General features: G+C 62.2%; 55 protein-coding genes (2 of these 55 only partly in view). 38 read left to right on the top strand and 17 right to left on the bottom strand.

Features of this window, described 5'->3' with window-relative positions; genetic code table 11:
- Both NO932_RS11145 and NO932_RS11140 read left to right on the top strand, forming a co-directional pair.
- On the top strand, positions 1-156 hold the 3' end of the coding sequence (locus tag NO932_RS11145; protein WP_309207433.1) for a cytochrome c. Its footprint begins 267 nt before the window's first position; only the last 156 of its 423 coding nucleotides appear in the window; the start codon falls outside the window, past its left edge; its stop codon occupies positions 154-156.
- Between the two features lie 64 nt (positions 157-220).
- Positions 221-2,554: a hypothetical protein gene (locus tag NO932_RS11140; RefSeq protein WP_309207432.1), complete on the top strand. Its 2,334-nt coding sequence runs from the start codon at positions 221-223 to the stop codon at positions 2,552-2,554.
- Between the two features lie 57 nt (positions 2,555-2,611).
- On the opposite strand, the gene uxaC is transcribed toward NO932_RS11140, so the two are convergent.
- The 3 genes from uxaC to uxuA are packed head-to-tail and all read right to left on the bottom strand — an operon-like array spanning position 2,612 to position 6,757.
- Entirely contained in the window at positions 2,612-4,018 is a 1,407-nt protein-coding gene (gene uxaC / locus NO932_RS11135) for a glucuronate isomerase (protein WP_309207431.1), read from the bottom strand.
- 26 nt (positions 4,019-4,044) lie between these two features.
- Positions 4,045-5,520 (bottom strand): mannitol dehydrogenase family protein, encoded by a 1,476-nt coding sequence (locus NO932_RS11130; RefSeq protein ID WP_309207430.1) that lies wholly within the window; start codon positions 5,518-5,520, stop codon positions 4,045-4,047.
- A gap of 34 nt (positions 5,521-5,554) precedes the next feature.
- Complete coding sequence (gene uxuA, locus NO932_RS11125; protein WP_309207429.1) at positions 5,555-6,757, bottom strand: mannonate dehydratase; 1,203 nt, start codon at positions 6,755-6,757, stop codon at positions 5,555-5,557.
- Positions 6,758-6,913: 156 nt separating this feature from the next.
- On the opposite strand from uxuA, the gene NO932_RS11120 reads away from it, so the two are divergent.
- Complete coding sequence (locus NO932_RS11120; protein ID WP_309207428.1) at positions 6,914-7,948, top strand: Gfo/Idh/MocA family oxidoreductase; 1,035 nt, start codon at positions 6,914-6,916, stop codon at positions 7,946-7,948.
- Positions 7,941-8,966, top strand: coding sequence for a Gfo/Idh/MocA family oxidoreductase (locus NO932_RS11115; RefSeq protein WP_309207427.1), 1,026 nt, complete (start codon positions 7,941-7,943; stop codon positions 8,964-8,966). Before NO932_RS11120 ends, NO932_RS11115 begins: the two co-directional genes overlap by 8 nt.
- Positions 8,967-9,002: 36 nt before the next feature.
- Here NO932_RS11115 and NO932_RS11110 read toward each other — a convergent pair whose 3' ends face one another.
- Positions 9,003-9,770 (bottom strand): DUF1080 domain-containing protein, encoded by a 768-nt coding sequence (locus NO932_RS11110; RefSeq protein ID WP_309207426.1) that lies wholly within the window; start codon positions 9,768-9,770, stop codon positions 9,003-9,005.
- Positions 9,771-9,992: 222 nt separating this feature from the next.
- Between NO932_RS11110 and NO932_RS11105 the strand changes: the two genes are divergently transcribed.
- From NO932_RS11105 to xth, 17 genes are all read left to right on the top strand, one after another.
- Positions 9,993-11,651: an MFS transporter gene (locus tag NO932_RS11105; RefSeq protein ID WP_309207425.1), complete on the top strand. Its 1,659-nt coding sequence runs from the start codon at positions 9,993-9,995 to the stop codon at positions 11,649-11,651.
- Positions 11,652-11,762: 111 nt separating this feature from the next.
- Complete coding sequence (locus tag NO932_RS11100) at positions 11,763-12,848, top strand: Ldh family oxidoreductase (RefSeq protein WP_309207424.1); 1,086 nt, start codon at positions 11,763-11,765, stop codon at positions 12,846-12,848.
- Between the two features lie 26 nt (positions 12,849-12,874).
- Complete coding sequence (locus NO932_RS11095) at positions 12,875-13,600, top strand: GntR family transcriptional regulator (RefSeq protein ID WP_309207422.1); 726 nt, start codon at positions 12,875-12,877, stop codon at positions 13,598-13,600.
- 17 nt (positions 13,601-13,617) lie between these two features.
- Positions 13,618-14,793, top strand: a complete 1,176-nt coding sequence (locus NO932_RS11090) for a mandelate racemase/muconate lactonizing enzyme family protein (RefSeq protein ID WP_309207420.1) — start codon at positions 13,618-13,620, stop codon at positions 14,791-14,793.
- Positions 14,794-14,924: 131 nt separating this feature from the next.
- Positions 14,925-15,884: a tripartite tricarboxylate transporter substrate binding protein gene (locus NO932_RS11085; RefSeq protein ID WP_309160904.1), complete on the top strand. Its 960-nt coding sequence runs from the start codon at positions 14,925-14,927 to the stop codon at positions 15,882-15,884.
- 66 nt (positions 15,885-15,950) lie between these two features.
- Positions 15,951-16,418 (top strand): tripartite tricarboxylate transporter TctB family protein, encoded by a 468-nt coding sequence (locus NO932_RS11080; protein ID WP_309207418.1) that lies wholly within the window; start codon positions 15,951-15,953, stop codon positions 16,416-16,418.
- Between the two features lie 15 nt (positions 16,419-16,433).
- Positions 16,434-17,948 carry a tripartite tricarboxylate transporter permease gene (locus NO932_RS11075; protein WP_309207416.1) on the top strand — a complete coding sequence of 505 codons (1,515 nt, stop codon included), beginning with the start codon at positions 16,434-16,436 and terminating at the stop codon, positions 17,946-17,948.
- 27 nt (positions 17,949-17,975) lie between these two features.
- A complete protein-coding gene (gene lhgO, locus NO932_RS11070) occupies positions 17,976-19,202 on the top strand; it encodes an L-2-hydroxyglutarate oxidase (protein ID WP_309207414.1) in 1,227 nt (408 codons plus the stop codon).
- Positions 19,183-20,067 carry a LysR family transcriptional regulator gene (locus NO932_RS11065; protein WP_309207412.1) on the top strand — a complete coding sequence of 295 codons (885 nt, stop codon included), beginning with the start codon at positions 19,183-19,185 and terminating at the stop codon, positions 20,065-20,067. Before lhgO ends, NO932_RS11065 begins: the two co-directional genes overlap by 20 nt.
- Positions 20,068-20,147: 80 nt before the next feature.
- The gene (locus NO932_RS11060) at positions 20,148-20,933 is read left to right on the top strand and encodes an SDR family oxidoreductase (protein WP_309207411.1); all 786 of its coding nucleotides are present in this window, start codon (positions 20,148-20,150) and stop codon (positions 20,931-20,933) included.
- A gap of 11 nt (positions 20,934-20,944) precedes the next feature.
- Entirely contained in the window at positions 20,945-21,649 is a 705-nt protein-coding gene (locus tag NO932_RS11055; protein WP_309207410.1) for a ribonuclease activity regulator RraA, read from the top strand.
- Positions 21,650-21,651: 2 nt separating this feature from the next.
- The gene (locus tag NO932_RS11050) at positions 21,652-22,578 is read left to right on the top strand and encodes a dihydrodipicolinate synthase family protein (RefSeq protein ID WP_309207409.1); all 927 of its coding nucleotides are present in this window, start codon (positions 21,652-21,654) and stop codon (positions 22,576-22,578) included.
- A 41-nt stretch (positions 22,579-22,619) separates the two neighbouring features.
- Entirely contained in the window at positions 22,620-25,025 is a 2,406-nt protein-coding gene (gene ligD, locus NO932_RS11045; RefSeq protein WP_309207408.1) for a DNA ligase D, read from the top strand.
- Between the two features lie 30 nt (positions 25,026-25,055).
- On the top strand, positions 25,056-25,949 hold the full coding sequence (locus tag NO932_RS11040; protein ID WP_309207407.1) for a Ku protein: 894 nt from the start codon (positions 25,056-25,058) through the stop codon (positions 25,947-25,949).
- Between the two features lie 6 nt (positions 25,950-25,955).
- Positions 25,956-27,035: a tetratricopeptide repeat protein gene (locus NO932_RS11035; protein WP_309207406.1), complete on the top strand. Its 1,080-nt coding sequence runs from the start codon at positions 25,956-25,958 to the stop codon at positions 27,033-27,035.
- On the top strand, positions 27,032-27,676 hold the full coding sequence (locus tag NO932_RS11030; protein ID WP_309207405.1) for an alpha/beta family hydrolase: 645 nt from the start codon (positions 27,032-27,034) through the stop codon (positions 27,674-27,676). The genes NO932_RS11035 and NO932_RS11030 overlap by 4 nt, the downstream gene beginning before the upstream one ends.
- Positions 27,673-28,446 (top strand): exodeoxyribonuclease III, encoded by a 774-nt coding sequence (gene xth / locus NO932_RS11025; RefSeq protein ID WP_309211031.1) that lies wholly within the window; start codon positions 27,673-27,675, stop codon positions 28,444-28,446. The genes NO932_RS11030 and xth overlap by 4 nt, the downstream gene beginning before the upstream one ends.
- A 136-nt stretch (positions 28,447-28,582) precedes the next feature.
- Here xth and NO932_RS11020 read toward each other — a convergent pair whose 3' ends face one another.
- Together NO932_RS11020 and NO932_RS11015 are read right to left on the bottom strand one after the other, a co-directional pair.
- Positions 28,583-28,864: a hypothetical protein gene (locus NO932_RS11020; protein ID WP_309160916.1), complete on the bottom strand. Its 282-nt coding sequence runs from the start codon at positions 28,862-28,864 to the stop codon at positions 28,583-28,585.
- A gap of 59 nt (positions 28,865-28,923) precedes the next feature.
- Positions 28,924-30,444, bottom strand: a complete 1,521-nt coding sequence (locus tag NO932_RS11015; RefSeq protein ID WP_309207404.1) for a histidine kinase dimerization/phosphoacceptor domain -containing protein — start codon at positions 30,442-30,444, stop codon at positions 28,924-28,926.
- Between the two features lie 220 nt (positions 30,445-30,664).
- Between NO932_RS11015 and NO932_RS11010 the strand changes: the two genes are divergently transcribed.
- Together NO932_RS11010 and NO932_RS11005 are read left to right on the top strand one after the other, a co-directional pair.
- Positions 30,665-31,510 carry a glucose 1-dehydrogenase gene (locus NO932_RS11010; RefSeq protein WP_309207403.1) on the top strand — a complete coding sequence of 282 codons (846 nt, stop codon included), beginning with the start codon at positions 30,665-30,667 and terminating at the stop codon, positions 31,508-31,510.
- A 6-nt stretch (positions 31,511-31,516) separates the two neighbouring features.
- Entirely contained in the window at positions 31,517-32,557 is a 1,041-nt protein-coding gene (locus tag NO932_RS11005) for a DNA topoisomerase IB (RefSeq protein WP_309207402.1), read from the top strand.
- Positions 32,558-32,559: 2 nt separating this feature from the next.
- Here NO932_RS11005 and NO932_RS11000 read toward each other — a convergent pair whose 3' ends face one another.
- Both NO932_RS11000 and NO932_RS19370 read right to left on the bottom strand, forming a co-directional pair.
- Positions 32,560-32,745 (bottom strand): hypothetical protein, encoded by a 186-nt coding sequence (locus tag NO932_RS11000; RefSeq protein ID WP_309160923.1) that lies wholly within the window; start codon positions 32,743-32,745, stop codon positions 32,560-32,562.
- An 87-nt stretch (positions 32,746-32,832) separates the two neighbouring features.
- On the bottom strand, positions 32,833-33,144 hold the full coding sequence (locus NO932_RS19370; RefSeq protein WP_375142736.1) for a DUF2934 domain-containing protein: 312 nt from the start codon (positions 33,142-33,144) through the stop codon (positions 32,833-32,835).
- Positions 33,145-33,310: 166 nt separating this feature from the next.
- Here NO932_RS19370 and NO932_RS10985 point away from each other — a divergent pair, with 166 nt between their 5' ends.
- Both NO932_RS10985 and ligD (NO932_RS10980) read left to right on the top strand, forming a co-directional pair.
- Positions 33,311-34,213 (top strand): Ku protein, encoded by a 903-nt coding sequence (locus tag NO932_RS10985; RefSeq protein WP_309207401.1) that lies wholly within the window; start codon positions 33,311-33,313, stop codon positions 34,211-34,213.
- A gap of 2 nt (positions 34,214-34,215) precedes the next feature.
- Entirely contained in the window at positions 34,216-36,693 is a 2,478-nt protein-coding gene (gene ligD, locus NO932_RS10980) for a DNA ligase D (RefSeq protein ID WP_309207399.1), read from the top strand.
- A gap of 37 nt (positions 36,694-36,730) precedes the next feature.
- Here ligD (NO932_RS10980) and NO932_RS10975 read toward each other — a convergent pair whose 3' ends face one another.
- Both NO932_RS10975 and NO932_RS10970 read right to left on the bottom strand, forming a co-directional pair.
- Positions 36,731-37,468: a Crp/Fnr family transcriptional regulator gene (locus tag NO932_RS10975; RefSeq protein WP_309207398.1), complete on the bottom strand. Its 738-nt coding sequence runs from the start codon at positions 37,466-37,468 to the stop codon at positions 36,731-36,733.
- An 18-nt stretch (positions 37,469-37,486) separates the two neighbouring features.
- A complete protein-coding gene (locus NO932_RS10970) occupies positions 37,487-38,107 on the bottom strand; it encodes an NAD(P)H-dependent oxidoreductase (RefSeq protein WP_309207397.1) in 621 nt (206 codons plus the stop codon).
- A 241-nt stretch (positions 38,108-38,348) separates the two neighbouring features.
- Here NO932_RS10970 and NO932_RS10965 point away from each other — a divergent pair, with 241 nt between their 5' ends.
- The 4 genes from NO932_RS10965 to NO932_RS10950 all read left to right on the top strand — a co-directional run bounded on the left by NO932_RS10965 (position 38,349) and on the right by NO932_RS10950 (position 41,238).
- A complete protein-coding gene (locus NO932_RS10965; RefSeq protein WP_309207396.1) occupies positions 38,349-38,750 on the top strand; it encodes a response regulator in 402 nt (133 codons plus the stop codon).
- Positions 38,747-39,250, top strand: coding sequence for a response regulator (locus tag NO932_RS10960; RefSeq protein ID WP_309207395.1), 504 nt, complete (start codon positions 38,747-38,749; stop codon positions 39,248-39,250). The genes NO932_RS10965 and NO932_RS10960 overlap by 4 nt, the downstream gene beginning before the upstream one ends.
- Positions 39,251-39,263: 13 nt before the next feature.
- Positions 39,264-40,676 (top strand): PAS domain S-box protein, encoded by a 1,413-nt coding sequence (locus NO932_RS10955; protein ID WP_309207393.1) that lies wholly within the window; start codon positions 39,264-39,266, stop codon positions 40,674-40,676.
- A gap of 106 nt (positions 40,677-40,782) precedes the next feature.
- Entirely contained in the window at positions 40,783-41,238 is a 456-nt protein-coding gene (locus tag NO932_RS10950; RefSeq protein WP_309211029.1) for a DUF2231 domain-containing protein, read from the top strand.
- Between the two features lie 353 nt (positions 41,239-41,591).
- Here NO932_RS10950 and ctaD read toward each other — a convergent pair whose 3' ends face one another.
- The 5 genes from ctaD to pobA form a co-directional block, all read right to left on the bottom strand.
- Positions 41,592-44,120 (bottom strand): cytochrome c oxidase subunit I, encoded by a 2,529-nt coding sequence (gene ctaD, locus NO932_RS10945; RefSeq protein ID WP_309207392.1) that lies wholly within the window; start codon positions 44,118-44,120, stop codon positions 41,592-41,594.
- Positions 44,117-44,794: a cytochrome c oxidase subunit II gene (gene coxB, locus NO932_RS10940; protein WP_309207391.1), complete on the bottom strand. Its 678-nt coding sequence runs from the start codon at positions 44,792-44,794 to the stop codon at positions 44,117-44,119. The genes ctaD and coxB overlap by 4 nt, the downstream gene beginning before the upstream one ends.
- Entirely contained in the window at positions 44,791-45,294 is a 504-nt protein-coding gene (locus NO932_RS10935) for a CopD family protein (protein WP_309207390.1), read from the bottom strand. Before NO932_RS10935 ends, coxB begins: the two co-directional genes overlap by 4 nt.
- Positions 45,291-46,040, bottom strand: a complete 750-nt coding sequence (locus NO932_RS10930) for a cytochrome c oxidase assembly protein (RefSeq protein ID WP_309207389.1) — start codon at positions 46,038-46,040, stop codon at positions 45,291-45,293. Before NO932_RS10930 ends, NO932_RS10935 begins: the two co-directional genes overlap by 4 nt.
- 114 nt (positions 46,041-46,154) lie before the next feature.
- A complete protein-coding gene (gene pobA / locus NO932_RS10925) occupies positions 46,155-47,324 on the bottom strand; it encodes a 4-hydroxybenzoate 3-monooxygenase (protein ID WP_309207388.1) in 1,170 nt (389 codons plus the stop codon).
- A 110-nt stretch (positions 47,325-47,434) separates the two neighbouring features.
- On the opposite strand from pobA, the gene NO932_RS10920 reads away from it, so the two are divergent.
- Entirely contained in the window at positions 47,435-48,319 is an 885-nt protein-coding gene (locus tag NO932_RS10920) for a helix-turn-helix domain-containing protein (protein WP_309207387.1), read from the top strand.
- On the opposite strand, the gene pcaQ is transcribed toward NO932_RS10920, so the two are convergent.
- A complete protein-coding gene (gene pcaQ / locus NO932_RS10915) occupies positions 48,297-49,211 on the bottom strand; it encodes a pca operon transcription factor PcaQ (protein ID WP_309207385.1) in 915 nt (304 codons plus the stop codon). The two genes, NO932_RS10920 and pcaQ, sit on opposite strands and share 23 nt — an antisense overlap.
- A gap of 95 nt (positions 49,212-49,306) precedes the next feature.
- On the opposite strand from pcaQ, the gene pcaD reads away from it, so the two are divergent.
- The 5 genes from pcaD to NO932_RS10890 are packed head-to-tail and all read left to right on the top strand — an operon-like array spanning position 49,307 to position 52,933.
- The gene (pcaD, locus tag NO932_RS10910; RefSeq protein ID WP_309207384.1) at positions 49,307-50,125 is read left to right on the top strand and encodes a 3-oxoadipate enol-lactonase; all 819 of its coding nucleotides are present in this window, start codon (positions 49,307-49,309) and stop codon (positions 50,123-50,125) included.
- On the top strand, positions 50,112-50,519 hold the full coding sequence (gene pcaC, locus NO932_RS10905; protein WP_309160947.1) for a 4-carboxymuconolactone decarboxylase: 408 nt from the start codon (positions 50,112-50,114) through the stop codon (positions 50,517-50,519). Before pcaD ends, pcaC begins: the two co-directional genes overlap by 14 nt.
- On the top strand, positions 50,512-51,264 hold the full coding sequence (gene pcaH, locus NO932_RS10900; RefSeq protein ID WP_309160949.1) for a protocatechuate 3,4-dioxygenase subunit beta: 753 nt from the start codon (positions 50,512-50,514) through the stop codon (positions 51,262-51,264). Before pcaC ends, pcaH begins: the two co-directional genes overlap by 8 nt.
- Positions 51,264-51,872 carry a protocatechuate 3,4-dioxygenase subunit alpha gene (gene pcaG / locus NO932_RS10895; protein ID WP_309207383.1) on the top strand — a complete coding sequence of 203 codons (609 nt, stop codon included), beginning with the start codon at positions 51,264-51,266 and terminating at the stop codon, positions 51,870-51,872. Before pcaH ends, pcaG begins: the two co-directional genes overlap by 1 nt.
- The gene (locus NO932_RS10890) at positions 51,872-52,933 is read left to right on the top strand and encodes a 3-carboxy-cis,cis-muconate cycloisomerase (RefSeq protein ID WP_309207382.1); all 1,062 of its coding nucleotides are present in this window, start codon (positions 51,872-51,874) and stop codon (positions 52,931-52,933) included. The genes pcaG and NO932_RS10890 overlap by 1 nt, the downstream gene beginning before the upstream one ends.
- Here the strand turns inward: NO932_RS10890 and NO932_RS10885 are convergent.
- The gene (locus tag NO932_RS10885; RefSeq protein WP_309207380.1) at positions 52,930-55,065 is read right to left on the bottom strand and encodes a heavy metal translocating P-type ATPase; all 2,136 of its coding nucleotides are present in this window, start codon (positions 55,063-55,065) and stop codon (positions 52,930-52,932) included. The genes NO932_RS10890 and NO932_RS10885 overlap by 4 nt on opposite strands.
- Before the next feature lie 65 nt (positions 55,066-55,130).
- Between NO932_RS10885 and NO932_RS10880 the strand changes: the two genes are divergently transcribed.
- The 3 genes from NO932_RS10880 to panC all read left to right on the top strand — a co-directional run.
- On the top strand, positions 55,131-55,580 hold the full coding sequence (locus NO932_RS10880) for a helix-turn-helix domain-containing protein (RefSeq protein ID WP_309207379.1): 450 nt from the start codon (positions 55,131-55,133) through the stop codon (positions 55,578-55,580).
- Positions 55,581-55,700: 120 nt separating this feature from the next.
- Positions 55,701-56,540, top strand: coding sequence for a 3-methyl-2-oxobutanoate hydroxymethyltransferase (gene panB / locus NO932_RS10875; RefSeq protein ID WP_309207378.1), 840 nt, complete (start codon positions 55,701-55,703; stop codon positions 56,538-56,540).
- Positions 56,540-56,596, top strand: partial view of a pantoate--beta-alanine ligase gene (gene panC / locus NO932_RS10870; RefSeq protein ID WP_309207377.1) — the 5' portion only. It continues 804 nt past the right edge of the window; 57 of the gene's 861 nt are visible here — the first part of the coding sequence; its start codon is at positions 56,540-56,542; its stop codon lies off the right edge, out of view. Before panB ends, panC begins: the two co-directional genes overlap by 1 nt.

Below are 56,596 nucleotides of genomic sequence, written 5' to 3'. Positions count from 1 at the left end.
AAGGACATGATGCCGGCCGATGCGCCCGGCACGCTTTCGGACGCGCAGGTTTCCACGATCATCGCCTTCATTGCCCAGAACAACGGCATGGAGGCCGGCAACACCGCGCTTCCAACCGACCCGGCCGAGCTCGAATCCATGCGCTTCGGTCAGTAACGACATCCATCTTTATTGGCATCGATTGGCGACTTCGGTCGCGATCTTGAGGAGGAGCAAACCCATGACCAATAGGAAACGAAACCACAGGAACATGCTGGCGCTTTCGGCGCTGACATGTGCCCTGATGACCGGGACGGCGCTTGCGCAGTCCGAGCAGGTCTGGCCGCCCGAGTTCCAGCCCATGCCGGAGAATTTCGGCTATATGGAGCCCGAAGAGTCGCTTGAGACCTTCACCCTGCCTCCCGGCTATTCCATCGATCTCGTCGCCTCCGAGCCGCTGCTGGGCGATGGCATCGTGATGCAGTGGGACTATCAGGGCCGCCTTTGGGTCGTCGAAACGACTTTCATGCTCAACCTCGAGGATCTGACGGCTGCAACCCCTAGCAGCTCGGTGGTCATTCTCGAGGACACCGACGGCGATGGTGTCACGGATGAGCGCAAGGTCTTTGCCGATGAACTCGTGCTGCCGCGCTCTTTGCTGATCCTCGAACCCGGCAAGGTCATTCTGGGTGAATCGCCCAATATCTGGCTGCTCGAGGATACCGATGGTGACGACGTCGCCGACAGCAAGACGCCGATCACCGAAGGCAATTACGGTGCCCTCGGCGGCTCGATCGAGCACAACCCCAACGGCATGTTCTGGAACATCGATAACCGCATCTACAACGCCTATCTCGATGAGGTGTATCAGTGGAACGGGGAGGGGTTCGAGGTCGATCGCGGCATCTCCATCTCGCAATGGGGCGTCACTGCAGACGATCAGGGCCGCATCTTGCGCCAGGGCAATTCCGCGGCGCCCTCGATGAGCTACGTTCCGGACTATTATTACGGCCGCAGTTCGGTCTTCACCCGCAATCGCGGCAATCACGAATGGATCGGCGGCCCGACCCGCGCCGCCAACCGCGTATGGCCCATCCGCCCCACACCGGGCATCAACCGCGGCTATGTCGAGGGTACGCTGGACGAAAACGGCGCGATGATCGAACTGACATCGGCCGGCGGCGCAGCGGTTTATCGTGGCACCGCGTTGAATGGCAGCGATTATGGCAACATCTTCGTTCCGGAGCCGGCGGCTCAACTTGTCACCATGAGCACCCTGCAAGACAGCGGGTCGGGCATCTACCTTCAAAAAGCATATGAGCAGGGCGACTTCCTCACGTCCACCGAGGAGCGCTTCCGTCCGGTGTTCACCCAGGTCGGTCCCGATGGTGCCCTTTACGTGCTCGATCTCTATCACGGCATCATTCAGGATGCCGTGTTCATGAGCAACTATCTCAAGGACTGGGTGGACGAGCACAATCTAGGCGATACGCATGGCATCAACGGCCGCATCTATCGGGTCAGCCACGAAAACGGCACGCCATCCGAGCCCATCGATCTCACCCAGTCCACGCCCGAGGAACTGGTGGCGCTGCTCGAACACGAAAATGGCTGGTATCGCGATCATGCCCAGCGGCTTATGGTCGTGCAGCAGCAGACCGATGCCGTGCCCGCACTGATTGAGCTGTTTAATTCCGATGCTGATCCGGTCGCCCGGCTGCACGCCTTCTGGACGCTGGACGGCCTCGATGCGGTCGAACCGGACCTCGTCATTTCCGCTCTGGACGATGAGGATCGCGACATCAAGACTGCGGCATTGCGGATTGCCGAGCCCTTCCTCGGCGAAGGGAACCGGGACGTCATCGACGCTTTCCTGGGTCTCATCGGGAATACGAACAATGATTGGCAGGTTAAGTACCAGCTCGCCGCTTCTGCTGGTGAACTCGACGATGCCAACCGGCTCGATGCCATCATGCGCATCATCGATATGTACGGGGAAGACTATATCGCCCTCGATGCCGCGCTGAGCGGCGTGCCGGACGCACAGGTGACCGAACTGCTCAATGCGCTTTTCGAAGCCGAGCAGGGCAGTGAGGGTATCCGCAACGCGATCACCACTGTCGTATCCGGTCTCACCCGGATTGGCTCGGCTCAGGATGTGTCGGATATGCTCGCGACCATTGCCGCGCCCGATCGTCCGGCATGGCAGCGCGAAGCCGCCCTTCTGGGGCTCGAGGTGGTGCTTGCTGGTGTCGCCGATCCCGGATTGGCCCCCGCGCTGCCCCGCAGTCAGGCGGGTTCGTGGACTGTGGGCGATCTTGGCGAGCGCGCGTTCCCCGACTTCAACGCCGAGGTCAACGAGGCAGACGCCGAACAGGCCGAGCTTCTTGCCCAGCAGCGCGCCGCAAATGCTCCCCAGCGCGAAGAATCGGCAATGACGGAAGTCGATGGCGTTCCGACGCTGACGCTGGAGGAAGCCCCTGAAGAGTTTCTCGCGCTAAGCGAGGACGAAACACTCGCAGGCCGCATCGAAGGGGTTACGATCTTGATGTCCTGGCCCGGCAAGGACCAGTAAGCCAAAAGAAAAGAGGGGCTTCGGCCCCTCTTTTTTGTTGCGGCGATGGATTTTCCCTCAGAGCCGATAGGCCTTCTTGGCCAAGCCGTAGGAAAGTTCGTGGATAAGGTGGAACGCCTCGTCTTCGCGAATGCGATGGTCGGCCACCAACCGTGCAAGAAACGCGCTGTCCACCCTCCGGGCAACGTCGTGCCGCGCCGGAATTGAAGGGAAGGCGCGGGTATCGTCGTTGAACCCGACACTGTTGTAGAAGCCCGCTGTTTCCGTGGTGAGTTCGCGATACCGCCGCATGCCTTCGGGACTGTCGTGGAACCACCAGGCGGGACCCAGTCGAAGCGCCGGGTAAACGCCGGCCAGTGGTGCCAGTTCGCGCGAATAGGCTGATTCATCGAGAGTGAAGATGATCAGGCGGAAGTCGGGATCCATTCCCGCCACCGACAGCAGCGGCCGCAGCGCTTCGACATAGTCGGTTCGTGTCGGGATATCGAAGCCCTTGTCGCGGCCGAACCGGGTAAAGGTCGCCTCGGAATGGTTTCGGAAAGAGCCGGGATGGATTTGCATGACCAATCCATCCTCGAGGCTCATCTTGGCCATTTCGGTTAGCATTTGGGCGCGGAACAGCCCATGGTCGTCCGGTCCTCCCTTTCCGGCGCGGACCTTGTCGAACAGCGCTTGTGCCTGTCCGGCGGAAAGGTTTGCAGTCTCGGCCGTTGGATGGCCATGATCGGTCGCGGTGGCGCCGCGTTGCTTGAAATACGCACGGCGCTTTCGATGGGCGTCGAGATAGCCGGCCCAGGTTCCCGTGTCGCAATCGGTGATCTCGCCGAAGGTATCGAGGTTGACGCCAAATCCTTCGAAGTCAGGGTCGATCACCGCATCGGGCCGATAAGTCGTGACCACGCGGCCGGACCATCCGCTGTCCTTGATCTGGTCGTGCCAGCGTAGATCGTCGAGGGCGCTTTCGGTCGTTGCGATGACCTCGATACCGAAGCGATCAAAAAGCGCACGGGGACGGTAATCCTCCCGCGCCAGCAGTGCGTTGATGGCATCGAAATAGGTGTCGGCAGTCTCGCGCGACAACGGCTCGTGAAGTTCGAACAGCGTCTCGAATGTATGGTCGAGCCAGAGCCGGGTAGGGGTGCCGGCAAAGAGATGGTAGTTTTCGGCGAACCGCCGCCAGATGGCGCGAGGATCGGATTCGACCGTACCCTCATGCGGGGCGATGCCCAGGACCTCGAGCCGCAGCCCTTGGCTGAGTAGCATCCTGAAGACGTAATGGTCGGGCACGACCAGCAGCTCAGACGCATTGGCGAAGTTTTCGTTTTCGGCAAACCAACGCGGGTCGGTATGGCCGTGCGGGCTGATGAGCGGCAGGTCGCTGATGCTCTCGTAAAGCGCTCGCGCGATGTCGCGCTCGGTGGCGTTGGCCGAAAACAGCCGGTCGGGATGGAGTAGCGTTGACAATGGAGCCTCCCCTTGCTCGAAATGTATCAGGCGTCGATCCTGGCCAGCGCCTTGTGAATGGCCGCGCCGACACCCTCGTCCTGCAGGCAGGCGAGGTGGCGCTCCACCGTTTGCACGACTGGCTCGATGTTGACCATATCGTCGCCAAAGATCTCGGTGATCGACAGAGCTTTTCGGACGAGTTCACTGGCGCTGCCTTCGCCCTTGACGACATCGGCCAATCTGGCCGCCATGGCATCGGCTGGCTCGGTCCCCTCCTGGCGGACGAGCCGCGCCAGATAGGCGATCCAGCCGGCCAGCGTCAGGCACAGCAGTTCGATCGATTTGCCGTGAGCCAGCCGTTCGCGTATCGGCGTAACCGTGCGCTGCGGCAGCTTCTGGCTGCCATCGACGGCGATTTGCGCCAACTGGTGGCGCAGGGCAGGGTTGGCGAAACGGCGCAGCAGGGCATCGCGATAGGCAAACAGGTCGATACCCTGCACATCGAGTGTCGGGATCACCTCATGGGTCATCAGGGTGCTCACCAACGCCTTGAGCGTTTCGTCCGCAACCGCGTCGGACACGAATCGATGTCCGGCGAGCTGCCCGAGATAGGCCATCGTCGAATGGGAGCCGTTGAGCATCCGCAGCTTCATGAGTTCGAACGGTTCCACATCGGGCACGAGTTGCGCGCTCACCGCTGTCAGATCGGGGCGTCCGGCGGCGAAATGGTCTTCGATCACCCACTGACTGAAAGGCTCGGTCACGACCGGCCAAGCATCCGCAAGGCCCAGGCGCTGCTCGACGTCCTGTTTGTCTCCATCGGAAATGGCGGGCACGATCCTGTCGACCATTGTGGACGGGAAGCTGAAATTGGCTTCGATCCACTCGGCCAGCGAAGCGTCGCGCAGCCGGGCGAATTCGAGAACGGTCGTCTTGGCGATCTTGCCGTTGCCTTGCAGGTTGTCGCAGCTCAGCACCGTCAGCCCGCCATGTCCTCCCGCGCGGCGCAGCGCGGCGGCCGCGACGATGATCGCCGGAACGCTGCGAGGCGTGTCTGGATGGATCGCGTCGTTGACGATGTCGGGATGCTGGGTCGAAAGATGACCATTGGCCGGATCGTGGCAATAGCCCTTCTCGGTCACCGTTAGCGAAACGATGCGGATACGGGGCTCGGCCATTCTGGCGATCAGCGCGCGCGTGCTGGCCGATGCGTCGATGATGTCGACGATCGAGCCGATCACGCGCGTCGAAATGCCTTCGCCGCTCTTGGCGCTCACCGAATAGAGATGGTCCTGAGGCGCCAGCGCATCCCTGGTGTCGGGCCGGCGGATGCTCGCCCCGATAATCGCCCAGTTGGGATCTCTTTCGAGAACATCGTCGATATAGACGGCCATATGCCCGCGATGGAACGCACCAATGCCGATATGGACGATGCCGGGACGAATGCCGGCCCTGTCGTAAACGGGCTTTTGGATGTCCGGTGCCAGGTTGGCAAGACTGGCTTGGTCGAGGCGAAACATGAGATCCTTACTGGCGCGGCGGCGCCGTGCGTGGTCAGTCCTGCCGGGCAAAAGCGTGCATCACCCCACGCAACTCGGCGAGCCCCTTGAGGCGGCCAACTGCCGGGTACCCCGCCCGGGCGCCGCGCGCTGCGTCGTCGAGGATATCGTGGCCGTGATCGGGGCGCATGGGAATCTGCCAGTCGGCGCGCCCCTCGGCGCGGCGCCTTTCCTGCTCGCGCAACAGGGCGGCAACGATGGCTACCATATCGAGGTCGCCACTGAGATGTTCGTCCTCGAGAAAGCTCGTGGGAACACCCTTGTGGTAGTTGGTGACATTGCGCAAATGCGCGAAGGCGATCTTGGAGCCCAGGCGATCGACAAAGCCCGGCAGGTCAGCGTCGTCGCGTGAACCGAGCGACCCTGTGCAGAAGGTGATGCCGTTGGCGGGGCTGTCGACGGCTTCGACCAGCCGGCGATAATCGTCCTCGGTCGATGCCACCTTGGGCAATCCCAACAGCGAGAAAGGAGGATCGTCGGGGTGGCAGCAGAGCCTCAGGCCCAGTCGTTCCGCAGTTGGGACCACCTGTTCGAGGAAATCGACAAGGTGGCGCCGTAAACGGTCGGAATCGATGTTGCGGTAAAGCGCGAGCTGATTGCGCAGCGTCTCCAGCGTCCAGCTTTCCACCGAACCGGCGAGCCCGGCGATTATCGCGTCGCAAAGCTCGTCCTTTTCGATGTCGGACATTTCGGTTGCCCGTCGGTTCGCCATCTCCACGATCTCGGCCGGATAATCATCGGCCGCCCCGGCGCGTTCGAGAAGCGCGATGTCGAAAGCTGCGAATTCCACGAGATCGAAGGCCATCGCCGTGCCGCCATTGGGTAGCACCTGGCGGTGGTTGGTGCGTGTCCAATCAAGGATTGGCATGAAATTGTAGCAGACGATTTCCAGACCGGCGGCGGCAATGTTCTCCAGGCTGGTATTCCAGTCGGCGATATGCGTGCGCCAGTCTCCCGATTGGGTCTTGATGGCCTCGGAGACCGGCAGACTTTCGATGACGTCCCAATAGAGGCCGGTGTCGTTGCCGTCAGCAGTCTGGCGCGTTTCGAGCTTGCGCCTTTCGATCTCCTCGGGCGTCCATACCTGGCCCGGCGGGATATGGTAGAGCGCGGTCACGATCCCCTCGGCCCCGGCCTGGCGGGCATCGCGCAAGGTGACTTTGTCCGCAGGTCCGAACCAGCGCCAGGTCTGCCGCATCAGCCTTTTTCTCACTCGATCCCCTCCTGGTGTTGCCACGATCCCTGCCGCGGTCTTGTCTCGTTCATCGATGTAGGATACTAGGATACATATTGCACATAGTGTTGTAAGGCAAGCCGGGTCGTGCACTAACAGGCGCAGGATGGGAGAGGATGAATGCTAGGAATTGCTATCGTAGGTGTAGGCATGGTGGCGGGCATTCATGCCCGCGCCCTGGAAGATCTGCGCGACATCGCCGAGGTGCGGGGCGTTTATGATCGCGACGCAGAGCGGCTCAAGACCTTCTGCGAAAAATGGAGCGTTCCCGCCGCTCCATCTCTCGAAGAGCTTTTAGCGCGGGGCGATGTGGATGCCGTTATCGTTCTCACCCCACCCAATGCCCGCCGCGAGATCGTCGCCGCGGCGGCAGGGGCGGGCAAGCACATCCTGCTCGAAAAACCCCTTGAAAGAAATAGCGCCGCCGGGCGTGAACTCGTCGAAATCGCACAGCGCGCCGGCGTGACCATGGGCGTGATCTTCCAGCACCGGTTCCGGGAAGCTTCCTTGAGGCTCAAGGCTCTCATAGAATCGGGAACGCTGGGGCCGCTTGGCATCGCCCAGGTCAACGTCCCCTGGTGGCGGCCGCAATCCTACTATGACGAGCCGGGCAGGGGGACTTACGCACGCGATGGCGGCGGCGTGCTGATCAACCAGGCCATCCACACCCTCGATCTGCTGCAGGTCTATACCGGTCCCATCGATGAGGTCATGGCGCTGATGGGCACCTCCAGCCTGCACGACATGGAAGCGGAGGATTTCGTCGGCGCCGGTGTGCGCTTCAAGTCGGGCGCACTCGGTTCCATCGTTGCCACCACGGCAGCCTATCCTGGCGGCGCCGAAACCATCGAGCTGGGCTTTGAGAAAGCCGCTGTCCATCTCGGCTCGGGCACGTTGACGGTCTCCTACCACGATGGGAGGGAGGACAGCTTCGGCGAGCCGTCCGGCACTGGTGGCGGCGCCGATCCCATGGCGTTCCCGCATGATTGGCACGCCTCGGCGCAACGCGATTTCTTTGAGGCGATCCGCGACGGCCGCTCTCCCATGGTGACCGGTGCCGAAGCGCTCAACGTCCATCGACTGATCGACGCACTGACCCTTTCCTCACGCGAGCGTCGCGCAGTGACCTTGGATGAAGTTGCAGGCAATGAATAATTCAGAAGTCGTCATCGGGGTAATCGGCATCGATCACCGGCATATCTATGGCATGCTCTCGGGCATGCTGGAGGCCGGAGCGCGCTGCAAGGGCTGGTGGACCGAAGGCGAGCCCAAAACATTGAGCGGCTTTGTCAAACGGTTCCCAGACCTTCCCCGCGTTGCCGATCGGCGCGAACTTCTGGACGATGGCGACATCAACCTCGTTCTGATCGCCGCGCCGCCTCACCAGCGCGCCGACCTCGCCATAGAGGCGATGGAGCATGGCAAGGACGTGATGCTCGATAAGCCCGGCTGCATTTCGTTTGCCGAACTCGATCGCATCAAGGCTGTCGTGGAACGGACCGGACGGATCTGGTCCGTCAATTTCTCCGAACGTTTCGAAGTGCCGTCTTCCATCAAGGCGCTCGAACTGGTGCGGGGTGGGGAGATCGGCAAGGTGGTCCAGACCCTTGCCGTCGGTCCCCACAGGCTCAACCGCCATACACGGCCCGAATGGTTTTTCGACCGCTCCCTTTATGGCGGCATCCTGGGCGATATCGGCACCCACCAGATCGATCAGTTTCTCACCTTCACCGGCTCATCGGACGCCGAAATCGTCTCGGCCAGCGTGGGCAATTTCGCCAACCCCGCTGACCCGAACTTTCAGGATTTCGGCGAGATGCTGCTGCGTAGCGACAAGGCGCGCGGCTATGCCCGTCTCGACTGGTACACGCCCGAAGCCCTCCCCAATTGGGGTGATGGCCGCCTGCTTGTGCTGGGGACGCAAGGCTATATCGAGCTCAGGAAATATGTGGATATCGAGGGCCGGCCGGGCACCGATCATCTGTTCATGGTCAACAACAGCCGCTCGACCTATATCGACTGCTCGGATGTCCCTTTGACCTATTTCCGCGACCTCGCCGCCGATGTTCTTGAGCGCACCGAGCGCTCGCTGACCTTCTCCCACGCCGCCACGGTGACCCGTCTCGCGCTCGAAGCGCAGCAGATGGCCGAACAGGACCTGCGGCGCGAATAAAAAGGGGGGCGGCGGCAAACGCCGCCGCCTCATGCATTAGAGCGGGCGAACCCAGATATTGCGGAAGTCGACATCGGCATTGTGGTCCTGAAGCCGGATCGGCTGGCAGTCATGCGCTTCGTAGCGGGGATAGCCCACCCAGGCCGTCGTGCCCTGGATCTGCGCATGGTTCTGGACCACCACACCATTGTGCAGCACGGTCACATAAGCGGGCCGCCGCAGCGCGCCATCCTCGGCAAAGATCGGCGCTTCGAAGACGATATCGTAGGTCTGCCACTCGCCGGGCGCGCGTGAGGCGTTCACCAGCGGCGGATGCTGTTTGTAGATCGAGGCCGCCTGTCCGTTCGCATAGGTGGGATTGTCGATGCTGTCGAGAATCTGAACCTCGTAGCGGTCCTGAATCTTGATGCCGCTATTGCCGCGATCCTGCCCGTCATAGCCCTCGATATCTTCGGACACGCGCCACTCGATATGGAGCTGGATGTCGCAAAACGATTCCGTGGTCCGGATGTCGCCGGTGCCGCGCGCCACGGACAGCATATCGTCTGCAATCGTCCATTCCGCCGGCCCGCCATCGACTGATTCCCAGGCATCGAGATTTGTGCCGTCGAACAGAACGATCGCATCGGACGGCAGTTCGCCCTCCTGCGCATCAACCTTTTCGGGCACCGGCTCCCAGATTTCCGTCACTACGGATTGCACGTTTCGTGGAATCTCGAGTTCCTGCTGCTGGGCAACCGCTCCAACGGCCGGCACCAGCGCCACGACGATTGAAATCGCCAGGGTAGGGGTCAGTTTCGGCATTTTGCTCCTCCTCAATGAATTAGCGGAAGATAGTATACTAGGATGCAAATAACGCAAGCTGTGACGAAATTTTTCCGCCAGCGATATGCCTTGCCTTGCGCACAAAGATGCGCGATCCCCTAATGTGAGGCTGGGAGCACCCCGCAAACGATCGATCGTGAGACGCGTTGGCGCCCGTCCAACGCGATGCGGGCATGCGCAATAGGGCCAGTGGAGGTAAAGGTGTCGGCGCCGGACGTTGAAAAGACCAGGTCGGGAATTGGGCCCAATTCGGTTCTCGCGCCTTTCCGTCACGAGACGTTCCGGATTTTGTGGATCGCCACCCTCGCTTCCAATCTGGGGGGATTGGTGCAGTCGGTCGGGGCGGGTTGGCTCATGACCGAGCTTACCGATTCCTATGACATGGTCGCGCTCGTCCAGGCATCGGTTACGCTTCCGGTGATGCTCTTTTCCCTCATCGCCGGGGCGCTGGCCGACAATTTCGACCGGCGGATCATCATGATCGTTGCGCAGACTGGCATGGCGCTCGTCTCGCTCGCGCTGGCCGTTCTGGCCTTCTTTGGCTTACTCAACCCCTGGCTGCTGCTGACCTTTACCTTTCTCCTGGGCGTCGGAACCGCTCTATTCAATCCCTCCTGGCAGGCTTCGGTGGGCGATATCGTTCCGCGTCACGACTTGCCCGGCGCGGTGACCCTTAATTCGCTGGGCTTCAACATGATGCGCAGCGTCGGTCCCGCCGTGGGTGGGTTGATCGTCGCAATAGCCGGCGCGGCGGCGGCTTTCGCGGCCAATGCGGTATCGTACCTGCCGCTGATCTGGGCCCTGGTGCGCTGGCGCCGCCCCGCGCCGGCGAACCCGTTGCCGCGCGAGCGGCTGGGCAGTGCCATCTGGGCCGGCCTGCGCTATGTTTCGCTCTCTCCCAATCTCACGGTGGTGCTGGCGCGCAGCGCATTGTTCGGCTTTGCCGCCATCGCCATCCTGGCCCTGCTGCCCTCGCTCGCCGCCACCTATGTGGACGGCGGCCCGATGATCTACGGCACGCTTCTGGGCAGTTTCGGCCTGGGTGCGATTGGCGGAGCCTTCATCAACGCTCGTGTCAGGGCACGCTTTTCCAACGAAACCATCGTTCGCTTCGCCTGCGTCGGCTTTGCTCTAAGCTGCGTCGTTCTTGGCCTCAGTCACGACATTCTTCTCAGCCATATGGCCCTGCTGCCGGCGGGCGCGAGCTGGGTCCTCACCCTGTCGCTGTTCAACGTCTCGATCCAGCTTTCGACCCCGCGTTGGGTGGTCGGGCGAGCGCTGGCGCTCTATCAGACGGCGACGTTCGGCGGCATGGCGGCGGGGAGCTGGTGCTGGGGCAAGATCGCCGATGCGTCCAGTCTTTCCTGGGCTCTCGTGCTGGCGGGCGCCGCGTTGGCCGCTTGTGCACTGATTGGCCTCCGCCTGCCTTTGCCCAAGTTCGAATCCCGTGACCTTTCGCCACTCAATTCCTTCAACGAGCCGCTTCTCAAGCTCCAGTTGCAGCCCCGGAGCGGCCCGATCATGGTGATGATCGATTATAAGATCGACGAGGCGGACATCGGGAAATTCCTCTCGCTCATGGCCGATCGGCGCCGCATTCGCATCCGCGACGGTGCCCGGCAATGGGGCCTGTTGCGCGACCTTGAAAAACCGAGAATCTGGGTGGAATCCTACCATGTGCCCACCTGGATCGACTACGTCCGCCACCACCAGCGCCGCACCAAGGCCGATGCCGAAAACGCCGTCAGCCTGCGCGCTCTGCATCGGGGCGCTGAGCCGCCTTACGTGCATCGGATGATCGAGAGGCAGATCGTTCCCCTCAAGGAAAACCTCATCCTCCGTGATCCGAGCGAAAGCTGAAGAGTTAACTCCAGCTTAGTTTTGAACAAATCCGGGCCATCCTTTTCCTTAGCTTTCGGCTGAGGCACCGTTCCCGCCACAAAAGCCGAGCAACGGCGGGGAGGCCTACGGGTGATCGTTCACGACTATCAGACGCACGAAGATCAGGCAGCCGCGATTTTCGACGCCTGGGGCATGCCGGCCGAGCGCGCACGGGCGTCGGCCCGGGTGCTCTCATGGGCCGACCTGCACGGCATCGAAAGCCACGGCATCGCGATGCTGGTGGAATATGACGAGCGGCGCAAATCGCGGCCGATCAATTTCAATCCCTCTCCCAAGGTCGTCAAGGAAACGTCGATCAGCGCTCTGCTCGATGGCGATGGCGGCTTGGGACATGCGACGGCGACGCAGGCGATGGATATTGCCATCGAAAAGGCCGCGTCCGGGGGCGTCGGTATCGTCTCGGTTCGCAATTCGGGCCATTTCGGCGCGCTGGGCTTTTTCACCACCCGCGCTGCCGATCGTGGCTTGATCGCCATGGCGGCAACCACTGTGTTCGGGGTGAGGGTGCCGCCCACCGGCGGTTCGCAGGCCCGCCTGGGCACCGATCCCTGGTCTTTTGCAGCGCCCAGCGCCGACGGGCGGCATTTCATTCTCGATATGGCGACGACCACCGTGGCTTCGGGCAAGGTGCGCAACAAGATCGTCGAGGGCCAGCAAATGCCTCCCGGCTGGGGTTTCGATCCCTCCGGACGCCCCACGCTCGACCCTTCCCAGGTGATGAATGGCGGTTTCCTTTCCCCCTTGGGCGGCAGCGCCGAAAGCGCGGGCTACAAGGGGTACGGGCTGGCCGCGATGGTCAATATCCTTTCATCCTGCCTGTCGGGCTCGACGCTTATCACCGATCCCATGCATTCGAGGCAACCCTATGGGCTCGATGTGGGCCACTTCTTCCTGGCGCTCGATCCCGAGCTGTTCCGGCCGCTGGACGAGTTCAAGGCGTCCGTCAGCCAGTTCAGCGACGATCTGCGGGCGACACCGGCGGTCGATCCCGAACGGCCCGTGCTGGTTGCCGGCGATCCCGAGCGTGCGATCAGAGCCCGGCGTAGCGTCGAGGGGATACCGATCGGGCCGGGGCTCCATCGCAGGCTCAAGGAGATTGCCGAGGAATCCGGAGCGCGCTGGCTATTTGGCGATGAAATGAGCCGCGCCGGTTAGCCAATGGCAAATATGGACCTTTCATCATGCATTGGAAAATTGTCGACAGTATATCGGCGACTGAAACGACGGTCCGCATGGTGACGCCATCGGTCCAGCGCGTTCAACGTGCCGAAAGCCTGGCCTCGCAGGTCTATCGCGAGATCGAACGTCTCGTCTTGACCGGTCAGCTCGAACCGGGCAGCCGGATCAATGAATATGGGCTGGCCGAACAGCTCGGCGTCAGCCGCGCTCCGGTGCGAGAGGCCACGAGGGCACTCGTGCAGGCCGGATTGCTGGCCGCGATTCCCGCTCGCGGGGTTTTCGTGCGTGAGATGTCCCACACCGAGATCGCAGAGAACTACGATGTGCGGGCGCTGCTCACGGGGCTGATGTGCGCCCGGGCCGCCGAACGCCGCACCGAAACGGCCATCGCCGAGCTTTCCGCGTTGATCGTGGCCATGGATGAGGCGATCGGCCGCCGCGCCATCGTTGCCTACTACAAGGCCAATCTCGAATTTCACAATCTCATCGCCCAGATGGCGGACCATGCCTGTTCGAGTCGGATCTATGACGATTTGATCCGCGAAACGCACTTCCTGCGTCGCTCGCTGCACGCCCCCGCCCAGACCAATGAGGAGCACGGCGCCATCGTCACGGCTATCGCCGAGGGCGATGCCGAACGCGCGCGGCAGCTCGGCGAAGAGCACGTCAATCACGGCAAGCGGCGCTGGCTCGCTTCGCTCGATGAACAAACACAAGAACCCGCATAGCGAAGAGGAGACGCACTTTGAAGATCGCCAATATAACGACGAGCCTGCACCGGCACGAGATCGACCTTCCCGGCATCGGGGAATCCATCGAAACCCGCATGTTCGTCTTCGTCGAGATCGAACTGGAAGACGGGCGCAAGGGGATGGGCGTCACCGGATCGTTCCTGCCCTGGGCCACCATGCCCTGCATCCGCGAGCACATCTTCCCGCTGATCAAGGGCATGGATGTGCGCCACACCGAAGCGATCCACTCCAAGGTCTGGAAGCAGCTCAACAACCGCTCCTATACCGGCGTTATCGTCAACGCCCTCTCGGCGATCGACATCGCCTGCTGGGACTTGCGCGGCAAGGACGCCAACCAGTCGATTTCCGAACTGCTCGGCGGTTATTCGCGCGAAGCCTACACCTACGCCACCTTCGGCTATCCCTTCTTCGACGAGCAGCAGATCGCCGACTACGCCAAGAAGTTCCTGGCCGATGGCCACACCATGCTCAAGATGGTTGTGGGGGGAGAGCCCACCCGCACCTGGAAGGACGACGTGCGCCGCGTCCAGGCCGCCCGCGATGCCATCGGTCCCGATGTGGACCTGATGATCGACGCCAATTGCTGGTTCAACCCGCATGACGCCTTCATGCTTGCCAAGGCGCTCGAGGATTGTAACCTCAAATGGTTCGAAGAGCCCATCCAGCAAAACGACGCCCGCGCGCTTGCCGACCTGCGCTCCCGAGTGCAGGTGCCCATCGCGGCTGGTCAGATGGAAGGCTGGCGCTGGCGCTTCCGCGAGCTGGTGATCCACCATGCCGTGGACGTGCTCCAACCCAACGTCCTCTACAATGGCGGTTACACCGAGGCACTCAAGGCGGCACACCTGGCCCAGGCCTTCAACCTGCCCATGGCCAATGGCGGCGGCTGGCCCATCTTCAACATGCACATTCTGGCCGGCGTCATGAACGGCGGCCCCGTCGAATTCCACTACGGCATGTGGATGACCGGCAAGCACTTCTTCGAAGGCACGCCCGATCCGGTCAACGGCAAGATGACCATTCCCGACCGTCCGGGCCTCGGCTTCACGCCGAAATACGATGCGCTTCGGGATGCAGAGGTCAAAAACCCTGAGGACAGCCGGCTCAAGGGTCGCGACGCGCACGGTTATCTGCTGCGCGAGGCTATCGAGGCGCAAAAGAGCGCCTGACAGCCCTTCATGGAGATGGCGGCAGGGAGGCCGGCATCTCCATTTGCCCGCGAGGGCTTATACGGCGCGGCATATCCCGCGCCACAGAGGAGGGCCAGCCATTTCGGCGGCCCGCAAATGGAGGAACCAACATGACGATCTTTAGCAGTCGCCACCGCCTTGCCGCGGCAGCTCTCGTGGCCTTCGGTGCTTTGAGCGGCTCTGTTGCCGCCCAGGAATATCCGGAGCGCGATATCCAGATGATCATCCCCTTCGGTGTGGGCGGCGGCAGCGACACGCTGGCCCGCACCATCGCGAGTGTCATTGATGAAATGGATCTGCTGCCTGTCCAGATTCTTCCCGAAAACCGCCCGGGCGGCTCGGGCGCCGTCGGTTACGGCTCGGTGGCCCAGGAAGAGGGCAATCCTTATGTCCTGGCCACAGTGAGCGTGAGTTTTTTCACCACGCCGCTGCTGGGCGCTTCGCCAGTGAGCTATGAGGACTTCACTCCGCTCGCTGCTATTTCCTATTCGCCGTACATCCTCGCGGTTCCAGCAGATTCCCCCTACCAGACCTTCGAGGATCTCGCCGGAGCCGAACGGCTGACCACAAGCACGGTGGGTGTGGTCTCCGATGCCGCCCTACTGGCAGACATGGTGTCGGATGCGTTGGGCATTCAGATCGACGCCGTCCCCTTCGATGGAGAAGGCGAAGCCCTTGCCGCGATCCTGGGCGGCCATGTGGATATGGTCTTCATGAACCCGAGTGAACTCATGGCACAGACCGAAGCCGGAGCCCTGCGTCCGCTCGCCGTCAGCTCCGCCGAGCGCGTTGCGGCCTTCCCGGACGTTCCCACGTTCACAGAGCTTGGCCATGACATCGAGCACGTACAGCTCCGCGGTCTTGTCATGCCCGGCGGTGTCAGCGAGGACGTCGTCGCCTACTGGGAGGGCATCCTCGAACAGGTGGCCACCAGCGATGAATGGCGCGAGCAATATATCGAGCGCTACCACGATATGCCCGCCTTCCTTAGCTCGGAGGAATTCTCGGCCCTGATCGAGCAGACCCATCAGCGCTACGAGGCGATCATGACCGAACTCGGCATCATCTGATCCGACCCGCCGGCCGGGCGCTTTGGCGCCCGGTCCCTCTGCCTTGTTTTCGGGAGGAACGGGACAATGTCCATCACACGTGTCGACCAGCTCTTCGCCATCTTCCTCGTCGCGTTCGGCTGCTACATCGTCTGGTCCGGGTTTGACTACGGCTACATGAACGGAACGACGCCTGGAGCGGGTTTCTTCCCGGTGCTGATCGGGAGCGCCATCGCCGTCCTGAGCGTCGTGAACCTGGTGCGCAGCCTGCGCGGCAGCGAGCAGCTCTCGGGCGGCCTTGCAAAACGGGACATTGTCAAGATTGCGCTGCTCTGTGCGGCAACGGCTCTGCTGATCGTTGCCACGCCATATCTCGGCCTCACCCTGTCGGTGATCATCTTCATGCTGGCTGCCGCCTTCATCATCAGGCCCAGCCTAGAGCCGAGCTTTCTTGTCCGCCTCGTTCCCGTAGCGGTCCTGTTCCCGCTTCTGCTGCGCGTGGCCTTCGGCATGTGGCTGCGCATTCCGCTGCCGACCGGCCCGTTCGGTCTTTAGGGCAGGGAGGTCATAATGGACGTTTTTCCACTTCTCTTTGACGGCATCTTACAGGCCATCACCCCCACGACTCTGTTGGCAACTCTTTTCGGGGTGATCATCGGTCTTCTCATCGGCGCCTTGCCCGGCCTCGGCCCTTCGGCTGGCGTCGCCATCATGCTGCCGGTCGCCGTCAGTCTCGGCGGCGTGCCCGCTCTGGCCTGCCTTGCCGGCATCTATTACGGCTCGATGTTTGGCGGTGCCGTCACCTCCATCCTCCTGGGCATACCGGGCGATCCGCCATCGGTCATGACCGTGATGGATGGCTATCCCATGGCCAAGAACGGCGAGGCCGGACGCGCTCTGGGGATGAGCGTTTTCGCCTCCTTTGTCGGCGGCCTGATCGGTCTTCTCGGTCTCGTGACCTTCTCGGTGCCCATCGCCAGCGCCGCTCTGGCCTTCGGCCCCACCGAGATGACTGCCATGATGGTTTTCGCCCTTTCGCTGGTGAGCGTCCTTGGCGGTCGCAACCCCATAAAGGGCTTTGTCGCGCTCGCCATCGGGTTCTGGGTGGGCATGATCGGCCTCGATCCCATCGCCGGCCCCATCCGCTTCACCTTCGGATCGATGGAGCTTTTCGACGGCATCGATTTCTCCGTCGTCGCTGTCGGGCTTTTCGGCCTCACCGCCATGTTCACCAGCCTCAACGAGAACGTCACGACCGGTCTCGCCAAGTTCCGGTTTTCGAGCCTGTTCCCCCGCATCAAGGACGCCATCCAGTCCTGGAAGGATCTCCTGCAGGGAGCGGTCACCGGCTTTTTCGTCGGCGTTCTTCCCGGCATCGGCGCGACAGCGGCGACAATGATGGCCTATGCCAGCTCCAAGCGCATGTCCAAGACTCCCGAGAAATACGGCACCGGCATCGTCCAGGGAATCGCCGCGCCGGAATCGGCCAACAACAGCGCGTCCTACGCCTCCATGATCCCGCTCTTCACTCTGGGCATCCCCGGCTCGGCGACCACGGCGGTGATGATGGCAGGCCTCCTCATGCTCGGCCTCCAACCTGGCCCGCTGCTATTCGTCAACAATGGCGATTTCATCTGGGCGGTGTTCGGCAGCTTCTGGATCGGCAACCTGATGCTGGTGTTTCTCACCCTGCTGTTGACCCCGATGCTCGCCGCGCTGCTGTTCATCGCGACCGCCATTCTCTACCCCATCGTCTTTGCCATCGTCGCCTTCGGCGTCTTTGCCATCGACTATTCGATGACGGGGCTCACCATCGCGCTGGTCGCGGCGATCTTCGGGCTGATCCTTATCAAGCTCGACTATCCGCCGGTCCCGCTCGTCCTCGGCCTCATCCTCGGGCCGATGCTCGAGCGCAACATCCGGCGCACGATGATCCAGTCGCAAGGCGACCTTACGGTCTTCATCGAAAGACCCATTGCGCTTGCGCTCTTTATCCTCACCATCCTGGTCATCGCCTTTCCGATCGCGCGCCGGATGATGGGGCGAAAGCCTAACGCATTGCTCGAAGAATCATCGTCATCCTGATCTCTGAAAAAGAAAAACCGAACGAACATGAACTATACCTATTGCGTCATCGGTGGCGGTATCGTCGGTCTCGCGACGGCTTTGGAATTGACCGAGCGCGATCCTGGCGCGCGCATCCTTGTGCTGGAAAAGGAGCGGGCCGTCGCCACCCATCAGACCGGGCACAATTCCGGCGTCATCCACGCTGGCATCTACTACCAGCCTGGTTCGCTCAAGGCCGGTCTCTGCCGCGCCGGCGCGGAGGCCACCAAGGCCTTCTGCCGCGACAATTCCATCCCGTTCGAAACCTGCGGCAAGCTGTTGGTCGCCACCAATCCGCTCGAACTCGAACGCCTGGCCGGCCTCGAAAATCGCGCGCGCGACAATGACATCTCCTTCGAAACCGTCTCCGCCGTGCGCCTGCGCGGGCTCGAGCCCAATATCGCCGGCCTCGGCGCCTTGCTGGTCCACGCGACCGGCATCGTCGATTATCGCAAGGTATGCGAGGTGATGGCGGCGAAGCTGGCCGAGCGCGGAGCGGAAATCAGGCTCGGCACCCAGGTCACGGCCATCACCGAAGAGGGCCAATCCGTCCACATCCGCACCCAGGACGGCGGCACCGTCACGGCCGAAATGCTTGTTGGTTGCGCCGGTCTGCAATCGGATAGGATCGCCCGGCTCGCCGGCATGGATGTGCGGCACCGCATCGTTCCGTTCCGTGGCGAATATTACACCCTGCCGCGCGCCAAATCGAACATTGTCAAGCACCTGATCTACCCGGTGCCGGACCCGGACCTGCCGTTCCTCGGCATACATCTCACCCGCACCATCGATGGCCGCGTCACCGTCGGGCCCAATGCCGTGCTAGGCTTTTCCCGCGAAGGCTACAAAAAGGGCAGCACCAATCTTTCCGATGTCGCCTCTCTGGTCAGCCATCCAGGCTTCTGGCGCATGGCGCGCAACAACCTCAAATCCGGGATCAGCGAATTCCGCAATTCGCTCCTGCGCCGCCACTATCTCGAGGAATGCCGAAAATACTGCCCCAGCCTCACGCTTGACGATCTGGGCGAGCCCGGTGCCGGTATCCGGGCCCAGGCGATCCTCGATGACGGAACGCTGGTTCACGATTTCCTCTTTCTGCAATCGCAGCGTATGCTCCATGTCTGCAACGCTCCCTCGCCAGCCGCCACCTCGGCAATGCCGATCGCCAGCATGATCGTCGACCGGCTGGTCGGGGCGCGCGAAGGTGAGGGGCATGGAAACACGGTTTCTTGAAACATTCGTCCTGGTGGCCGAACTGGGCTCGCTGGCCGAGGCGTCGCGCCGGCTGGGCATAACGCCGGTCGCGGTCGCGCAACGCATGCAGGCGCTCGAGGAGGAGGTGGGGGCGCAATTGCTGATCCGCGCCGGTCGCCGCGTCAAACCCACCCAGGCAGGTCATGCCATCCTCGAAAAGGGCCGCGAAATCCTTGTCGATATCCGCTCGCTGTCGAGCCTTGCCCAGCTCGACAATGTTGCCGGCGACATTCGGCTCGGTGCCATTTCCACTGCGCTGACGGGGATTCTGCCCGAAGCTTTGCGGTCGATGAGCACGACGGCCCCCGCCGTCAACGCCTTCCTGCTCCCCGGAACCTCCAACGATCTCTACCGCGCCCTGCTCGACGGCAAGATCGATGCGGCGCTGCTTGTCGAGCCACCTTTCGAAATCGCCAAATCCTTGCGCTGGAAGACGTTGCGTAAAGAACCCCTTGTTGTCCTGTGCCGGCCCGAGCACGCCAGGGCCGACCCGCTGGCGCTCCTGCGATCGGAGCCCTTCATCCGCTACGACCGCAACAATTGGGGCGGGCGGCTGCCCGACCAGTATCTGCGCGACGTCGAGATCAAGCCCAATGAGCGTTTCGAACTCGATTCCCTCGACGCCATCGCGGTAATGGTCCGCTCGGGGCTCGGCGTCTCCCTCATTCCCGATTGGTCGACACCCTGGGACGAGGCAAGCTCGCTCATCCGTCTGCCTGTGCCCGCGCCGCGTCCGGTGCGCGCCATCGGCTTGCTTTGGCCGCAAAGCTCTCCCGCCGGTCGCCTCATCGATGTGGTTCTCGATGCCATCGAGTCCATCCCGGCGCCGGTCGAGAACAAATAATTTCTTTGTTCTCAATCAAGCTTTGCGCTTGTTTTCTTTAGCTCCCACTCGGGCAAGATGCGCCCGCAAGGAGGGAGTTCATGGATCTAGGAATTGCAGACAAAACCGCCCTGGTGTTCGGCGCTGGCGGCGGGCTTGGCGGCGCCATCGCGCGAACGCTTGCAGCCGAGGGCGCCAAAATTGCCGTGGCCGATATCAATGCCGATGCAGCACAGGCGACGGTCGATGCCATTGCCGGAGCGGGAGGCAAGGCAAAGGCCTGGGTTTGGGATTTGGCCGATCTCTCGGTGATCGGCGACAATATTGCTGCCATCGAAGCCGATCTTGGCCCGGTCGATATCCTCGTCAACAACACCGGCGGGCCCCCGCCGACACCTGCCGCGGGGCAGGCGCCCGAGGATTGGGAAAAGCATTTCCGCTCCATGGTTGTCTCGGTGATCGCCATCACCGATGCTGTTCTTCCCGGCATGCGCGAGCGCAAATGGGGCCGCATCGTCACCTCGACCTCGTCCGGCGTCGTCGCTCCGATCCCCAATCTGGGTATCTCGAACGCCCTGCGCCTGTCGCTCGTCGGCTGGTCCAAGACTCTGGCCCGCGAAGTCGGGCGCGACGGCATCACCTCCAATATCGTGCTCCCCGGCCGCATCGCGACCGGCCGCATCAAGTTCCTCGACGAACAGAAGGCCAAGCGCGAGGGCAGGGCGGTCGAGGACGTCTCCGCCGAAAGCACCGGCTCGATCCCACTGGGCCGATATGGCGATCCGGCTGAGTATGGAGACGTGGTCACCTTCCTCGCCAGCCAGCGCGCTTCCTATCTCACCGGCTCGGTCATCCGCGTGGATGGCGGATTGATTCCCAGCATCTAGGAGAACATCAGATGACTTTGGATGCCAAAGCGATCGAAACGCTCAAGGGCGTGTCGACGGCAACCCTCACCACGGTGCTGCTCAAAAAGGGCCTGCGCAATGTGTGGATCCGCAACGCCAAGCCGATCCGCGCTGGCATGCCGCGCATTGTCGGCCCGGCCTTCACTTTGCGCTTCGTGCCGGCCCGCGAGGATCTTGCCACGCCCGCAAGCTGGGGTTCGCCCATCTCCACCCGCGCCGCCATTGAGGACATGCCCGAGGGCGCGGTGGTCGTCGCCGATGCCATGGGAGTCTCGGATGCCGGTATCTTCGGCGACATCCTCTGCTTCCGCATGGCCAAGAAGGGCGTCGCCGCGCTCATCACCGATGGCGTGATGCGCGACGCCGCCGGCGTTCATTCCACCAATCTTCCGGTCTGGTGCAACGGCGTTTCCGCGCCGCCGTCGGTGGCGGGCCTCACCTTCGTGGGCTGGCAGGAAACCATCGGTTGCGGCGGCGTCGCCGTCATTCCCGGCGATACGATTGTCGTTGACGACGATGGCGCGGTCGTGATCCCTCAGGCGTTGCTGGAAGAAGTCCTGGCCGAAGCGCCGGAACAGGAAGCCATGGAAGCATGGATCATGACCGAGGTCGATCGCGGGGTGCCGCTGCCGGGGCTCTACCCGATGAACGAGGAAACCAAGAAGCGCTATCAAGAGTTCAAGGCCAAGTCCTGACCATGCCGCTCAACCACACTGCCAATGGCGTTTACGCCATCGCCACCACGCCCTTTCTCGACGATTTTTCCGTCGACACGAAATCGGTCGATCGGCTGACGGATTTCTATGCGGAGGCCGGTGCCACCGGCATCACCATCCTGGGGATCATGGGGGAGGCGCCCAAGCTCGAATATGAGGAATCGCTGGGCATCGTGCGGCAGGTGGTCGGGCGTTCCAAACTCCCGATCATCGTTGGCGTTTCCGCTCCCGGCTTTGCCGCCATGCGGCGCCTGGCGCGTGAATCGATGGATTTGGGCGCGGCCGGTGTCATGATCGCCCCGCCGTCCAACCTGCGCACCGACGACCAGATCAGAGGCTACTACGCCTCCGCCGTCGAAGCGATCGGCGAGGACATTCCCTTCGTCATCCAGGATTACCCGCTTACCCTCACCGTCGTCATGACCCCTGCAGTCATCCGCGACATCGTCAACGCCCATCTCTCCTGCGTCATGCTCAAGCATGAGGATTGGCCGGGGCTTGAAAAGATCAGCGCCCTGCGCAAGTTCCAGGGAGAGGGCAGCATGCGCGAGATCTCGATCCTTTGCGGCAATGGCGGATTGTTCCTCGATTTCGAATGCGAGCGCGGCGCCGACGGCGCGATGACCGGCTACGCCTTCACCGATGCGCTCGCCGACATCGTCCGGCTCCAGGCGGCCGGAAATCGCGACGCGGCTCACGATATGTTCGACGCCCATCTCCCGCTCATCCGCTACGAGCAGCAGCAGGGCGTGGGGCTCGCCGTGCGCAAATACGTGCTCAAGAAGCGTGGGCTGATCACATCCGATCTCCAGCGCAAGCCTGCCGGTGCGCTCACTGCCAAGGCGCGCGAGGAGGTGGATTATCTTCTCTCCCGCGTCGCCCGGCACGATCCGCGCGCCGTTATCTAAGCCCGATTGTCGTTTCGCCAGCGCCTTCATATCATGGGGCTGTGAAGAAGCTCGAAACCTACCGCAGCAAGCGCAATTTCGGCTCCAGCCCGGAGCCGGAAGGCCTTCCGTCAGCAGACGCGGGCAACCGTTTCGTCATTCACAAGCACTCGGCGACCGCCGACCATTACGATTTGCGTCTGGAGCATGATGGTGTCCTGCTCAGTTGGGCCGTGCCCAAAGGGCCCTCGCTTAATCCCGAAGACAAGCGATACGCCGTCCGCACCGAGGATCACCCTCTCGAATATGCCGATTTCGAGGGCGTGATCCCCGAGGGCGAGTATGGCGGCGGCCCGATGATCGTCTGGGATCGCGGTGTTTGGGCCCCGATGGATGATATCGAAAAGAGCCTCAAAACCGGCAATTTCAAGTTCCGGCTGGCGGGCGAGAAGCTGTCGGGAGGCTGGATGCTGGCTCGGCTCAAGAACAAGGATGAGAAGGAAGGTTGGATTCTGTTCAAGGAGCGCGATCAGGCCGCCAATCCCTCGCGAGACATCCTTGCCGAGCGGCCCGAAAGCGTCAAAACCGGCCGCCGCATCGAAGAACTCGTCGTCCCACCACCTCCGCCGGCAAAACCCCGCCCACCCAGCCGCATCAAGGGTGCGGTCAAGGCACCGTTTCCGCCGGTAACCGCTCCTCAGCTTGCCTCGCCCACCCCAAAGCCTCCGCTGGGCAGTGAATGGCTGCATGAAATCAAGCTCGATGGCTACCGCACGCTCGCCTATTTGCAGAACGGCTCGGTAAAGCTCATCACCCGCTCGGGTCTGGATTGGACGCACCGCTATGGCGACCTCCCCGACGCCTTCCCTTCGCTCCCTTGCAAAAGCGCTGTGCTGGACGGCGAGATCGTCGCGCTCGACGCAAAGGGCGTCAGCAGTCTCTCCCGGTTGCAGGAGGCGCTTTCATCCGGCCCTGGCGGCAAGCTCGTCTTCTATGCCTTCGATCTGCTGTATCTCGACGGCTGGGATCTGACACAGGCGACGCTTTCCGATCGCAAGCGCGCGCTGCAGCCATTGGTAGCCGGCAATCAGGCCATTCATTTCAGCGATCACGTAGAGGGCGATCCAACCGAGCTTTTCGAGCGCGTGAGCGACCTCGGTCTTGAAGGGCTGGTCTCCAAACGCGCCGAGGCCAAATACCGCTCAGGCCGCAGCGAGAGTTGGCTCAAGGCCAAGGCGCCGAAAATCGGCAGCTTCGTCATTGCCGGCTTCACCCGCTCCAAGGCAACCGGAGGGCTGGCTTCCCTGGCCATGGGTGAATGGGTGGATGGCGAACTCATCTACCGCGGCAAGGTGGGCACCGGCTTTGATGCCGAAATGCTCTCCTCGCTCTACCCTCGCCTCCAGGCGCTGGGCGAGGCCGAGCCATTGCCCGGCGCACCGCGCGACATCGTCTGGGTCGATCCGGTCCTGATCGCCAACGTCACCTATGGCGACATCACGCGCGATGGCATGCTGCGCCACACCGTCTTCAAAAGTCTGCGCGAAGCCGAGCTCACCGCAGGCCCCGTGGCCGAGCGCAAGCGGCTGGTGACCGATGCCGATCTCGCCGGCATCTGGGTCACCAATCCCACGCGCCGTCTTTTCGGACGTTCGGGCCCCACCAAGCTCGACATCGCCGTCTATTACGCGGCGGTGGGCGATTTCATGCTGCCGCATATCCTTGGCCGGCCCGTCTCGATGCTGCGCTGCCCATCACCGAAACCGGCCGATTGCTTCTTCCAACGCCATGCCTTCACCGGCATGCCGCCAACGCTCCAGACGGCCGAGATCAAGAACTCGGAAGGCGAGGAGCGCTCCTATCTCGTGATCGCCGACGTCCGGGCTTACCTCGCACTCGCCCAGTTCGGCGTGGTCGAATTCCACGCCTGGGGCAGCAAGGCCCCCCATATCGAAAAACCCGACCGCATCGTCTTCGATCTCGATCCGGGCGAAGGAGTAGCGTGGCGCGAGGTGGTCGAAGCCGCGATCCACATTCGTGGCGAACTCGAGCCCGTCGGGCTGATGCCCTTCGTCAAGACCTCCGGCGGCAGCGGCGTCCATATCGTCGTTCCCATCACACCCAGGCTCGGCTGGAAGCCGGTGCATGCGGCGAGCAAGTCGATCGCCGGCCGCATCGCGGCGGCCCAGCCGAAAACCTTCACCACCACCATGGGTGCCGAAAACCGCAAGGGCCGCATCTTCATCGACTTCCACCGCAACGCCCGCACGTCCACAGCCGTCGCCGCTTATTCGCTCCGCGCCCGTGTCCACATGCCCGCTTCGACCCCCATAAGCTGGTCGGATCTGGAGTCTATCGACGCTCCGACGGATTTGAACTATTCTACACTTCCAAGACTTCTTGAGACTGCTGGCGATCCATGGGCGGATATAAATAACGCCGCACGGGATTTGCCTGAACGACTATAGTGGTTTGTGTGTAGTATCGGAGTTTGAGCCATGGCACCGCGCGCCAGTTGGAAGGGTCATTTGAGGCTGAGTCTGGTGAGCTGCCCGGTGCGGCTGTACCCGGCCACCACCACCAAGGACCGCATTTCGTTCAATCAGCTTCACAAGGACACCCATAATCGGATCAACATGAAGCCGGTCGATCCCGAACTGGGGCTTGTCGAGCGCAGCGATCTCGTGCGCGGCTATGAGTATGACGACAAGCAATACGTGATCATCGAGGACAGCGACCTCGAAGCGGTCAGGATCGAATCCAACCACACGATGAACATCGAAGCCTTCGTCGACGAGGACGAAATCGACCTCATCTACCTCGATGCCCCGTACTACCTCGCCCCCGATGGAGCGCTGGCCGAGGAAACCTTCGTTGTCCTGCGCGAGGCTATGCGCCGCTCCGGCAAGGTGGCCATCGCCCGCCTGGTGCTCTCGAGCCGCGAGCGCGTCGTCACCATCGGCGCGCGGGAAACCGGCATGTTCATGTGTACCTTGCGCAATCCCAACGAAGTGCGTGGCACGTCTGAATATTTCGGCAATATCCCCGTAGGCGATCCAGACGCCGAAATGCTCGATCTGGCTCAGCGCCTCATCGAGCAGAAGGAGACCAAGTTCGATCCCAGAAACTACGAGGATCGCTATGAGGTCGCATTGATGGCGATGATCCGGGAAAAGCTAAAGGGCCACAAACCCGTGGTTGCCGCCGCGCCCGAGCGCGGCAATGTCATCAACCTCATGGACGCCCTCAAGGCCAGCCTCGGCCAGTCCAAGCCGCCGGCCGAAAGCAAGTCCAAGCGCGCGCCCGCCGCAAAGACGGCCAAGGACAAGGCTATAGAGGCCGAACCCGCGCCCAAGGCCAAGCGCACCACGCGAACCCGCAAGCAGGCCTAGCCCCCCATGCAGCCGGGCGGCAAGACCATCGGGCTGATCGGCGGGCTGGCCGCAGCCCCGCGCCGTATCGTCGGCCGGCATCTGGCCGAGCGCGGCGCGGTCTTCCGCCACGGCATCACCCGCAAGACCGATCTGGTGGTGTTCGGCAAAAAACTTCTCAACCGGTCTTCCGCTCAGGAGATCGCTGCCCGCCACCACACGCAGGCCAAGGCTGGCAAGCCTGTCTGGGGCGAGCGCGAATTCTTGCGCTGGGTGCGTGACGAGGAGGGGCCGGCGCTCACGCTCGATCGCGAGACGCTCTGTGCCCAATCGGGCCTTGACGCAAACGATTGCGTCCTGCTTTCGCTCTTTGCCGCCTTTGAGGGCGACGGCACACGCTTTGCTTTCACAGATGTGATCCTTGCCCGCAAATATGCCGGGTTGATTGCTTCGGGCGCCGATTGGTTCGCGATCGTCCGCCAGCTTGCCGGCGCCCCGAAATCCTCGCTCACAGCCTTCGCGCTCCGTCCCGGTCCGGCCGGGATCATCTATGCCGAGCGCAACGATCTGGTTTCCGATCTCAGCGGCCAGACCGTTCTCCCCTTTGCCGAAACCGACGAGGACATCGACGATCTCTTCGAGGCAGCCGAGGAGGCGGAGGGCGAGGCGGATATCGAGACCGCCATCGCGCTCTACCGCCGCTGCCTTGCCGCCGATCCCACCGATTCCGTGGCCGCCTTCAATCTCGGCAATTGTCTTTCCTCCCAGGGCGATAAAGCCGAGGCCCGGCACCTCTACCAGATCGCAATCAAGCGCGACCCCACCTTTGTCGAAGCGTGGTTCAACCTCGCAACGCTGCTGCGCGAAGGCGGCGATGTGGCCGGCGCGCGCCGGCACTTGGAGCGGGCCATCGCCATCGATCCCTCCTATGCCGATGCGGTCTACAACCTTGCCGCCCTCCAATTCGATGTCGGCAATCTCGATGCCGCTCGCCGCCATTGGCTGCGCTATCTCGAACTCGATCCGCATACCGCATGGGCCGAGACCGCCAGGCGCGGCATTCAGTATGTGGACATGCAGAACGCACGCAAGGCGGCCGGCCAGTGACCGATTTCCTCTTCAGCGGCGGCGAAGATGCCGCCATCACCCTGCTTCTAGCCCACGGCGCCGGCGCCGCCATGGATTCAGCCGCCATGAATGCCGCCACCGACGCGCTTGTCGCCGCCGGCCTGCGCGTCGTCCGTTTCGAATTCGCCTATATGGCAAGCCGCCGCGCCGGCGATGGGCGCAAGCCTCCGCCGCGCGCCGAAACGCTGCTCGGAGAATATCGCGCGGCGGTAGATGCGCTGGAATCGTCCGGCCCGCTGTTCATCGGCGGCAAATCCATGGGCGGTCGCGTAGCCACCATGGTGGCCGACGAACTCCATAGCGCCGGCCGCATCCAGGGTGTCGTTTGCCTGGGCTATCCCTTCCACCCACCCGCCAAGCCCGACCAGCTCCGCACCCGCCATCTCGAACACCTCAAATGCCCGCTGCTCATCTGCCAGGGCACACGCGATCCATTCGGCACAGTTGAGGAGGTGCCCGGCTATGCCCTCTCCGATGCGGTCCGCATCGAATGGCTCGAGGATGGAGACCACGATCTGAAACCGCGCAAGGCCATCTCTGGCTTCACCGCTGCCCAGCATCTGGAAACCATGGCGAAGACCGTGGCCGCATGGACCCGCGATATCGCCGCCAGGGCATGAAGATCGCCACCTTCAACATCAACAGCATCAATAAGCGCCTCACCAATCTTCTGTATTGGCTGGATGAGGCGCAGCCCGATGTCGTTTGTTTGCAGGAACTGAAGGCCCGCCAATCCGAATTCCCGCTGGCCGCGATCGAGGCCGCCGGCTACAAGGCCGTTTGGCAAGGCCAGCCCGCCTGGAACGGCGTGGCGATCCTTGCGCGCGGCAGCGCCCCGGTCGTCACCCGCACGGCGTTGCCGGGCGATGCGGAAGACACCCAGGCCCGCTATATCGAGGCGGCAGTGCAGGGGGTGCTGATCGGAACGCTTTACGCGCCCAATGGCAATCCGCGCCCGGGTCCGAAATTCGACTATAAGCTCGCCTGGACCCGCCGCCTGCTCGATCATGCCGCCGATCTCATGGCCACCCGCCTGCCGGTCGTCCTGGCTGGGGATTTCAACATCGTGCCCGAACCACGCGATATCTATCCATCGCGGTCCTATGACGACAATGCGCTGGTCCAACCCGAAAGCCGCGCTCTCTATGCCGAGTTCCTGGGGCAGGGATGGGTCGATGCCCTGCGAGAGACCCATCCGGAGGACGAGGCGCTCTATACCTTCTGGGACTACAAGCGAAACCGTTGGCCCCGCAATGCCGGCCTGCGCCTCGATCACATCCTGCTCGCCCCCGATCCGTCCGCACGGCTGGCAGCCGCCGGCGTCGACCGCGACGTTCGAGGAGAGGAGGGGGCCAGCGATCATGCGCCCGTCTGGATCGTGCTGGATTAAATCGACATTCGATGAACCCATCTGTCATTCCGGGACGTTCCGCAGGGCAATCGATCCACCGGATCGATTGCTGATCCTGCTCCAATCCCGGAATCCAGCGGCAGCCCCGGCCAAGACCGCCAAATGCCGGTTCGGCCTAAAGCGATCCGGCCGCGCCGCGTCCGAACTTCATTTCCAGCGGTTCGAGCAGGGATCGGATCTCGATGCCCGCCGCTGTCGCCACGGCGTGGCCTTCGGTGGTCACTGCCCCCGGATCCTCCTGGTGGTCGCGCGGAGGAATGGATTCGTCGATATGCGCCTTGAGGTCCCGCAGGTCCTCGGGCGAACGGACATAGCGTTCGAGTAGCCAGGCAAGCACCTGTCTCTGGGCGGCCAAACGGCCTTCGATATCGAAATTGCTCATAGCCCCGTCCGACATGCCGTTCTCCTCTTGATCGTGTTTTCCGCAACGGTGACCACCATCGGCCAGTTCCCGCCTCAATCCGTGCTGCCGGGCGTGACGGTGGGAAAGGTCAGAACGAATGTCGATCCCTTGCCGTCATTGGCGTAGTACATCACGCCCTCGATCTGCTGCACCAGGCCCTTGACCAGTCTCCGGCCCATTCCGTCGCTGGGGCTTTCGGGGTCAAAACCCACTCCGTCATCGCCGATGGTAAGGGTTGCCCGGTCAGGGCCGTCGGCCTTGAGCCGGACATCGATCCGACCATCCCGTCCCCCGGGGAAGGCGTATTTGATCGCGTTGCACAGCGCTTCGTTGACGATCAGGCCGAGCGGCATCAGATGGTCGCGATGCACATGCACCTTGTCGATATCGGTCACCACCTCCGCCTTGGTGTCGAAGCCCGTGACGATGTCGTGGACGAGTTTCTCGACATAGGCGGAAACTTCGGCGGTGCCGAACTGATCGGTGCGGTAGATGTGCTCATGAACGGCGACCATAGCTGCGATCCGGCGCCCCATCTCCTGCTTTACCGCCGGGGAAACAGGCTGGAGCTGCACCAGCGAGGAGACGGCCTGGAGATTGTTCTTCACCCGGTGGTGGATTTCGCGGAACAGCATCTGGTTCTGGTCTACGGCGGCTGCCAATTGCTCCCGCGTCTGCCGGTCCTGCTGCAGGATGCGTGTCAGCCACCAGAGCGCCAGCACCAGCCCCACGAGGCCGGGTATGATGAGGATGAGGGCCAGCGCCGTGTTCTGCCAAAACCGGCTGGCGATCGCGTCGGCTGATATTGCCGCCACAGCCACCAGTGGCGCACCTTCGAGCTTGTGATAGCTGACGACCCGTGGTTGGCCATCGACCGGAGAGGCAGGCGCATAATAGGTGCCCGCATCGGTCTCGGGCAGGAGTTCAGTGAAAAGAACATAGTCCGAGAGGTCGAGGGGTTCGTCCGCCACCGGGTAGCGCGCCACCAGCCACCCATCGTCGCGGATCAGCGAAATGGTCGAGTCCGGTTCGAGGTTCAGCGACCGCCAGACATCGCTGAACAGTTCATTGCTCACGGTGATCGCGGCCACGCCCGAAAATGTACCCTGCGTTTCCAGGCGCCGCGCGATGATGAAGGTCGGCGGATCGTTCCCGGAGTCCAGAAGCATTGGCGTGATGATGAATTGGTCGCCATTCGCCAGCTGCTCGAAATAGTCCTCCTGGGCGATATTGGGACGTAGCGGCATGTCGGAGTTGGAAAGCCTGACATTGCCGTTGGGACCGTAGACGGTGATCCGCACATGATCGGGCAGGCCGCTGAGTTGTTCGTCTATGTCGCCGAACGGCTCGAGCGCCAGCACCAGCGATTGCGTTCTCAACTGGTCATGGATGCGTTCGAGAACCTGGTTGCTTGCTTCGGTGAGCCATTGGGTATGCACCGCGACCACATGAGCAGCCGAAGCGGCGGCAGTCTCGGCCCTGGAGAATTGCTGCCGATAGCCTTGAACGACGAGCAGGGTCGTGAGGATGATGATCGCTAGGCTCAGCGCGACCGCAAAGACCAGCGCCGCCATTGCGGCATCGATCTTGCGTTTGGCTTTTGGTCGAATCGCTCGAGGCGCCGCCGCGTCGCTCACCCTGCATCCCCTCTGCTGCGCTTATGCAGCTTGTTCCTTGCCAGCGAACAGATCACATCAAGGTTCCGGCCACAACCATTGACGTAGCGCAAGACGCGGAACGAACCCTCTCCCAGCGCATTGCTCGCCAAGGATTTTTTCGCGATGGAGCACGACAATGGCCAACCAACCCGCTCAGCACCAGGACCGGCAACCGGGTCGCGAAGGGGAAATGAATCCCCAGCCCGAATACACGCCTTTTTATCCAGGAAGCGGCAGGCTTGATGGGAAAGTCGCGATCGTCACTGGCGGAGATTCCGGTATCGGTCGCGCCGTCAGCGTCCTTTTCGCGCGTGAGGGGGCCAAGGTCGTGATCGTTTATCTTGATGAGGACGAGGACGCCGAAGCGACCCGGGCCATCGTCGAGGAAGAGGGCAGCGAAGCGCTGCTGATCGCCGGCGATGTCGGTGATCCCGATTTTTGCAAAGCAGTTGCCGAGCGAGCCTTGACGGCCTTTGGCCGCATCGACATCCTCATCAACAACGCAGCCGAGCAGCACATCCGCGAAGACATCGCAGACCTCGACGCCGATGCCATGAAAGAGGTGTTCGAAACCAACATCTATGGCTATTTCCATATGGTGCAGGCGGTAATCGACCATTTCGAGGAAGGCGCCCGCATCATCAACACAGCCTCCATCGTGGCCTATCGCGGGCATCCGCAATTGGTGGATTACGCCATGACAAAAGGCGCCATCGTTGCGCTTACCCGCTCGCTGGCCGCCCGGTTTGCCGAAAAGAAGATCTTGGTAAACGCGGTTGCTCCCGGCCCGATCTGGACGCCGCTGATCCCCGCCAGTTTCCCACCCGAGATGGTCAAGGAATTCGGCTCTTCGACGCCCCTCAAGCGTCCCGGCCAGCCCAATGAGGTCGCTCCGGCCTACCTGTTGCTCGCCTGCGAGGACGGAAGGTTCATGACGGGTCAGACCATCCATGTGGATGGCGGAGAGTTCCCGAGCAGCTGACGCGAAATGGCCATTGCCGATCCCGGCCTCTCGAACGGGTGCCTTCGCTATGTCAATGACGACGAGCCCGGCATCATCCGCCGTCGTCGCGGAAAAGGTTTCATCTATATCCGCGACAGTGGCCGCCCGGTCGCCCGGGAAGGCGACATCGCCCGCATCAACGCGCTTGCCATCCCGCCCGCCTGGACCGACGTGTGGATCTGCCCCGATCCTGACGGTCATATCCAGGCCACCGGGCGCGACCAGAAGGGGCGCAAGCAGTATCGCTACCACGATCAATGGCATGCCGATCGCGGCATGGCCAAATATGCGCTGATGGCCGATTTCGCCGCCAGCCTTCCCAGAATCCGCAAAGCGGTCGATGCCGATCTGCGCCTGCGCGGCCTGCCGCGTGAAAAGGTCGTGGCGTCCATCGTCTGGTTGTTGGACAATACCATGATCCGGGTCGGCAATGACAGCTATGTCAAGGACAACAAAAGCTTCGGCCTCACCACCCTGAGGGCGCGCCATCTCGATGTCTCCGGGTCCAAACTGCATTTCCACTTCAATGGCAAATCGGGCAAGACATGGGATGTCGGCATCGCCGACCGGCGTATGTCGCGCATACTCAAGACCATCGAGGATCTGCCGGGCCAGCGTCTGTTCCGCTATCGCGACGAGGAGGGGCGGCTCCATGACGTGGGCTCGCACGACGTCAATGCCTATATCCGCGCGACCATCGGGGAGCGCTTCAGCTCCAAGGATTTCCGCACTTGGGGTGGCACCATGCGCGCGCTGACGCTCCTCGCGCAGACCGAAGTGCCCGACACCAAGACCGCACGCGCGCGAACCCTCAACGCCGTGATCGACGCCGTTTCGCGCAAACTCGGCAATACGCGCGCCGTATGCCGTGCCTGCTACATTCATCCCGCCGTTTTCGAGCGCTGGGAGCAGGGAAAGCTCGCCGACGATGTGGCTGCGATCCGCGCGAAGCGCCCGCGCCGCGCAGGGCTCGACGCGGAAGAATGCATTGCGGCCCTCTGGCTGCAAAAGTTCGCAGGTGGGTAGAACTACAGCTTGACCACTGTACGCGACGCCATGCTCCTGCTCAGCAGGGCAAGTCGGATCAGGCTGGAATCGGGGCAGTTGTGTGTACCGGCGATCCGCGAGGTACTCTCTTCAAGCTTGAGTAGCCGCCGCTTGTGCCGGTCCACTTCCTCGCGCACCGATTGCGCGACGGTCTTACGGGTTTCCATGAGCGGCTCCTTATGCCAATGGAGCTTATCTCACGCAAAACCCGGCGCATTAACATAGATCAATAGGTGCGTCCCGGAGTGGCCGAGCTACTTGTTGGTGCGCCCGCGACGCGCCGGATTGATGCTCCCATCGGCGTCGGGATCGTTCATCACATCGCCTTCGAGCGTGTTGTCGCCCTCGAGCGCTTCGATGTCCTCTGTCGCGGTCCCGCGGCTGTAGCCGATGCCCGGGTCGTTCTCGAGATCGTCTCCCATATCGGGCTGATCGGCCAAGCGCCCATCGGCCATTTCCTGCTCGGCCGCTTGCCAATGGTCCCTATCGCGTCCCTCAGGACGACCTTCCTTTTCCCAGATCTGGTGAGCCCTCGTGCGGATGGCGTCTTCCCGTGCAGTGTTCATGATGACCTCCTCGACTGCGTTGCCAGATCAACTCCGATCGCCAAGCTCCGTTCCGGCACTGTCGTGCATCAATCCGCCGTCGCGCTCTGCCGGCATCGCGGGGAACCCGGTGTTCGCGAAATGAATTGAGTCCCACCAGTCATCATCGCGTTTCAAGGACGTTTTCATGCCTTCAGCACGCCCCGTCTGGAAGGGCCAGATCAGATTGTCGCTCGTGGCCATTCCGGTGGAACTCTATTCGGCCTCCAAGACCGGCGCGCGGCTCTCGTTCCGCCAGATTCACGAGCCTTCGGGCAAGCCCGTCAAATACGAAAAGGTGGTTCCCGGCGTCGGTCCGGTCGACCCGGACGACATCCTCAAGGGCTTCGAATACGAAAAGAACGATTTCGTCCTGCTCGAAGACGAGGAGATCGACGCGGTCAAGCTCGAAACCCGCAAGACGCTCGAACTCGTCCAGTTCGTGGGCGGTTGCGAGATCGACCCGATCTATTTCGATAAATCCTACTATGTCGTCCCCCAGGACGAGCTGTCTGAAGACGCTTTCCGCGTCGTGCGCGACGCCCTGCGCACCTCCCAAAAAATCGGCCTGGGCCAGATTGCCATGCGCGGGCGCGAATATATCTGCGCGATAAAACCTTGTGGAACCGGCCTGATGCTGGAAACTCTTCATTATGAAGATGAGATCCGCAAATCCGATCCCTTCTTCTCGGGCATCTCCAAGACCAAGGCCGAAAAGGACCTCCTGGACGTCGCCACCCAGTTGATCGAACGCAAGACCGCTCCGTTCGATGCCGCAAAGTTCAAGGACAATTACACTAACGCCCTGCGCGCTCTGGTGGAAAAAAAGCTCAAGTCCAAGGGCAAAAAGAAGATCACCACCGATACCGACGAGCCCACATCGGGTGAGGCCAAGACCAACGTTATCGATCTGATGGATGCTCTCAAATCGAGCCTTGAGGGCAGCGGCGGCGGCGCCAAATCCAAGCCCGCCGCCAAATCGAAGAAGGCCTCGAGCGCCAAATCCTCCTCGGCCGCCAAGACCCGCACGCCGCGGAAAAAGGCGAGCTGACCATGGCGCGCGCCCGCGACCTGCTCGAGGAATATCGCGCCAAGCGCGACTTCACCAGGACCAGCGAGCCCACCGGCGGGGATCGCTCGACTTCCGGCAACATATTCGTGGTCCAAAAGCACGACGCGACCCGACTGCACTACGATTTCCGTCTCGAATACGAAGGCGTGCTCAAAAGCTGGGCAGTCACGCGCGGCCCCAGCACCGATCCGGCCGACAAGCGCCTCGCCGTGCGCACCGAGGATCACCCGCTCGACTACGCCACCTTCGAGGGCACCATTCCCAAGGGCCAATATGGCGGCGGCACCGTCATGCTTTGGGATTTCGGCACCTGGGAGCCGATTGAGGATCCAAAGAAGGGCTTCAAATCCGGCAAGCTCAAGATCCGCCTCGACGGCGAGCGCATGAAGGGCGGTTGGGCTCTGGTGCGCATGAAGCCGCGCTCGGGCGAAAAGAGCGAAAACTGGCTGCTCATCAAGGAGCTTGACGAGCACGCGACCGAGGACGGCAGCACGCTACTCGACGCCGATACCAGCGTTTCCACCGGCCGCGCCATGGACGCTATCGCTACCGGCAAAGCGCCCAAGAAGCGGCCGCGAAAAACCGACAAGCCGTTGCCCAAATTCGTGGAACCGCAGCTTGCCACCCTTGTCGATACCGTCCCGGCTGGCAAAGACTGGCTGTTTGAGATGAAATATGACGGCTATCGCTGCCTTGCGGCGATCTCGCGCGATAGCGTACGGCTCTACACCCGCAACGGGCTGGACTGGACCGACAAGTTCGCTTCCCTCGTTGCCCCGCTCGCCGGGATAACGAGGTCGAGCGCGCTCATCGATGGCGAGCTGTGTGCCTTCGACGAGAACGGCAAGACCAGCTTTTCAACGCTTAAGACCCATCTCTCCAATGGCGGCCCGCTGGTCTATTTTGCCTTCGATCTGCTTGAACTCGACGGCAAGTCGCTGCGTTCCCGGCCGCTTTCCGAGCGCAAGGAAGCACTCGAAGGTTTGCTCGGCAGCCGCACGCGGTACGATCCCGTCCAGCTCTCGCCCACAATTTCGGGCAAGGGCGAGGAGGTGTTCACCGCCATCTGCAAGGCCGGCCATGAGGGTATCATCGCCAAGCGGACCGATGCGTCCTACCGCTCGGGCCGTGGCAAATCCTGGCTCAAGGTCAAATGCACGCTGCGCCAGGAATTCATCATCGTGGGCTGGACCCCGTCGGAAAAGCGCCGCGGCGTCTTCGCCTCGCTGCTCCTGGCCACCCAGGAGAACGGCAAGCTCGTTTATCGCGGAAGGGTCGGCACCGGCTTTTCCGACGATATGCGGGCCCAGTTGCAGAAAATGCTGGAGGCCGGGGCGCGCAAGACGGCTCCGCTCACCGGCGTGCCGCGCCCCATGACCCGCGGCGTGCGCTGGGTCGATCCGCGCCTTCTGGCGGAAATCGCCTATACAGAGGTGACGCCGGATGGCGCGCTGCGGCACCCGTCGTTTCTGGGCCTGCGCGAGGACAAGCCGGCCAAGGGCATCGCGCTCGAAACGCCGGCCAAGGCCAAAGGAGCCGAGGCCAAGGGAGCCAAGACCATGACGCTTTCCGACGAGGACGGCATCGCCGCCGCCGAAAAGGCCGGCATTAAGCTCTCCAGCCCGGACAAGGTGCTCTATCCCGAGCAGGGCGTCACCAAGGCGCGCCTGGCCGCCTATTATGCCGCCGTCGTCGACGCCATGCTGCCCTACATCTCCGACCGGCCTCTCAGCCTCGTGCGCTGCCCCGCTGGCCGCGCCAAGCACTGCTTTTTCCAAAAGCACGATACCGGCGGCTTCACGCAGGGCATGGACACCGTCTCGATCACCGAAAAGGACGGCACAAAGGCCGATTATTTCACGCTCGACAGCCTCAAGGGCCTTCTTGCCGGCGTGCAGATGGGCGTGCTCGAATTTCACATCTGGGGCTCACGTCGCGACCTGATCGAAAAGGCGGACCGCATCGTTTTCGACATCGATCCCGATGAAGGTCTCGATTTCGGTGACGTCAAATCCGCCGCCATGGATATCCGGGATCGCTTGGCCGACCTGGGGCTCAAGACCTTTCCGATGGTCACTGGCGGCAAGGGGCTGCACGTCATAGCGCCCATTACCCGCCGGGCCGAATGGCCCGCGGTCAAGGCGTTCACCGCCGCGTTTGCAAGGCAGATGGCCGCCGACGAGCCCGACAGGTTCACAGCGACGCTCTCGAAAAAGGCGCGCAAGGGCAAGCTCTTCATCGACTATCTGCGCAATGAGCGCGGCTCTACCGCCATCGCTCCCTTTTCGAGCCGTGCCCGTCAGGGCGCCCCGGTCGCTGTTCCGGTCGGCTGGGACGAGGTGCCATCGCTGACGGCGGCCAACAGCTTCTCGCTCGAAGCCGCCGCCGAGCGGGCCAGGACCGATCCCTGGCCCGACTACGCCAAGATCAGGCAGTCCCTCCCGAAATTGAAGGACTGACCCTCAGCGCCCGCAAAACCGTTGAGTTTCGATAAGCCTAAGCGGCAGCCGGCCTGGGCTTATGCGTATCGCGCAGATGCAGGTAGCCGGGCGCGAACAGCGCCAAATCGGCCAACGCGTCGAAATTGAAGATCTCGACGGTTCCGGACTGGAACGCGATCAGCCTGGATTTGCGCAACTCCTGTAGCGTGCGGTTGACGTGCACCGTCGAAAGGCCCAGCACATCGGCCAATTCGCTCTGGGTCAAAGGCAATGGAAAGCGGGCGCCGTCATTGCGGCCCACGGCGGCAAGCCGCAGATAGATTTCGCACAGAAGATGGGCCACCCGCTCGATGGCCGAACGCTTGCCCACGCTCACCAGCCATTCGCGCGATATGGATTCCTCGACCAATGTAGTGCTCCAGAGCGCGCGGGTGATGCGGGGCGAGCCTTCCAGCAGCTTGAACAAATTGCCGTTGGGAATGGCTCGCACCGAAAGCGGGGAAAGGGCGATCAGCGGCGGTTGGCTCCCCCCGAGCACGAATTGGCGCAGATCGATAAGGTCGCCGGGAACCAGCAGGGAGAGGATTTGGCGCCGGCCATCGGAAAGGTCGCGATATCGGCAGGCAAAACCGTCCTCGAGAACGTGGACATGCTGTTCGGCCAGTTTTCCCGCCAGGGGAGAACCGCGCCCCGACACATGCCGAAGTTGTGCGGGCAGGGCCAGCAGGCCGGCGCGTTCGGCCTGATCGAGAGGAAGATGGCTTTCAAGCCGGGCAACGAGCAGGTCGGTCAAATCCGTCTACTCCTTGATCTATTTGACACTGGGGTAAGGCTGGTCGGCCAATAGCCTTGCCAGATGCGCGGCCGTCCGCGCGGCCATGGTCGCAGCGTTCGTTACAACCTCGGGCACGCTGGCAAGATCCTTGAAATCGGTCGAGCTCATGGCCTCTCCCACCCAATAGGAAACCGCATTGGGCGCAAGTGTGAAGCCCACGTCGTTGAGCGCCTGGAACAGCTCGGCCGAAACGTGATGCGCCCCATCTTCGTTGCCCACGGTCGCAACCATCGCCACCTTGCCATAGCTTGGCATGTGGCCCCGATCGTCCGTTTCGGAAAGGAACGCGTCCATGCGTTCGAGGGCCCGCTTGATGACGCTCGACGGCTGGCCCAGCCAGACCGGCGAGCCGGCGATGAGGATATCGGCATCCATTATGCGGCGGCGGATATCGGGCCAGTCGTCGCCGGCCCCTTCATCGGACGTGACGCCGGGCAGAATCGAATGATCGGCCAGCCGGATCGTCTCGCCCTCTATGCCTTCGGCCTTCAGCGTGTCGAGAAGCAGCGTGATCATCCTGTCGGTCGAGGAGGTCTCGCCTTTGGCCGAGGTTTTAAGAGTGCCGTTCAAAGCAAGAGCGGAGAGTGATTTTGGCATGAGCTTTTCTTATTGATTCCGGGATTGATGGCCTTAACCTGCGTTAAGGTTTGCGAGGGAAAGACACGGCAGCCTGGATAGACCGGGTTGGTCCCTCCGCAATCAACGGGAGAGGGCGAGGCGCGTTCCAACTGGACCGGGCCGCCGATGCGCTTAATATGCCTGCGGCGTGCAACGAACCGTCGCGCTGGTGGTTCTTGCGAGTGATGCCGCTTACGGCAAAACCCAGCGGAGGGCACACATGGCATCGGCCAACCCAGCACTGTCGGGGAAAGCCATCATGATTGTCGAAGACGAATATCTGATCGCGATCAATATCGAAGTGGCGCTCGAGGAATTGGGCGCGCGGATCATTGGGCCGTTTTCCCGCGTCGAAGACGCTTTGGAAGCGCTCAAGGGGCGGGATTTCCTGCCTGATGCGGCGGTCCTCGACATTAACGTCCGCGGCCGTCCGGTCTTTCCGGTCGCCGAGCGTCTGGCGGAGCGAAGCATTCCGTTCGTCTTCGCCACGGGTTACGACCACTGGGCCATTCCACCCGCGCTCTCCCACGTAAGGCGGTTTGAGAAGCCCACCGACCCGGTGGTCCTTGGAGAAGTTCTCGCCGGCTATCTGGCCGCACGAGACAGTTCGGGGGTTGCATGAATCCGAATGAAGACACTGCATCCGATATAGCCGGCAAATGCGTGCTGGTCGTCGAGGACGACTATGTGCTGGCGCGCGAGGTCTGCAACGACCTCAAAAGCCACGGCGTTCACGTGCTTGGGCCGGCGCCCACGGTTCATTATGCGAACCTCATCATCGGCAAACGACGCCTCGACGGCGCCATTCTCGACATCAAACTGTTCGGCGAAGAAGTCTACGAGCTGGTCGACGTGCTGACGGCTCGCGGCGTCCCCATCGTCTTTGCCACCGCCTATCAGGACGATCGGATCGATGCGCGCTACCGCTCGGTCGATACGCTGCACAAGCCGCTCGATCTGGCGCATCTGCGGCGCAAGGTGGCGGCGTTCCGCCCGCAAGCCCCCTCCAACCTGAGACAGCCGGTAGAACCGGTTATACGGCCAAGCGTTGTGCGGTCTTCCGAAACAGTGCAGGATCGTTGGGCACGCCTGCTTTTTGAGGTCATGCACGGCAACGCCTGACCTCCAGGAGGACATGATGGGCCAGGACCGCAACGACGAAAGCACGGCGATGCGGGTGGCGGACGTGTCTGACGGAGAAGAGCGGTTTCGTCTGATCGTCGAGAACGCTCGCGATTATGCCATTTTCACCACCGACCGCGACGGCAATATCGACAGTTGGCCTCCTGGAGCCGCCAATGTCTTCGGCTGGAATTCCGAGGATATATTGGGCAAGTCCGGCGCGCTGCTGTTCGTCCCCGAAGATCGGGAGAGTGGCGCTCATTGGCAGGAACTCCAGACCGCCTTGAGCCGTGGCTATGCGCCCGACGTGCGTTGGCATCAGCATCGGTCGGGCTCGCGCGTCTATATCGAGGGCAGCGTATGGCCGCTCAAGGACACGGAGGGGTCTCCAAAAGGTTTCCTCAAAATCGGCCAGGATATGACCCTGCGCCGTCAGCACGAAATCGCTCTCATGGAAAGCGAGGAGCGCTTTCGCCTGCTGGCAACGACCGTCCCCCATCTGGTCTTCCGTTCCACCACGGAAGGCAAGCGGACATGGGCTTCTCCCCAATGGGCTGCCTATACGGGCATGTCCAACGAGCAATCGGAAGGCTATGGCTGGCTCGATGCCATCCATCCTGACGATCGGCATCTGGCGCTCAAGAAATGGGAGGAGGCGGGAGAGGACGGGGAAAATTACTACGGCGAACACAGGATCCGTCGTGAGCGCGACGGCATGTATCGCTGGCATCAGACCCGGGCCGTCCCCATCCGCGCCGGCGCCGGAGGTCCGCAGGAATGGGTAGGATCGGCTGCCGATATCCACGATATGCGCGTAATGCAGGAACGACAGGGCATCCTGGTCGGAGAGTTGCAGCATCGCACCCGGAACCTTCTGGCCGTAGTCCGCTCCATCGCTTCGCAAACCGCCTCCATGGTGGATTCTCTCCCCGATTTCGTGCGCGCTTTCGATAGTCGACTGGGCGCGCTCTCCCGCGTGCAGGGCCTGCTCTCACGCGCCGAGGGCGACGCGGTGACCGTGGAATCGCTGGTGCGGATGGAACTGGGGGCAGTCACCGAGGACTGGGAGCGGGTAAAGCTCACGGGCCCGCGTATCCTTGTCGGCGACGGCACCCTGCAGACCCTGACGCTCGTCATCCATGAGCTCAGCACCAACACCGTCCGCCACGGCGGGCTGGCCGACCCCCAGGGCAGGGTGGATATCGAGTGGTTCCGGCGCGACGGTGGCGATGACGCCATGCTCGTCATCGAGTGGCGTGAGAAATTCTCCCCCCGTTTTCCCGATCCCGCCCGAATACGCGGCTTCGGCCGACAATTGATCGAAGAAGCAATTCCCTATCAGTTGGGCGCATCGACCCGTTTCGTGCTCGAACCCACATCGCTGCACTGCGTCCTGACCCTCCCGCTCGATCCGCAGGACCAATAGGGAACTTCACGCGCACCCCCGGCATTGACGTTCACGTACAAAGAGGGGCGCTGGTGTGGCCGAAGACAAGTCAACTTCCTCAGTCAGTCCGGTGATTGCCGAGGTCATGGAGCGCGACGCCCAATCGGCGGTCGCGGTCGCCGGCCATCCCGTCCACGCCATGATGGTGCATTTCCCCATCGCGCTGGTGTTCGCCACGCTGGGCACTGACATCTTCTACTGGTGGACAGCCGATCCCTTTTGGGTGCGGGCCGGCGTCTGGTCGGCGGGCTTTGCTTTCTGGTTCGGCGTTGCCGCCGGCATCGCCGGCACTGCGGAACTGGTCCTGGTCCCCGGCATCCGCGGCCGGGTCGGCAGTTGGACCCACGCCATCGCCGCCATGGCGCTATTGGCCATCGCCGGCACCAATTGGGGCGTGCGCCTCGCCGATCCTGACGCCGTCCTGCCATTCGGATTGGCGCTCTCGCTGCTCGCGGGCATCTTTACCGGCCTTGCAGGGTGGCATGGCGGCAAGCTCGTTTTCGACCACGGCATCGGTATCATGGTGGACCCCAACGCGTGATTTTTGGGGTCAGATGCACAACGATGTCGTCAAACTCGGGATAGCCAGGCCGATCATAGCCACAAAAGCTGATCCCAAGCCGTATATGCCCAATATGGACAGGGTCGGAGCAGGGGCTTGCTCAAGCCGCGCCCTGGCCCTCCAATGCGCGAACACCAGCCACCCAGCTAGGGCCGAACCCCCTAGAAAACCTAGGGAAATTGCGACCAGCAGCCCGCGCTGGACCCCCTCGGGCCACCCGAATTCACACCCGATCGCGTTGGTCGCATAAAGCGTGACAAATGCAACGCTCCAGATGATGAAGCCGAGCGGAATCAATAACATACGCGATGGCGGTACGGGCGATTTCGTGCTCATCTCACCCCCGCCAGCGCACCGATCAACCCCGGCATCAGCGCGATCATCGCAACCACCGCAACTCCGGTCACTGCCGTATAGTCGTGCCACAGCGAAGCCAGGCGCAAAGCCAGTCCGCGCCGGGCGGAGACATGGCCTTGAGCGTTCTTCATCAAGGCGTTGATCGAGAACACCAATCCTGCCGCCGCATGCAATGCGGCATAGCCGAGCAGGGCGGCACTGGTTGCCAGATGGGCGTGTTGAGTGGGATCTGAAATGCCGGTAAGTTTTAGAAAAACAACGGCAATTGCCGCCGCATCCAGGACAAGGGCGAGAATGGCCGCCGGGATGAAATTGCCGCCTCGCTGACTTATCCCGCTCCCGAAACGCCACGCTATACTTGCAGAAATGAGTGCGGGAGCGGTGAGCCAAAGCCACAGATCGGGAGCAACGATCTCGGCAGGTGGCCAACCGGGAGCGACGAGCCAGAGATAGAGTGTGCCAAAGAGGAGCGAAACGAAGAGAGTGCCGTTTGCCGCAAGCGCGAAGACCATCGCCCACCACTGTGACGGGCGCTCGACCTCGATATCCAGGGGTGCGGATTCGCCGCGTCCCACCGGCACCAGGCCACTATCGGTTCTTGATCCCATAGCTGCGGACCAGAACAGGAAGCTCCCCACCGTCGCGGCCGCAAAAAGAATGGCGAGGATATAGACCTTGAACAGCATGGCCAGTACGGCCATTCCGGTCAGAGCCGCCGAGATCAGCGGCAGGAAGGTCGGTTTGGGGAGCATGACCAGATGCTCGAGCCGACCGGTGGTCATGTCCACCGCGAGGGTTTCCATGCGATTGTCGCGCACGAAGCCGAGATAGCCTTTGCCCGCCGCCAGTTCAGCCGCCAGCGGATCGGGATCTATGTCATCGGCGCGTCGATCGACGCTCGGAAGTGAGGCAAAGCCATAAGAGGCCGGTCGCGTGGGCATCGCCCAATCGAGCGTCCGCGCCTTCCAGCCATTGCGGCTGAAGCGCCGCCCGAAGCGGAATTGCAGCACCATGTCGACGGCAAACAGCGCGAACCCCATGGTAAGAATAAATCCGCCGACGCTCGAAAGCAGGTTCAGCCAATCCCAGCCGAAGTTCGAGGGATAGGTATAGACCCGGCGCGGCATTCCCATGAGCCCGGTAAGGTGCATCATAAAGAATGTCAGGTTAAACCCTACGAAAATTAGCCAAAATGCCGGCACCGAAATGCGGTGCACCGACTCGCGCCCGGTGATGTGCGGCAGCCAGAAATAGACTGCTGCCAGCATGGGAAAGACGAACCCTCCAACCAGAACATAGTGAAGGTGGGCGACCACGAAATAGCTGTCATGGGCCTGCTGGTCGAAAGGCACCATCGCCAGCATCACCCCGGTCAACCCGCCGATCACGAAGATGAGGAAAAAACCCGCCACATAAAGCATGGGAATGTCGAAGCGCGGTTTTCCATGGGCGAGCGTGGCCAGCCAGGCAAAGATCTGTACGGCGGTGGGAATGGCCACAAGCGCGCTCGCCGCTGAAAAGAACGCCAGCGCCAGGTGCGGAATGCCCACTGTGAACATGTGGTGCACCCATAGCCCGAATGACAGAAAGGCGAGGGCGGTAATGGCGGCAATGATGATGTGATAGCCCACGATCGGCCGCTGGGCGAAAACCGGGATGATGGTCGAGAGCGCTCCGGCGGCGGGCAGGAAGATGATATAGACTTCGGGGTGCCCGAACAGCCAGAACAGGTGCTGCCAGAGCAGCGGATCACCGCCGCGCGTGGGGTCGAAGAATGGCAGTCCGAAGGCGCGCTCCAGTTCGAGGAGGATCGAACCCAGGATCAGCGGCGGGAAACCGAATACCATCATCAGCGCCGTGATCAGCATGTACCAGGCAAAAAGCGGCATGCGATCGAGCGACATGCCCGGCGCCCGAAGTTTCAGAATCGAGACGGTGATTTCGACAGCGGCCGACAAGGCCGAGATTTCGACGAAAGTGATCCCCAAAAGCCAGATGTCGGAGTTGATTCCCGGCGAATAGGGCTGGGACGATAGCGGGGTATACATGAACCAGCCGCTGTCGGGCGCAACGCCAAACAGCATGGATGCAACGACGATCGTGCCGCCGAAAATATAGCACCAGAACCCGTAGGCCGAGAGGCGCGGGAAAGCCATGTCCCGCGCTCCGAGCATCTTGGGCAGAAGGTAGATCGCCAAGCCCTCCAGCATCGGTATGGCGAACAGGAACATCATCACCGTGCCGTGCATGGAAAAAAGCTGGTTGTAGATATCCGGTCCCACGAACGCAGAATTGGGTGTGGCAAGCTGGGTGCGGATCAGCATGGCCAGCACGCCACCGATGGCGAAGAACACGAAAGCGGCGAGCATGAAGCGCTTGCCCATCGTCGTGTGATTGACGGCGGCCAGCCGGTGCCAGCCCCGACCGGTTCCCCACGCACGCTCCAGGGCCTTGTGCAGGCGGATGGGAGAAAGGCGCTCGGAAGGCGGCGGAAATTCCGTCATTGGCCGCCCCCGCTCAGAACGGCACGATAATCCTCGGGAGCATGCGCTTGGACGATAAAGCGCATGTCCGTATGCCCGCCGCCACAGAATTCGGCGCACACGCCATGGTAGGTGCCCGGCCGGTCCGCCTGGATGCGGATGATGTTCTGGTGCCCCGGAATAGCATCGATCTTGCCTGCGAGACGCGGCACCCAGAAGGAATGAACGACGTCGCCGCTGGTCACGAGAACGTCGACAGGTTCGCCTGCCGGGATGTGCAGAACGGGCGTGGCGGTGCTGTCGGGCGCATCGGGATAGGTGAACTGCCATTGCCAGCGCACGCCATGTGCCGCAACCCGGGTCGGCTGATCGGCCAGTGCCACAGGCAGCAGCCGCTCGCCGGTAAACAGGGCGTATCCCACGAGGAGGGTGAGCAGAACGCCGGGCATGACAAGGCCACCGAGAACGATCCAGCGCGTGGGGGAAAGGGATTTCCCAAACCCGGGCCGCCACCAGACGGCGGCGAGCAGGCCCGAAACGAGCACGAAGAGGCCGATCGATGCCCAGAACATCACCCACCAGAGCGTCGCAACGGCATCCGCCGCAGGTCCGGCCGGATCGAGCGCCGACAACGATCCAGTGCACCCGGATACCAGCGGACTAAGCCCGAGAGCGGCAAGCAGGCGTCGCTTCATTGCAAGTCCCACCCCAGGATGCCGCCCGCGATTTCGGAAAGCTGCCCCGGCGCCAGCCAGTCGGGGGTGAGCCGGTTCATATCGAATTCGGGCTTGGCGAGCACCACGGCGAGAATCGCCGAAACCACCGCAAGCGTCCCCCCCGTGAACGCGATGTAGCGCAGGCGTGAATAGCGTGCGGATTCGTCGAACAGGGAGAGCACCAGCAGGCCCGAAAGGAGGTGGATCAGCACCATGATGCCCACAAAAAAGAGCTTGAGGCCAAACCACGGTTCGAATGTCGAGCGCAGAAAGACAAGCACGGTCCCGCTGCCGATTGCCACAAACGCGGTTGGCGACAGGATGACGACGTAGAGAAACCGCACCATGGCGTGCAGACGATGAAGCGCCGCCTCGTGCCCGACGTCCTTGCGCTGCGCGAACAAGAACGGCAGGCAGATCAATCCCGCGGCCCAGATCGAGATCGTAGCGATGTGGACGAACTTGAAAACCGTGATCATCGAGCCAAACCCGACCTGCGCGTGTTCGGCAGGCCGTTGGCAAGCCGCAATACCAGCCAGAGCCCGACAGCCAGGTAAGGGAGCATGGCCGGCACCCACATTAGCAGTCCGGCAAGCTGCTGGTCGGCAAGCGCGGACAGGCCGTAAGGCGCCGTGGTGCTCAGATGGGGCGTATAGACAGGGAATGGGCTGAAAACGAGCAGAGCGCCAAGCAGTCCCATCTGGCCCACAAATGCAGTCAGTGCGATCAGCGCGCCGCCGGCGCGGGCCAATGGTGAAAGCACCTCGCGCCATAGGAACCAGGAGGAGCCAAGCAGGGTGACCTGCATAAGCCAATAGGGAAGGGTGCCGTAAATCGCCCATTCATAGGCGCTCGGCGCATGCCAGATCCAGACAACGAGGGCGCCGAGAATGGTGAGCGGAGCCAGCGGGAGCAATGGTCCGTCCCGCCATGGGAGTGCGATGGCCAAAAGCGGCGCGATGACACTGATGAGGATAACGTGATGGACCACACGCGCCGAAAAAAGCGCGGTCGTAAGGGCGCAGAGGGGAGAAAAGAATGCAATGGCGATCAGGCCAAGTGCGCTGGCGAGCGCTAGATGGCCGACCCTATCCCGTCGCCCGATCAGCAGCCAGCCGCAGAACAGGACCGCTATCAAAAGCGCCGCAACCGGATCGAACACCCACCGGGACCAAAGGTCCGCGGGAAGCGGCGCCGGACCACAATAGGGATCGCTTAAGTTCATGCAGGCACGCCCCCGAAATCAGGCGCTTCATGCGCCTCCGAGGTTCCAATGCCGCTTGTGCCGATTTCGTTCCCAACCGGCTAGAAGGACCTGCTAGGCCCTTGAAACGAACCGCTAAACGCGAAAACCGGTGTAATTTTCGGCGAGCGATTGGCGAGCGATGCGGGACGCGCGGAGATAGTCGAAATCGGCGCGTTGGATACGTCGGCCGAAATCCCCGCTGTCGGGAAAGGTGTGGAGCAATTGCGTCATCCACCAGGAGAACCGCTCGGTGCGCCAGGTGTTCTCCAGAACGGTTGGCGAGTAAGCATCGATTCCGGCCTTGGATTGCTCGGCGTAAAACTCCTCCAGAGCGCTGGCCAGAACGCTCACGTCGTGAATGGCCATATTGAGACCCTTGGCTCCGGTCGGGGGCACGATATGAGCGGCATCGCCGGTCAGAAACAGCCGGCCAAAGCGTACCGGCTCGGCAACGAAGCTGCGCAGCGGGGCGATGGATTTCTCGATCGAGGCGCCGGTCTGGAGCCTCTCGGCGATCTCGGGATTGATCCGGTTGCGCAATTCGTCCCAGAACCGATCGTCCGACCAATTCTCGACCTTTTCGCTCGAATCCACCTGGATGTAGTAGCGCGAACGCGTATGGGACCGCATCGAGCACAACGCAAAGCCGCGAGCATGGTGGGCGTAGATCAGTTCCTCGGCGACGGGCGGTTGGTCGACCAGAATACCGAGCCACCCGAAAGGGTAGACACGCTCGAAGATCGAAATCGCATCGGCCGGAACACTGGCCCGCGAAACGCCGTGGAAGCCGTCACACCCGGCCACGAAATCGCATTCGATTTCATGGTTCTGGCCGTCTTTCTTGAAGCTGACACGAGGACGCTTGCCATCGAAATCGTGAATGGCGACGTCGCTCGCCTCATAGATCGATCGGGCTCCCGACGCTGCGCGCGCTTCCATCAGATCGCGAGTTACTTCAGTCTGCCCATAGACCATGACGCGACGGCCCACGAGTTCGTGGAAATTGATGCGCAGCATGTCGCCGTCGAACGAAAGCTCCACGCCGTCGTGAGGAATGCCCTCTGCATCCATCCGGGCATTGACTCCGAGATCACGCAGAAGGTCGACGGAACTTTGCTCGAGGACGCCGGCGCGAATGCGGCCGAGTACGTAATCGGCACTGCGCTGTTCGATGATTATCGCATCGATACCGGCTCTTTCGAGTAGCCGGCCGAGCGTGAGGCCGGCAGGGCCAGCCCCGATGATCGCAACCTGAGTGCGCATGACGATCCTCCCGGTAATGGCGGTGTGGCCGCCAAATTTTGCTGGGAGGATGGGCATCACGCCCAAACTTGCCAATGGACAGGCGCAACAAAGAGTTGGACTATAGCAACATGAACGCCATACCGACCTACGCCCTTTATGGCGAGAACGAAAGCAGCGGCGAGAGCTGGCTGCATTGGGAAACGATCACCTCGCGCTCGCGCCTGCACGGCTTCCGCATCTCGGCGCATCGGCACGATCTGCTGCACCAGATTCTCTATTTGAGAAGCGGGCATGCCACGGTGATGCTCGACGGTGAAACCTTCGAGGTTGCCCCGCCGGCACTGATCATCGTGCCGCCGCTCACCGTCCACAGCTTTGTCTTTTCCACCGATGTCGACGGGTTCGTGCTCACCTTCTTTGCCCAGGATGTCAAAACCGCCCTGGGCGAAATCGGTCCGGCCGCCGATAGCCTGTTGCGTCCCCGTATTCTCAAGCCGATCGAAGCGATCGTCGACGCGCCGGAGCTCGAGCAGGCGGTGAAGCGTTTGGTGGCCGAGGCCGATCGCGGTGCGCCAGGGCAGGTGGCGGCACTCCGCGCGCGGCTCTCATTGCTGCTTGTGGCCGCGCACCGGCTCGATCTGGCGGCGGCGCAGCAGGCGGGCGATCACCGTGATGCCGCCGAGCGACATGCGCACCAGTTCCTGTCGCTGGTGGATCAGCATTTCCGGGATACGCGCCGGGTCGGGTTTTATTCCGGCAAACTGGGGATCACGCCAACCCATCTCAACCGCATTTGTCGGCAGGTGCTGGGACTATCGGCGCTTGCGGTGATCGAGCGGCGGGTGCTGCTCGAAGCTCGACGCTACCTTCAGTTTTCCGGTCTGAGCATCAAGGAGATCGGCATCGTGTTGGGATATCCTGATCCCGCCTATTTCAGCCGCTTCTTTTCCCAACGCGTGGGGCAGGGGCCGCAGGCATTGCGCGATTCCATCAGTCTGCACGCGATCGGGTAACATCGCGCACGATGCGGACCAGAATATCGAGCGAAGCATTGGCCGGCGCGTCCTCGCGCGTGGTAAGTCCCACTGCGCCGCGGGTTTCGCTGGTATCGACCGGCAGAGGCTGCAGGCGCCCGGCGGCTACATCGCGGGTGACGACGCCCTCGGAAATCACCCAGACGGCGTTCGTTTCCTCGACAAAGGCGTGGCCGAAGGAATCGGAAACGGTTTCGATCGCGTGGGGCAGTTCGGCCATGCCGTGCGCGAGGAGATAGCGGTCCACATATGGCCGGATCACCGAGCCCACCGGTGGCATGAGGATGGTATAATCTCGAAGCCGACCGAAATCGAAATGGATATCGGTGAGCAGCGGGTGGCCGTTGCGGACGATGAAGCGGACCTGCTCCGAATAGAGATATTCGAACCTCAGGCCGCTCATCTGTTCAGGTGCAGCGAGCCTGCCGATGACCAAATCGAGCGTTCCGGTGCGCAATTGCTCGAGCAGGACCTGGTTCTCGCCCGTGACGATCCTGACCGGGCTGTCGGTGCGTTCGGAAAGGAACCGCTGCATGGCCAGCGGCATGATGCGCGCCGATACGGTGGGGAGGGCGCCGATACGAACGGGTGGGCCGGCATTGACCCGGCTTAAACTGTCGATCCCGTTCTGGACAGCGGCGACCGAAGCGCCGGCGTGGCGCAGAAAAACCTCGCCATAACGGGTGATGCGCACGCCGCGCCCCTCCTTTTCGAGGAGCTCCTTGCCCAGAATGTCTTCAAGTTCGCGGATGGTCTTGGTGACCGCCGGCTGGGTCACGCCCATCACTCGCGCGGCGCGGCCGACGGAATTATGGCGCGCCACCTCGATAAAGGTGTGCAGGTGACGGAAGCGGATGCGGGTTTCGATCAAGATCAACCTATGAGCTATAGGTTATCTATAAGCGCTTGAGTTTCATTTTACAAAACCATTCACCTGCTCCACATTCGCTGCGTGGAGGATTTCCGATGGATTGCGTCCAGCTTGGCGACATCGTCGTGCACTATCGCCTGCGCCGGGCTGCTGCGGGCGCGCAGACGGTGGTTTTCATCAATTCGCTCGGCACCGATTTCAGGATCTGGGATGACGTCGTCGCCGCTCTCGACGGCGATCTTGGTATTCTGCTCTACGACAAGCGCGGTCACGGGCTTTCGAGCATCGGAAGCACGCCCTACAGGATCGCAGATCATGCCGACGATCTTGTGAGCCTTTTGGCTGCGTTGGGTATTACCGAAGCTGTTATTTGCGGTCTTTCGATCGGCGGGCAGATTGCTCAACAGGTCTATTTCGACCGGCCCGAGCTCGTGGCCGGTTTGGTGCTGTGCGATACTGCTGCGCGCATCGGCGATGCGGATTTCTGGAACAATCGTATCGATGCGATCGCCCGCAATGGGATAGAATCGGTGACCGATGGCATCATGGAGCGCTGGTTCAGCGCCGGTTTCCGCAATTCCGGCAAGCCAGAATATCAAATCGCGAGGGCGATGTTCGAGCGGCAGCCGGTTGCCGGCTACTTGGCGACTTGTGCGGCAATCGCGGGCTTCGACCGCCGGGCCGATACCGCAAGTATCGCTGTTCCCGTGTCGGTTCTCGTGGGCGCCGAGGATGGCGCGACGCCGCCGGATCTGGTCGCCGATTTCGCCCGACAGATCCAGGCGAGCCAATTTGAAATCATTGAAGGTGCGGGGCACTTGCCCTGCATCGAAGCACCCGCGCAGGTGGCGGCGGCGATTGCCGCGCTGGTCGGACGGGTCGAACAGGGGAGAATGCGCGATGTCGCATCATGAAGGGCCGTCGGCGCGGCATGCGCAGGGGCTCGCCACGCGCAAGAGCGTGCTGGGTGAGGCTTACGTGGACAAAAAACAGGCCACGATGACCGATTTCGAGCGGCCGTTTCAGGAACTTATCACCGAGGCGGCATGGGGGCATGTCTGGTCACGGCCCAATTGGGACAAGCGGCAGCGGTCAATCGTGACCATTGCGTTGCTCGCCGCCCTCGGGCACTACGAGGAAATGGTCATGCATATCGAGGCGACGGCGCGAACCGGCGCGACCGAAGAGGATATCCGCGAAATCCTGCTGCATGTGGCGATCTATGCCGGCGTTCCGCACGCCAATCATGCCATGAAGCTGGCGCGGCAGGCGCTGGACAGGATCGGGAAGGGTGATGACAATGACTGAACGACTGTCCAACAGTCGGGCGGAAGCTGCCGCCTTCATGGAGCGCGATTTCAGCCAGCATCCGCCTGCGTTTACGCCCGGCTACAAATCGAGCACCCTCCGCGCGCCCAAACAGGCGCTGATCAGCTTTTCTTCGACGCTCTCGGAAAAGACCGGCCCGGCCTTTGGGCACAACATGCTGGGCGAACTCGATAACGATCTCATCGTCAACTATGCCAAGCCCGGCGAGGAAGCGATCGGGCAGCGGATCGTGGTTCACGGCCACGTGCTGGATCAGAACGCCAAGCCGGTGCCGAACGCGCTCGTCGAATTCTGGCAGGCCAATGCTGGCGGTCGTTATCGTCACAAGCGCGAGGGCTATCGCGCGCCGCTGGACCCCAATTTTGGCGGCTTTGGACGGACGCTCACCGACGAAGACGGCTATTATTGGTTCCGGACCATCAAACCGGGGCCGTACCCCTGGCCCAACGGGATCAATGACTGGCGCCCGGCTCATATCCACTTTTCGCTGTTCGGCAGCGGGTTTGCCCAGCGTCTCATCAGCCAGATGTATTTCGAGGGGGATCCGCTGATCCCGCTTTGCCCGATCGTCAACACCGTTCCCGACAAGGCCGCGATCGAACGGTTGGTCGCACGGCTGGACATGAACAATACCATCCCCATGGACCTGCGCGCCTACCGTTTCGATATCGTGCTGCGTGGCCGCCGTTCGACCTTCTTTGAAAACCGCCCGGAGGGGAATTGATGGTCAGGCCGTTCGACTATCTCAAGGAAACACCGTCACAGACCGCCGGACCCTACGTCCATATCGGGATGACCCCGAATCTCTACGACATCAACGGTGTGATCGCGGAGGATCTGGGAAAAAGCGTCGTCTCCGACGTCAAAGGAGAGCGGATCACCGTCAAGGGGCGGGTGATCGATGGGGGCGGTAATCCGGTTTTCGATTGCGTGGTCGAAATCTGGCAGGCCGATGCCAATGGCATCTATAACAGTCCCGCCGAGCATCGGACAGGCGTCGATCCCAATTTCGTCGGATGGGGCCGACAGGCGGCGGGCGGCAATGGCGAGTTTTCCTTCGAGACCATCAAGCCCGGGCCGGTACCGGCGCCAGGCGGTGGGTTCATGGCGCCCCATATCACGTTCTGGATCGTGGCGCGCGGCATCAATATCGGGCTGATGACGCGGATGTACTTTTCAGACGAACATGAAGCCAATGGCAAAGACCCAGTGCTTGCCAAGGCGCGGATGATCGGGCGTGAAAATACGATGATCGGTAGGCGGGACGGTGACACTGTCACTTTCGACATCTACCTTCAGGGAGAAAACGAAACCGTCTTCCTGGACGCCTGATGAGTCTTTCCCCCTTCGACCATCCCATTCTCTCCGGCCTGTTCGGTGATCCCGAACTGGCCGGCTTTCTTTCGGCAGAAGCTGACGTTGCAGCCATGGTACAGTTCGAGGCGGCGCTGGCTTCGGCCCAGGCGGAATGCGGGCTCATTTCCGCCGAGGCCGCCGAAGCCATAGGTCATTTGGCGACCGATCTCGAGGTCGATATGGACCGCTTGCGCGCTGGTCTGGGGCGCGATGGCGTGGTCGTTCCCGAACTCGTTAAGCAGATGCGCGCGGCGCTGGATGAAGAAGCCGCCCAAGCTCTGCATTTCGGCGCCACAAGTCAGGACGTCATGGACACGAGCCTGGTCCTGCGGCTCAAATCGATCTGCGCAATTCTTTCAGCCCGCATCGCAGCCATTGAAGGAGCGCTCGAAGCCCTTAGCGGACGCTTTGGCAAGCGGGGGCTCATGGGCCGCACCCGTATGCAGGATGCTTTGGAAATATCGGTTGCCGATCGAATTGCCGATTGGAAGGTGCCGCTTGCCCGCCATCGGGCGCGGCTCGAAGAGATCAAATCGCGTCTCCTCGTTCTGCAGTATGGCGGAGCGGTGGGTACGCTCGAAAAGCTTGGAGAAGAGGGGCCGCGCGTGGTCGTCACCCTCGCTGATAGGCTTGGACTGGGAACGACTGACAAATCCTGGCACAATCAGCGGGACTCGATAGTTGAATTCGCCGCCTGGATGAGCCTCGTTTGCGGAAGTCTGGGCAAGATCGGGCAGGATATCGCGCTGCTCGCCCAAAGCGCCAATGGAGAAATCAAGCTCTCGGGAGGCGGTGGGTCGTCCGCCATGCCGCACAAATCCAATCCTGTGACCGCTGAAGTGCTCGTCGCTCTGGCCCGCTATACGGCCGGATCCAGCGGAACGATCGCGCAGTCGCTGGTTCATGAACAGGAGCGTTCGGGCGCAGCGTGGACGCTGGAATGGCTGGTGCTGCCACAGATGATCATGGCGACGGGCAGCGCGCTTCTGCTCGCCACCCGTTTGCTTTCTTCCGTGGAGTCGATCGGCAAGGATTAATCGTCCATCCGCCATGCAAGCAGCCGCATGGCATTGGCCGTCACCAGAACGGTCGCGCCGGTATCGGCCAGAATCGCTGGCCATAGGCCGGTGATCCCGAGCAGGGTCGTCACCAGGAAGACGGCCTTGAGACCAAGCGCGATCGTTATGTTCTGCTTGATATTGGCTATGGCAGAACGCGAAAGCCCGATCATTCCGGCCACACCTTCGACGCGGCTGTTGAGGATGGCGGCGTCGGCCGTTTCCAGCGCAATGTCGGTGCCTTCTCCCATGGCGATGCCCACATCGGCAGCGGCCAGGGCCGGAGCGTCATTGATACCATCGCCCACCTTCGCAACGATATGGCCTTGGCTTTGCCACGTCTTGACGATCGCCTGCTTGTCGGCCGGTAGAAGTTCAGCATGCGCGGCGATGCCGAGATCGGCCGCCACGGCTTCTGCGGTCCGCCGATTGTCGCCGGTGAGCATGGCAGGCGTGACGCCGAGCGCTTTCAATGCCGCAACGCCGGCGGCAGCGGTTTCGCGCGGTGCGTCGCGCATGGCGATGAGTCCGGCGGCCGTTCCTTCGACCACGAGCACGGAGACGGTTTTGCCTTCTTCGTTGAGGGCGGAAATGCGGGACTGTAGCGAATCTGGAAGATCCGCTTGTTCTTCGGCCGCGCGCGGGGAGCCCAAGAATACGGTCCTGTTCCCGATTTTGCCGCTAACGCCCTTGCCGCCTATCGTTTTGGTGTCGGTGGCCGGCAAGCCGACAAGATTTACGGCTTTGGCCCGTTCGATGATTGCTAACGCCAGCGGATGGCTCGAGCCCGCTTCCAATGCCGCTGCCGAGCGCAGGACACCCTCTTCGTCGCCGTTCACCGCCACGATGTCGGTCACTACCGGCTTGCCCTGGGTCAGGGTGCCGGTCTTGTCGAAACCGACGCGGTCGACTTTGCCCAGCGTCTCCAGCACGCCACCGCCCTTGACCAGCAGTCCGTTGCGCGCGCCCGCCGATAGGGCCGCAGCGATGGCCGCCGGAGTCGATATCACCAGCGCGCATGGGCATCCGATCAGCAGCAGCGCCAGCGCTTTATAGATCCACTCCTCCCACGAGGCTCCAAAAGCCAGGGGCGGGACGAGGGCCACCAGCAATGCAACCAGCATGATGGCGGGCGTATAGAACTTCGAAAAGCTGTCGATAAACCGTTCGGTCGGCGCCTTGGCCTCCTGGGCTTCCTCGACCAGATGGATCACGCGGGCGATGGTATTGTCGGCAGCGGTCGCCGTCACCGATAACCGCAGCACCGCGTCGTGATTGATGGTGCCTGCAAAGACATTGTCTCCGACCGCCTTTGCTTTTGGTACGGATTCGCCAGTGACCGGCGCCTCGTCGACGGCGCTTTCACCGGAGACGATTTCGCCGTCAGCCGGAATGCGATCTCCGGGCCGAACGATGACGATATCGCCGATTGCCAACTCATCTGCTGGGATTTCGCGGGTATGCCCGTTGTGCTCGCGCAATGCTGTGCGCGGCACCAGATCGGCAAGAGCGCGGATCGATGCTCGGGCCCGTCCAGCGGCAAGGCCTTCCAGAAGTTCTCCGACGAGAAACAGGACGACGACGACAGCGGCCTCGGCGCTGGCGCCGATGACGATAGCCCCGACTGCAGCAACGGTCATGAGGGTTTCGATGGAAAAAGGCAGCCCCAAACGCGCCGCGGCGAAAGCACGGTCGGCAATGGGAATAAGGCCGACGAGCACTGCTGCAATGAACACCCATGGATGAAGGGCCGGGATAAATTGTTCCGCCGCAAAGGCGAAGGCAAGCGCGATGACGCAGGCAAGCGTCAGCTTGGCCTTGCCGGTTTGCCACCAGGGTTGACTGTCGGGCAGGTCGTTATGGGAGGTCGGCTTTTGCGAGGGCGACATCGTATCGGGCGTCACGCGATAACCCATTCCCTCGGCGCGCCGTTGGAACTGGACGAGATCGGCGGCCGCCACATGCTTGAGGGTTACGGTGCCACCTGTCACCGATACGGCGGCGTCGACAATGCCGCTGGTCTTTCGCGCAGCCGCCTCGATCTTGGAGGCGCAACTGGCGCAATCCATGCCCCGGACAAGGAGGCGGGTGGTGGTCAGATCTTGTGTCATCTCTTGCTCCGACTGCGATGACCACCTATCTACTTTCTCTAGCGACTAGAGGAGCAAGAGGAAAAATGCAGGCTGGAGTGCCAATCGGCCAGGCAGCGCGTGCCAGCGGTGTCAAAGTTCCCACGGTGCGGTATTACGAGCAGATCGGCTTGTTGCCCACGCCGGATCGGAGCGAGGGCAATCGACGGCTTTATGACCGCACCGATGTCGACCGGCTGACCTTCATTCGCCATGCGCGCGAACTCGGCTTTGACGTCGATGCGATCCGCAGGCTCCTGGCGCTGCAGGATCATCCCAAGCAATCCTGTGCAGAGGCCGACGCTTTGGCGCGCGAGCATCTGGTCGAGGTGGATCGCCGTATTCGCAGCCTCATGGCGCTCAAATCCGAGCTTGAGCGGATGGTGGAAGGCTGCGTGCACGGCAAGGTCGAGGATTGCCGCGTTATCGAAATCCTCGCCGATCATGGCGAGTGCAAATATCACGACCACGACAAGCCGCTTTCGACGTTTGCGTAGCCGGCCGCGATGCCCCCGCCCAAGGTCGGGGTTTGAGCCTGCCTTGAGATCGGCTAAGGAGCGGCCACATATCGAATATGACCGCCGATATTTGTATCGGCAGCATGCGGGAGAGGACTGATGACCTATGGCAAGGCACCTGCGCCCCCTGTTACGCCTCCGGCGCTGATGGCACGCAAGGGCGGCGCGCCGATCGTTTGCCTCACTGCCTATACGACGCCGATCGCCCAACTGGTCGACCGGCATTGCGATCTGGTGCTCGTGGGCGACAGCGTCGGCATGGTGCTTCATGGCTTGCCCGACACGCTCGGCGTTACGCTCGACATGATGATCATGCACGGCAAGGCGGTGCGGCGTGGGCTGAAATCGGCGCTGATGGTGGTCGACATGCCGTTCGGCACTTATGAGGAAAGCCCCGAACAGGCCTTTCGCAACGCCGCCACCCTGATGCGGGAGACGGGCTGTGGCGCCGTAAAGCTTGAAGGCGGAGCGCAGATGGCGCCCACGATCCGCTTCCTGACTCAGCGTGCCATTCCGGTTGTCGCCCATATCGGGCTCACCCCGCAATCGGTTCATACATTCGGCGGCTATAAGGTGCAGGGCCGCGGGGCCGAAAGCCAAGCTGTTCTGCGTGACGCCCAGGCAGTGGCCGAGGCAGGGGCGTTTGCCGTCGTGATCGAGAAGGTGCCCGATATTCTGGCACGTCGCATCACCGCCGATATCGACATTCCCACCATAGGCATCGGTGCTTCGGTCGCATGCGACGGGCAAATTCTGGTGGTCGACGACATGCTGGGCATGTTCGCTGATTTCAAGCCGAAATTCGTCAAGCGTTATGCCGAACTGGGCACAGAGGCCGACAAGGCCGTGGCGGCCTATGCCGAAGAGGTTTGCGCCCGGCGCTTTCCCGCTGCCGAACATGTGTTCGGCGACACGCCCACCAGCGTCAAGGGCGCCTGATGAATCTCCCGATCTGCCGAACCGTCACCGATTTGCGGGCCACTGTGTCTCAGTGG

The sequence above is a fragment of the Pelagibacterium sp. 26DY04 genome, from assembly GCF_031202305.1.
Classification (GTDB): Bacteria; Pseudomonadota; Alphaproteobacteria; order Rhizobiales; family Devosiaceae; genus Pelagibacterium.
This window is presented reverse-complemented; position numbering and strand designations above follow the sequence as displayed.

Coding starts and splice junctions, on each gene's coding strand:
- NO932_RS11140 (WP_309207432.1), top strand. CDS start 221: ATGACCAATAGGAAACGAAACCACAGGAACATGCTGGCGCTTTCGGCG.
- NO932_RS11130 (WP_309207430.1), bottom strand. CDS start 5,520: ATGTTTCGCCTCGACCAAGCCAGTCTTGCCAACCTGGCACCGGACATC.
- uxuA (WP_309207429.1), bottom strand. CDS start 6,757: ATGCGGCAGACCTGGCGCTGGTTCGGACCTGCGGACAAAGTCACCTTG.
- NO932_RS11120 (WP_309207428.1), top strand. CDS start 6,914: ATGCTAGGAATTGCTATCGTAGGTGTAGGCATGGTGGCGGGCATTCAT.
- NO932_RS11115 (WP_309207427.1), top strand. CDS start 7,941: ATGAATAATTCAGAAGTCGTCATCGGGGTAATCGGCATCGATCACCGG.
- NO932_RS11110 (WP_309207426.1), bottom strand. CDS start 9,770: ATGCCGAAACTGACCCCTACCCTGGCGATTTCAATCGTCGTGGCGCTG.
- NO932_RS11095 (WP_309207422.1), top strand. CDS start 12,875: ATGCATTGGAAAATTGTCGACAGTATATCGGCGACTGAAACGACGGTC.
- NO932_RS11085 (WP_309160904.1), top strand. CDS start 14,925: ATGACGATCTTTAGCAGTCGCCACCGCCTTGCCGCGGCAGCTCTCGTG.
- NO932_RS11080 (WP_309207418.1), top strand. CDS start 15,951: ATGTCCATCACACGTGTCGACCAGCTCTTCGCCATCTTCCTCGTCGCG.
- NO932_RS11075 (WP_309207416.1), top strand. CDS start 16,434: ATGGACGTTTTTCCACTTCTCTTTGACGGCATCTTACAGGCCATCACC.
- lhgO (WP_309207414.1), top strand. CDS start 17,976: ATGAACTATACCTATTGCGTCATCGGTGGCGGTATCGTCGGTCTCGCG.
- NO932_RS11065 (WP_309207412.1), top strand. CDS start 19,183: ATGGAAACACGGTTTCTTGAAACATTCGTCCTGGTGGCCGAACTGGGC.
- NO932_RS11060 (WP_309207411.1), top strand. CDS start 20,148: ATGGATCTAGGAATTGCAGACAAAACCGCCCTGGTGTTCGGCGCTGGC.
- NO932_RS11055 (WP_309207410.1), top strand. CDS start 20,945: ATGACTTTGGATGCCAAAGCGATCGAAACGCTCAAGGGCGTGTCGACG.
- NO932_RS11050 (WP_309207409.1), top strand. CDS start 21,652: ATGCCGCTCAACCACACTGCCAATGGCGTTTACGCCATCGCCACCACG.
- NO932_RS11040 (WP_309207407.1), top strand. CDS start 25,056: ATGGCACCGCGCGCCAGTTGGAAGGGTCATTTGAGGCTGAGTCTGGTG.
- NO932_RS11035 (WP_309207406.1), top strand. CDS start 25,956: ATGCAGCCGGGCGGCAAGACCATCGGGCTGATCGGCGGGCTGGCCGCA.
- xth (WP_309211031.1), top strand. CDS start 27,673: ATGAAGATCGCCACCTTCAACATCAACAGCATCAATAAGCGCCTCACC.
- NO932_RS11020 (WP_309160916.1), bottom strand. CDS start 28,864: ATGTCGGACGGGGCTATGAGCAATTTCGATATCGAAGGCCGTTTGGCC.
- NO932_RS11015 (WP_309207404.1), bottom strand. CDS start 30,444: ATGGCGGCGCTGGTCTTTGCGGTCGCGCTGAGCCTAGCGATCATCATC.
- NO932_RS11010 (WP_309207403.1), top strand. CDS start 30,665: ATGGCCAACCAACCCGCTCAGCACCAGGACCGGCAACCGGGTCGCGAA.
- NO932_RS11005 (WP_309207402.1), top strand. CDS start 31,517: ATGGCCATTGCCGATCCCGGCCTCTCGAACGGGTGCCTTCGCTATGTC.
- NO932_RS11000 (WP_309160923.1), bottom strand. CDS start 32,745: ATGGAAACCCGTAAGACCGTCGCGCAATCGGTGCGCGAGGAAGTGGAC.
- NO932_RS19370 (WP_375142736.1), bottom strand. CDS start 33,144: ATGAACACTGCACGGGAAGACGCCATCCGCACGAGGGCTCACCAGATC.
- NO932_RS10985 (WP_309207401.1), top strand. CDS start 33,311: ATGCCTTCAGCACGCCCCGTCTGGAAGGGCCAGATCAGATTGTCGCTC.
- ligD (WP_309207399.1), top strand. CDS start 34,216: ATGGCGCGCGCCCGCGACCTGCTCGAGGAATATCGCGCCAAGCGCGAC.
- NO932_RS10970 (WP_309207397.1), bottom strand. CDS start 38,107: ATGCCAAAATCACTCTCCGCTCTTGCTTTGAACGGCACTCTTAAAACC.
- NO932_RS10965 (WP_309207396.1), top strand. CDS start 38,349: ATGGCATCGGCCAACCCAGCACTGTCGGGGAAAGCCATCATGATTGTC.
- NO932_RS10960 (WP_309207395.1), top strand. CDS start 38,747: ATGAATCCGAATGAAGACACTGCATCCGATATAGCCGGCAAATGCGTG.
- NO932_RS10955 (WP_309207393.1), top strand. CDS start 39,264: ATGATGGGCCAGGACCGCAACGACGAAAGCACGGCGATGCGGGTGGCG.
- NO932_RS10950 (WP_309211029.1), top strand. CDS start 40,783: ATGGAGCGCGACGCCCAATCGGCGGTCGCGGTCGCCGGCCATCCCGTC.
- ctaD (WP_309207392.1), bottom strand. CDS start 44,120: ATGACGGAATTTCCGCCGCCTTCCGAGCGCCTTTCTCCCATCCGCCTG.
- coxB (WP_309207391.1), bottom strand. CDS start 44,794: ATGAAGCGACGCCTGCTTGCCGCTCTCGGGCTTAGTCCGCTGGTATCC.
- NO932_RS10935 (WP_309207390.1), bottom strand. CDS start 45,294: ATGATCACGGTTTTCAAGTTCGTCCACATCGCTACGATCTCGATCTGG.
- NO932_RS10930 (WP_309207389.1), bottom strand. CDS start 46,040: ATGAACTTAAGCGATCCCTATTGTGGTCCGGCGCCGCTTCCCGCGGAC.
- pobA (WP_309207388.1), bottom strand. CDS start 47,324: ATGCGCACTCAGGTTGCGATCATCGGGGCTGGCCCTGCCGGCCTCACG.
- NO932_RS10920 (WP_309207387.1), top strand. CDS start 47,435: ATGAACGCCATACCGACCTACGCCCTTTATGGCGAGAACGAAAGCAGC.
- pcaD (WP_309207384.1), top strand. CDS start 49,307: ATGGATTGCGTCCAGCTTGGCGACATCGTCGTGCACTATCGCCTGCGC.
- pcaC (WP_309160947.1), top strand. CDS start 50,112: ATGTCGCATCATGAAGGGCCGTCGGCGCGGCATGCGCAGGGGCTCGCC.
- pcaH (WP_309160949.1), top strand. CDS start 50,512: ATGACTGAACGACTGTCCAACAGTCGGGCGGAAGCTGCCGCCTTCATG.
- pcaG (WP_309207383.1), top strand. CDS start 51,264: ATGGTCAGGCCGTTCGACTATCTCAAGGAAACACCGTCACAGACCGCC.
- NO932_RS10890 (WP_309207382.1), top strand. CDS start 51,872: ATGAGTCTTTCCCCCTTCGACCATCCCATTCTCTCCGGCCTGTTCGGT.
- NO932_RS10885 (WP_309207380.1), bottom strand. CDS start 55,065: ATGACACAAGATCTGACCACCACCCGCCTCCTTGTCCGGGGCATGGAT.
- NO932_RS10880 (WP_309207379.1), top strand. CDS start 55,131: ATGCAGGCTGGAGTGCCAATCGGCCAGGCAGCGCGTGCCAGCGGTGTC.
- panB (WP_309207378.1), top strand. CDS start 55,701: ATGACCTATGGCAAGGCACCTGCGCCCCCTGTTACGCCTCCGGCGCTG.